Annotated in this window: 53 protein-coding genes and 1 pseudogene (1 of these 54 running past the window's edge); 24 read left to right on the plus strand and 30 right to left on the minus strand. The window is 41.6% G+C overall.

The genetic code is table 11. The features are described from left to right. Positions 1–348: the 5' end (the start) of an asparagine--tRNA ligase gene (asnS, locus tag QHT84_RS03160; protein ID WP_283238085.1), read on the minus strand. 1098 nt of this gene lie to the left of the window's left edge; only the first 348 of its 1446 coding nucleotides appear in the window; the start codon lies at positions 346–348; its stop codon lies beyond the left edge, outside the window. A 59-nt stretch (positions 349–407) separates the two neighbouring features. Continuing rightward, positions 408–2828 (minus strand): efflux RND transporter permease subunit, encoded by a 2421-nt coding sequence (locus tag QHT84_RS03165; protein WP_283238086.1) that lies wholly within the window; start codon positions 2826–2828, stop codon positions 408–410. Between the two features lie 185 nt (positions 2829–3013). Between QHT84_RS03165 and QHT84_RS03170 the strand changes: the two genes are divergently transcribed. Next, positions 3014–5284 carry a cation:proton antiporter domain-containing protein gene (locus QHT84_RS03170; RefSeq protein WP_283238087.1) on the plus strand — a complete coding sequence of 757 codons (2271 nt, stop codon included), beginning with the start codon at positions 3014–3016 and terminating at the stop codon, positions 5282–5284. 38 nt (positions 5285–5322) lie between these two features. On the opposite strand, the gene QHT84_RS03175 is transcribed toward QHT84_RS03170, so the two are convergent. From QHT84_RS03175 to pyrH, 3 genes are all read right to left on the minus strand, one after another. Next, the gene (locus tag QHT84_RS03175) at positions 5323–7809 is read right to left on the minus strand and encodes a DUF5686 family protein (RefSeq protein WP_283238088.1); all 2487 of its coding nucleotides are present in this window, start codon (positions 7807–7809) and stop codon (positions 5323–5325) included. 85 nt (positions 7810–7894) lie between these two features. Further along, positions 7895–8455 carry a ribosome recycling factor gene (gene frr, locus QHT84_RS03180; protein WP_283238089.1) on the minus strand — a complete coding sequence of 187 codons (561 nt, stop codon included), beginning with the start codon at positions 8453–8455 and terminating at the stop codon, positions 7895–7897. An 85-nt stretch (positions 8456–8540) separates the two neighbouring features. Then, on the minus strand, positions 8541–9248 hold the full coding sequence (pyrH, locus tag QHT84_RS03185) for a UMP kinase (protein WP_283238090.1): 708 nt from the start codon (positions 9246–9248) through the stop codon (positions 8541–8543). A 181-nt stretch (positions 9249–9429) separates the two neighbouring features. Here pyrH and QHT84_RS03190 point away from each other — a divergent pair, with 181 nt between their 5' ends. Further along, positions 9430–10059 (plus strand): thioredoxin family protein, encoded by a 630-nt coding sequence (locus tag QHT84_RS03190; RefSeq protein ID WP_283238091.1) that lies wholly within the window; start codon positions 9430–9432, stop codon positions 10057–10059. On the opposite strand, the gene truB is transcribed toward QHT84_RS03190, so the two are convergent. The 4 genes from truB to QHT84_RS03210 form a co-directional block, all read right to left on the minus strand. Further along, entirely contained in the window at positions 10019–10717 is a 699-nt protein-coding gene (gene truB / locus QHT84_RS03195; protein ID WP_283238092.1) for a tRNA pseudouridine(55) synthase TruB, read from the minus strand. The genes QHT84_RS03190 and truB overlap by 41 nt on opposite strands. A gap of 4 nt (positions 10718–10721) precedes the next feature. Further along, positions 10722–11531 (minus strand): undecaprenyl-diphosphate phosphatase, encoded by an 810-nt coding sequence (locus QHT84_RS03200; protein WP_283238093.1) that lies wholly within the window; start codon positions 11529–11531, stop codon positions 10722–10724. A 90-nt stretch (positions 11532–11621) separates the two neighbouring features. Then, positions 11622–11855, minus strand: a complete 234-nt coding sequence (locus QHT84_RS03205) for a DUF3098 domain-containing protein (protein ID WP_283238094.1) — start codon at positions 11853–11855, stop codon at positions 11622–11624. A gap of 16 nt (positions 11856–11871) precedes the next feature. Beyond that, a complete protein-coding gene (locus QHT84_RS03210) occupies positions 11872–12747 on the minus strand; it encodes a cell division protein FtsX (protein ID WP_283238095.1) in 876 nt (291 codons plus the stop codon). A gap of 345 nt (positions 12748–13092) precedes the next feature. Here QHT84_RS03210 and leuS point away from each other — a divergent pair, with 345 nt between their 5' ends. The 3 genes from leuS (at position 13093) to QHT84_RS03225 (ending at position 17560) form a co-directional block, all read left to right on the plus strand. After that, positions 13093–15948, plus strand: coding sequence for a leucine--tRNA ligase (gene leuS, locus QHT84_RS03215; protein WP_283238096.1), 2856 nt, complete (start codon positions 13093–13095; stop codon positions 15946–15948). 165 nt (positions 15949–16113) lie between these two features. Then, positions 16114–16788, plus strand: a complete 675-nt coding sequence (locus QHT84_RS03220; RefSeq protein ID WP_283238097.1) for a hypothetical protein — start codon at positions 16114–16116, stop codon at positions 16786–16788. 70 nt (positions 16789–16858) lie between these two features. Next, positions 16859–17560, plus strand: a complete 702-nt coding sequence (locus QHT84_RS03225) for a zinc metallopeptidase (protein WP_283238098.1) — start codon at positions 16859–16861, stop codon at positions 17558–17560. A gap of 249 nt (positions 17561–17809) precedes the next feature. Here the strand turns inward: QHT84_RS03225 and QHT84_RS03230 are convergent, their stop codons facing one another. The 4 genes from QHT84_RS03230 to QHT84_RS03245 all read right to left on the minus strand — a co-directional run bounded on the left by QHT84_RS03230 (position 17810) and on the right by QHT84_RS03245 (position 21055). Beyond that, positions 17810–18280 carry an Lrp/AsnC family transcriptional regulator gene (locus QHT84_RS03230; protein WP_283238099.1) on the minus strand — a complete coding sequence of 157 codons (471 nt, stop codon included), beginning with the start codon at positions 18278–18280 and terminating at the stop codon, positions 17810–17812. Between the two features lie 231 nt (positions 18281–18511). Next, positions 18512–19885: a saccharopine dehydrogenase family protein gene (locus tag QHT84_RS03235; protein ID WP_283238100.1), complete on the minus strand. Its 1374-nt coding sequence runs from the start codon at positions 19883–19885 to the stop codon at positions 18512–18514. Between the two features lie 77 nt (positions 19886–19962). Then, a complete protein-coding gene (locus tag QHT84_RS03240) occupies positions 19963–20286 on the minus strand; it encodes a hypothetical protein (RefSeq protein ID WP_283238101.1) in 324 nt (107 codons plus the stop codon). A 7-nt stretch (positions 20287–20293) separates the two neighbouring features. Beyond that, the gene (locus QHT84_RS03245) at positions 20294–21055 is read right to left on the minus strand and encodes a DUF3108 domain-containing protein (RefSeq protein WP_283238102.1); all 762 of its coding nucleotides are present in this window, start codon (positions 21053–21055) and stop codon (positions 20294–20296) included. Positions 21056–21180: 125 nt separating this feature from the next. Between QHT84_RS03245 and QHT84_RS03250 the strand changes: the two genes are divergently transcribed. Together QHT84_RS03250 and pckA are read left to right on the plus strand one after the other, a co-directional pair. Further along, positions 21181–21567, plus strand: a complete 387-nt coding sequence (locus QHT84_RS03250; protein ID WP_283238103.1) for a DUF423 domain-containing protein — start codon at positions 21181–21183, stop codon at positions 21565–21567. A gap of 82 nt (positions 21568–21649) precedes the next feature. Next, entirely contained in the window at positions 21650–23275 is a 1626-nt protein-coding gene (gene pckA / locus QHT84_RS03255; protein WP_283238104.1) for a phosphoenolpyruvate carboxykinase (ATP), read from the plus strand. A gap of 72 nt (positions 23276–23347) precedes the next feature. On the opposite strand, the gene QHT84_RS03260 is transcribed toward pckA, so the two are convergent. After that, positions 23348–24097 (minus strand): uroporphyrinogen-III synthase, encoded by a 750-nt coding sequence (locus QHT84_RS03260; RefSeq protein WP_283238312.1) that lies wholly within the window; start codon positions 24095–24097, stop codon positions 23348–23350. 10 nt (positions 24098–24107) lie between these two features. Continuing rightward, positions 24108–24785, minus strand: coding sequence for a DUF4271 domain-containing protein (locus tag QHT84_RS03265; protein WP_321169569.1), 678 nt, complete (start codon positions 24783–24785; stop codon positions 24108–24110). Positions 24786–24883: 98 nt separating this feature from the next. Between QHT84_RS03265 and QHT84_RS03270 the strand changes: the two genes are divergently transcribed. The 3 genes from QHT84_RS03270 to QHT84_RS03280 are packed head-to-tail and all read left to right on the plus strand — an operon-like array spanning position 24884 to position 27350. Beyond that, positions 24884–25609: a polyprenol monophosphomannose synthase gene (locus QHT84_RS03270; RefSeq protein WP_283238105.1), complete on the plus strand. Its 726-nt coding sequence runs from the start codon at positions 24884–24886 to the stop codon at positions 25607–25609. Between the two features lie 10 nt (positions 25610–25619). Then, positions 25620–26960 (plus strand): dihydroorotase, encoded by a 1341-nt coding sequence (locus QHT84_RS03275; protein WP_283238106.1) that lies wholly within the window; start codon positions 25620–25622, stop codon positions 26958–26960. A 9-nt stretch (positions 26961–26969) separates the two neighbouring features. Further along, entirely contained in the window at positions 26970–27350 is a 381-nt protein-coding gene (locus QHT84_RS03280; protein WP_283238107.1) for a DUF4296 domain-containing protein, read from the plus strand. A 3-nt stretch (positions 27351–27353) separates the two neighbouring features. Here QHT84_RS03280 and QHT84_RS03285 read toward each other — a convergent pair whose 3' ends face one another. Next, positions 27354–28361, minus strand: coding sequence for an NAD-dependent epimerase/dehydratase family protein (locus QHT84_RS03285; RefSeq protein WP_283238108.1), 1008 nt, complete (start codon positions 28359–28361; stop codon positions 27354–27356). A gap of 219 nt (positions 28362–28580) precedes the next feature. Between QHT84_RS03285 and tyrS the strand changes: the two genes are divergently transcribed. Continuing rightward, positions 28581–29876: a tyrosine--tRNA ligase gene (gene tyrS / locus QHT84_RS03290; RefSeq protein ID WP_283238109.1), complete on the plus strand. Its 1296-nt coding sequence runs from the start codon at positions 28581–28583 to the stop codon at positions 29874–29876. Here tyrS and QHT84_RS03295 read toward each other — a convergent pair. The 5 genes from QHT84_RS03295 to QHT84_RS03315 all read right to left on the minus strand — a co-directional run bounded on the left by QHT84_RS03295 (position 29869) and on the right by QHT84_RS03315 (position 36461). Continuing rightward, positions 29869–30849, minus strand: a complete 981-nt coding sequence (locus QHT84_RS03295) for a LuxE/PaaK family acyltransferase (protein WP_283238110.1) — start codon at positions 30847–30849, stop codon at positions 29869–29871. The two genes, tyrS and QHT84_RS03295, sit on opposite strands and share 8 nt — an antisense overlap. A gap of 80 nt (positions 30850–30929) precedes the next feature. Beyond that, positions 30930–31862 (minus strand): T9SS type A sorting domain-containing protein, encoded by a 933-nt coding sequence (locus tag QHT84_RS03300; RefSeq protein ID WP_283238111.1) that lies wholly within the window; start codon positions 31860–31862, stop codon positions 30930–30932. 103 nt (positions 31863–31965) lie between these two features. Beyond that, a complete protein-coding gene (locus QHT84_RS03305; RefSeq protein ID WP_283238112.1) occupies positions 31966–32277 on the minus strand; it encodes a T9SS type A sorting domain-containing protein in 312 nt (103 codons plus the stop codon). A gap of 104 nt (positions 32278–32381) precedes the next feature. Then, complete coding sequence (locus QHT84_RS03310; RefSeq protein ID WP_283238113.1) at positions 32382–33506, minus strand: hypothetical protein; 1125 nt, start codon at positions 33504–33506, stop codon at positions 32382–32384. Positions 33507–33674: 168 nt separating this feature from the next. Continuing rightward, positions 33675–36461, minus strand: a complete 2787-nt coding sequence (locus QHT84_RS03315; RefSeq protein WP_283238114.1) for a TonB-dependent receptor — start codon at positions 36459–36461, stop codon at positions 33675–33677. A gap of 194 nt (positions 36462–36655) precedes the next feature. On the opposite strand from QHT84_RS03315, the gene QHT84_RS03320 reads away from it, so the two are divergent. Next, positions 36656–37339 carry a response regulator transcription factor gene (locus QHT84_RS03320; RefSeq protein WP_283238115.1) on the plus strand — a complete coding sequence of 228 codons (684 nt, stop codon included), beginning with the start codon at positions 36656–36658 and terminating at the stop codon, positions 37337–37339. Further along, a complete protein-coding gene (locus tag QHT84_RS03325; protein WP_283238116.1) occupies positions 37340–38383 on the plus strand; it encodes a sensor histidine kinase in 1044 nt (347 codons plus the stop codon). It begins immediately after the preceding gene. On the opposite strand, the gene QHT84_RS03330 is transcribed toward QHT84_RS03325, so the two are convergent. Then, positions 38357–39412 carry a glycosyltransferase gene (locus tag QHT84_RS03330; RefSeq protein WP_283238117.1) on the minus strand — a complete coding sequence of 352 codons (1056 nt, stop codon included), beginning with the start codon at positions 39410–39412 and terminating at the stop codon, positions 38357–38359. The two genes, QHT84_RS03325 and QHT84_RS03330, sit on opposite strands and share 27 nt — an antisense overlap. Then, a complete protein-coding gene (locus QHT84_RS03335; protein WP_283238118.1) occupies positions 39409–40230 on the minus strand; it encodes a UDP-2,3-diacylglucosamine diphosphatase in 822 nt (273 codons plus the stop codon). The genes QHT84_RS03330 and QHT84_RS03335 overlap by 4 nt, the downstream gene beginning before the upstream one ends. A gap of 147 nt (positions 40231–40377) precedes the next feature. On the opposite strand from QHT84_RS03335, the gene trmB reads away from it, so the two are divergent. The 7 genes from trmB to QHT84_RS03370 all read left to right on the plus strand — a co-directional run bounded on the left by trmB (position 40378) and on the right by QHT84_RS03370 (position 45252). Next, entirely contained in the window at positions 40378–41052 is a 675-nt protein-coding gene (trmB, locus tag QHT84_RS03340) for a tRNA (guanosine(46)-N7)-methyltransferase TrmB (protein WP_283238119.1), read from the plus strand. After that, positions 41053–41679, plus strand: a complete 627-nt coding sequence (locus QHT84_RS03345; RefSeq protein ID WP_283238120.1) for a LysE family transporter — start codon at positions 41053–41055, stop codon at positions 41677–41679. Further along, complete coding sequence (locus tag QHT84_RS03350; protein ID WP_283238121.1) at positions 41676–42008, plus strand: MGMT family protein; 333 nt, start codon at positions 41676–41678, stop codon at positions 42006–42008. The genes QHT84_RS03345 and QHT84_RS03350 overlap by 4 nt, the downstream gene beginning before the upstream one ends. Positions 42009–42145: 137 nt before the next feature. After that, positions 42146–43282, plus strand: coding sequence for an Mrp/NBP35 family ATP-binding protein (locus QHT84_RS03355; protein WP_283238122.1), 1137 nt, complete (start codon positions 42146–42148; stop codon positions 43280–43282). Between the two features lie 146 nt (positions 43283–43428). Further along, complete coding sequence (locus QHT84_RS03360) at positions 43429–43668, plus strand: NifU family protein (RefSeq protein WP_283238123.1); 240 nt, start codon at positions 43429–43431, stop codon at positions 43666–43668. Positions 43669–43861: 193 nt separating this feature from the next. Next, the gene (locus tag QHT84_RS03365; protein ID WP_283238124.1) at positions 43862–44920 is read left to right on the plus strand and encodes an NAD(P)/FAD-dependent oxidoreductase; all 1059 of its coding nucleotides are present in this window, start codon (positions 43862–43864) and stop codon (positions 44918–44920) included. After that, entirely contained in the window at positions 44920–45252 is a 333-nt protein-coding gene (locus QHT84_RS03370; RefSeq protein WP_283238125.1) for a 2Fe-2S iron-sulfur cluster-binding family protein, read from the plus strand. Before QHT84_RS03365 ends, QHT84_RS03370 begins: the two co-directional genes overlap by 1 nt. Here QHT84_RS03370 and QHT84_RS03375 read toward each other — a convergent pair whose 3' ends face one another. The 7 genes from QHT84_RS03375 to QHT84_RS03405 form a co-directional block, all read right to left on the minus strand. After that, positions 45253–45951 (minus strand): SGNH/GDSL hydrolase family protein, encoded by a 699-nt coding sequence (locus QHT84_RS03375; protein WP_283238126.1) that lies wholly within the window; start codon positions 45949–45951, stop codon positions 45253–45255. A 28-nt stretch (positions 45952–45979) separates the two neighbouring features. Beyond that, entirely contained in the window at positions 45980–46762 is a 783-nt protein-coding gene (locus QHT84_RS03380; protein ID WP_283238127.1) for a DUF3050 domain-containing protein, read from the minus strand. 114 nt (positions 46763–46876) lie between these two features. Beyond that, positions 46877–48055: an acyl-CoA dehydrogenase family protein gene (locus QHT84_RS03385; RefSeq protein ID WP_283238128.1), complete on the minus strand. Its 1179-nt coding sequence runs from the start codon at positions 48053–48055 to the stop codon at positions 46877–46879. Between the two features lie 179 nt (positions 48056–48234). Beyond that, on the minus strand, positions 48235–48969 hold the full coding sequence (locus tag QHT84_RS03390; RefSeq protein WP_283238129.1) for a hypothetical protein: 735 nt from the start codon (positions 48967–48969) through the stop codon (positions 48235–48237). Between the two features lie 98 nt (positions 48970–49067). After that, positions 49068–49784, minus strand: coding sequence for a tRNA1(Val) (adenine(37)-N6)-methyltransferase (locus QHT84_RS03395; RefSeq protein WP_283238130.1), 717 nt, complete (start codon positions 49782–49784; stop codon positions 49068–49070). A 178-nt stretch (positions 49785–49962) separates the two neighbouring features. After that, positions 49963–50487 (minus strand): ribosome maturation factor RimM, encoded by a 525-nt coding sequence (gene rimM / locus QHT84_RS03400; protein WP_283238131.1) that lies wholly within the window; start codon positions 50485–50487, stop codon positions 49963–49965. A 13-nt stretch (positions 50488–50500) separates the two neighbouring features. Beyond that, positions 50501–51115 carry a 30S ribosomal protein S16 gene (locus QHT84_RS03405; RefSeq protein ID WP_283238132.1) on the minus strand — a complete coding sequence of 205 codons (615 nt, stop codon included), beginning with the start codon at positions 51113–51115 and terminating at the stop codon, positions 50501–50503. Between the two features lie 199 nt (positions 51116–51314). On the opposite strand from QHT84_RS03405, the gene QHT84_RS03410 reads away from it, so the two are divergent. From QHT84_RS03410 to trxA, 4 genes and pseudogenes are all read left to right on the plus strand, one after another. Beyond that, positions 51315–52037: a DUF6252 family protein gene (locus tag QHT84_RS03410; protein ID WP_283238133.1), complete on the plus strand. Its 723-nt coding sequence runs from the start codon at positions 51315–51317 to the stop codon at positions 52035–52037. Between the two features lie 91 nt (positions 52038–52128). Next, a pseudogene (locus tag QHT84_RS03415) lies at positions 52129–52368 on the plus strand (RNA recognition motif domain-containing protein); the annotation flags it as partial. Positions 52369–52552: 184 nt separating this feature from the next. Then, on the plus strand, positions 52553–57052 hold the full coding sequence (gene dnaE, locus QHT84_RS03420; RefSeq protein WP_283238134.1) for a DNA polymerase III subunit alpha: 4500 nt from the start codon (positions 52553–52555) through the stop codon (positions 57050–57052). Positions 57053–57169: 117 nt separating this feature from the next. After that, positions 57170–57487 (plus strand): thioredoxin, encoded by a 318-nt coding sequence (trxA, locus tag QHT84_RS03425; RefSeq protein ID WP_283238135.1) that lies wholly within the window; start codon positions 57170–57172, stop codon positions 57485–57487. Positions 57488–57671 lie beyond the last annotated feature (184 nt).

The raw sequence follows: 57671 nt of genomic DNA on the forward strand, positions 1-57671 counted from the left end.
TTCTCTTAAGAATTCCAACGAGTGTTTTTTAGGCTGCATTGGGAATTTCTCCGCATCGCAATCCCCTAAGATTTCCAATTGGGAAACCTGAATTTCATATTTTTGTCCGGCACCCTGACTTTCCACCAATTTTCCGGTTAGCGCCACAGCCGTTCCGGTGTTGATTCTTTTTAAAGTGGTTTCGGGGGTGTTTTCAAAATCAACCACACACTGTAAATTATGAATCGTTGAACCATCGTTCAACGCAATAAACTGATTGTTTCTAAAAGTTCTTACCCAACCTTTTACGGTTACTTCATAGTTCGTTTGCTCGCTGCTCAGTAAGTCTTTAACTTTCGAATGTTTCATTTAAATATCAGATTTTATAGGTAAATAGTTGCTGCTCTTATTTTAAACGCAAATATAAATTATTTATTGCTTTTTTCTAACTCGTCAATCTCCTCATCGGTATGTTCCAGGATGTCGATGGTAGGTTCGGGTAATTCCTGTTGGTTGGCCAAGGTTTTGTTCAGTGAAAGCACCAAAGAAGGCAGTAAGACCAAATTGGAGAGCATTCCGAAAGAAAGCGTCAAGGCTACTAAGCCACCCAAAGCAACGGTACCTCCGAAGCTCGATAACATAAAGACCGAGAACCCGAAGAACAGTACAATTGAGGTGTAAAACATACTGATTCCGGCATCGTCAAAAGTGGCGAAGACTGATTTTTTGATTTTCCAATCGTTACGCGACAACTCCAATCGGTACTGCGCTAAAAACCGCAGTGTATCATCTACCGACATGCCAAAAGCGATTCCGAAAACCAAAAGGGTAGACGGTTTCAGCGGAATGCCCAAGAAGCCCATTAAACCGGCGGTCATTAATAAAGGCAACAAATTCGGGATAATCGAAACCAGTACCATTTTAAACGAACGGAACATAATAGCCACCAATCCTCCGGTTAAAAAGAAAGCAAACAGTAATGACGACAGTAAGTTGTCTAACAAATATTGGGTTCCTTTTTGAAATACCGAAGGTTTTCCGGTAATGATGACTTCATACCGCGGTGACGGAAAGAGTTTGTCTACTTTGTTGCGTATATGTGCTTCAATATCCTCCATTCTTTCTCCGTTTTCATCCTTGATAAAAGTCGTCATACGGGCAATACGACCATCAGTAGTGATATAACTTTTCAGTTGGTTGTCTTTGGCATGTTTGAGCGAATTCTTGATATACGGCAACAAAAAGATTTCTTCCTGAGCCGAAGGCAACGCGTAAAAATCAGGGTTACCGTTGTAATACGCCTGATTGAAACTTTTGGCAATATTGACAATGGATAAGGGTTTAGACAATTCGGGCACATCCATAATGGTTTGTTCCAATTCTTCCATGCGGCGCAAATTGCTGAGCTTCATAGCGCCGTTTTTGCGTTTGGTATCAATCATGATTTCCAACGGCATCACCCCGTCAAATTCTTTTTCAAAGAAACGGATATCCTCAAAAAAAGCGGTGTGTTTCGGCATATCCTCTATGATACTGCCGGAGACTTTTATTTTTCCGATTCCGATAATTCCGAAAACCAGCAAGCAGATAGCTGTGATGTACACTCCTAATCGGTTGTATTTTACGGTGTTGACAATCCATCGTAAAAAGGAAGTCAGCGATTCGCGTTCCAAATGGCCCAAGTGTCTCGGTATGGGCGAAGGAATATAGCTGAAAAATATCGGAATCACCAACAAACTCAGCGTATAAATAGCCAAAATATTAATTGTAGTTATGACTCCGAACTCACGCAACAGCACATTATTGGTGGCTATAAACGTAGCAAAACCAACGGCAGTGGTAATATTGGTCATCAACGTAGCCGTTCCTGTTTTGGTAATTACGCGCTGTAAGGCCTTGGCTTTGTTTGAATGTTTGTGGTATTCCTGGTGGTATTTGTTGATAAAGAAAATACAATTCGGAATACCGATGACGATGACTAAAGTCGGTACTAAAGCGGTGAGCACTGTGATTTCGTAACCCAACCAACCCATCAGTCCGAAGGACCACATAACCCCTATAATCACTACAATTAAGGAGATTAAGGTGGCGCGGAACGAACGGAAGAAGTAAAAGAAAATTAACGCTGTTATCAATAAGGCTGCGCCAATAAACAGCCCAATTTCGTCTATGATGGTTTTGGCGTTCAGCGTTCGAATGTACGGCATCCCCGAAGTGTGCAAGCTGATACCGGTAGCTTTTTCAAATTTTTGAATAGCCGGAATCAAGTCGTTTAATACGTATTCTTTTCGGGCTTTGGTATTGACAATTTTTTTATCGAGATAAATGGCTGAGCGAACGGCACCGGTTTTTTTATTGAAGAGTAGTCCTTCGTAAAACGGAAGCTTGGTGAACAATTCTTTTTGAATACGCTTCAGGTACTGTTGGTCTTGGATTTTAGTAGGGTCAACTAAAGGTTTTAGCTCAAAGGTTTCGAGGGAATCATTTTTGGTGAGTTTCTGTAAATTATCCACGGAAACTACCAAACTGACTTCCTTGTGCGATTTAATGGTATGCATTAATTCGGTCCAAGATTGGAATACTTTGGGCGAAAACAGGTGTTTGTCTTTGGTCGCAATGACAATTAAATTACCTTCTTCCCCAAAATGAGATAAAAAGGTATCATAGTCAACATTAACTTTATCATCAGCGGGAATCAGGTTGGCTTCGGTTTGGGTAAATCGAATGTATTTCCATTGCGTAGACAACAAAATCGTAATTAAGATGATGCTGACCAAAATAATAATTCTGTTTCTGAGAATAATTCGGGCTATAAATTCCCAAAAACCAATACCTAACAACTTTTTCATAAATCCGCAAATGGGTTGCAAAGGTAATTAAAACCCTAAAAATAAGGGGTGATTCTAATAAAGTTTTTCTTAATTTAACAACGAATTAAGAATGCGTTTTAAATAATAGTTAAGCGATAAAAAAAATAGTTATAATTAAGCCCTTTTTTAGCATCTTTGTTAAGCAAAAAACACAATTTTTTTAGATGAGAAAACTCAAAAATACACTGTTCTATTTAATCATCACCGGCGGTTTTACCTATCTGATGTATTGGATAGTAGAGCAAGGAAAGTTGCTGGAAGTAGGGCGTAAAATTGTCTCACCTTCTTCTACTGACAGCGAATGGATACAATTTTTGAGTTCGCTTTTTCACAATCTGAAACATCCTTTGGCCCTTTTACTCATCCAAATCATCACCATCGTTATTGTGGCCCGGGTTTTTGGTTGGATTTTCAGAAAAATTGGCCAGCCTTCGGTTATTGGGGAAATCATTGCCGGAATTGTCTTAGGGCCATCGTTATTCGGGTTGTATTTTCCCGATTTAAAAGAAGTGCTTTTTCCGGTTGAATCCTTGGGGAATCTTCAGGTATTGAGTCAGGTTGGACTCATTCTTTTCATGTTTGTTATCGGAATGGAGCTCGATCTCAAAGTGCTCAAGAACAAAGCCAATGATGCCGTTGTAATCAGTCACGCCAGTATCGTCATTCCGTTTGCCTTAGGTATTGGATTATCGTATTTTATTTACCATCAGTTTGCGCCCTCGGGTATAGAATTTTTGTCTTTCAGTTTGTTTATGGGAATTGCTATGAGTATTACGGCTTTTCCGGTTTTAGCGCGCATTGTTCAGGAACGCGGGATGCACAAAACCCGCTTGGGCACTATTGTCATTACGTGTGCCGCTGCCGATGACATCACGGCTTGGTGTTTGTTAGCAGCCGTAATCGCCATAGTAAAAGCCGGTAGTTTTGTGAGTTCGTTGTATGTGATTGGTTTGGCCATACTCTACGTCTTGATGATGCTTTTTGTGGTGAAACCGTTTTTGAAAAGAGTCGGAGAGTTGTATGCCAAAAAAGACAACATCAAAAAATCAGTAGTAGCCATCTTTTTATTAACCTTGATGGTATCGGCCTATCTTACCGAAATTATCGGAATTCACGCTTTGTTCGGCGCTTTTATGGCCGGAGCCATTATGCCCGATATTGCTAAGTTTCGTAGCATCATTATTGAAAAAGTTGAAGATGTTGCGGTTATTTTATTGTTGCCGTTGTTTTTTGTGTTTACCGGATTGCGCACCGAGATCGGGTTGATTAACGAGCCGTATTTGTGGAAAGTTACCGGTTGTATTATTGCGGTGGCAGTGGTTGGGAAATTTTTCGGAAGTGCTTTGGCTGCTAAGTTTGTCGGACAAAGTTGGCGCGAAAGTTTAACCATCGGTGCCTTGATGAACACCCGTGGCTTGATGGAATTGGTAGTGTTGAATATCGGTTACGAACTCGGGGTACTTTCGCCTCAAATATTTACCATGATGGTGATTATGGCTTTGGTTACGACGTTTATGACCGGTCCGGCGCTCGATATTATCAATTTTATTTTTAAAACCAAAGATGTGATTATACCGGGAGAAATTACCAAAAACTCCAAATTCAAAATTCTTATTTCTTTCGGAAACAATGAAAAAGGGAAATCACTGCTGCGTTTGGCCAACAGTTTGGTGAAAGCGCAACCCGAGTCTTCCAATGTAACGGCTATGCACCTTACCGTGAGCGATGAAATGCACGCCTACAACATTGAAGACTACGAAAAGGAGACCTTTGAGCCGATTGTTAAAGAATCGAAAAAACTCAATCAGGAAATTACCACCATATTTAAAGCAACCGGAGATATTGAGACGGATATTGCCGATGTCGCCTTTGAAGGCAAATACGATTTGGTGTTGGTAGGTTTGGGAAAATCTATATTTGAAGGTACCATTTTGGGAAAAGTGTTAGGCTTTACGTCGCGGATGATTAATCCCGATCGCTTGTTGGATAAGTTCAAGGGAAAAGAAGGGTTGTTTGAAAACTCTCCTTTTGATGACCGAACCCGACTCATCATCTCCAAAACCAAAACACCGCTGGGGATTTTAATTGATAAGGATTTGCAAAAGGTGGATAAGGTGTTTTTAGGAATGTATGGCGTTGGCGATGTATTCTTGATTGATTACGCGCAAAGATTGATGCAAAATAATAATTCGGAAGTCACCATTTTAGTCGATACCGATTACACCAAGAACAACTTCTTAATCCAAAATTCTCTCGAAGCCTTAGAGCAAAAACACGGAGAGAAGTTTGATGTATTCGAACCCAAACAAATCAACAAACCTTTTTTAGCACAACAGGATTTGGTGATTTTCAGTCTGGAAACCTGGAAAAAATTGGTAGACGATCAGGTGTCGTGGTTGCAGGATATTCCTTCGGTGTTGATTATTAAGCCGTAAGTAGTGAAAGGTCAATAATCTTTCTAAGGGTTGGTTCGCTACAAACCTAAGTCCAATACAAAACTCAATTTTAGCGCAATGTTGTCTTCAAAACGCGCCAATTGATACGGACCGTAACGGTAAAATCCGGTCAACCCGAAACCTTTATAAATCTGATTCAATTCGATACCCGATTCGAAAAAGCCATCGTTCAGGGTTTTGTACGTGATACCGATATGTTGTTGCGGATTTTTTAAATCGCCCCACGCCATTCGGCTCACCAATACCAAGGAAGGCCGCACTTTTTTAAACAACTCAATGCGTTTAAAACCGTGTTTGAATTGCAACATCACAAACTCACTCGAGAAGAACTCATTGAAATACATCGTCTCAAAACTGTTCTTACCTGCTATGGTTATGCGTTGCAGCAAGTTGTCTTTGGTTAAATTATTGGGCGAGGAATTGTACAAATGGGTAATCGGCACCGCACCGTTTACATATCCGGCCTGAATCAACACCGTTGATTTTTGACCGTTTAAATATTTTTTTTCGTATTCTATTCTGGCATCTACTTTGGTAAACTCAAAATCGTTATTGAATAAATTGGCCACCGATTGGGTAAACTGAAACGTAAATTTCGGGTAGCGTTTTTCGAATTCAATTTTGCCGTTAGGCGTTTGCATATAATCACTAAACGGATTCCATTGTATCGAAACCATGGCCATCGTCATACCAAATTCGCGATACAAACGGTCGTTATTCAAGAAAGTATAATCGAACAAAGGTTGAATATCGCTGTGTGTTAACTGCCAAATGCTTTCGGTTTTGGGGATAATCTTGGTTTCTACAAAAGCGCGCCATGTTTTGTGATTGTAAAAGGTACTGATGTTAATAGGTCTGGGATCGTAGAGTTTAAAAACACGCTTGTCGATGGCAAAAGTGGTACTCGCAATCTCTCGGAGATCATCGGTAAACGAACCGCCAATCCACGAGTTGGAAAAGTTACCTATGCGAACGGCGCCACCCAAATGGTATTTGCTGTCGTCGTCTTTTATACCATAAGCGGTATAGCCTTCCAATCGGAATTTTTTGGAAAAAACCTCGTTGGTAATGCCGCCAATCCCTAATCGAAAACCTTCGTAATTGTTGTAACTCAACAGGTAGCGTAAATCAAAATCAAACGGTCCGAAAGGCAGATAACCGTTGATAATCTTGCGCCCGAATTTGATTTTCTTTTCAATTTTTTCTTTGGTCACCAAACTGTCCAAAGCCACGTATGTTTTTTCGCTTCTTACATCCAAACTGTCGAGGCGATAAGCCTTCCAAAACGTTTCCTCTTTTTGATTGGCATTAGGTCGGACATCAATGGCGATGTACGATTTTTTAATTTTTAATTTCGGATTGATTTGCAAATCAAATACGCGCATCTCCGATGCCAAATAGGTAAAATCAGAAGCATTTTTTCCTTTTGTATCCTCATCGCTCTCGGCGGCAAACTCAATACGACCGCCTAAAATGGAGGTGGGCTCTTTGCTTTTTCCTTTACTGATTTTGAAATCCTTCCGAACCGGAAACCAAACTTTTTCCTCGGGCAAATAGTCAAACTCATGAATCCCGGTAATATTCAATACGCCTCGGATACGCATCACGGCTTTGGCCACGGCAAAATTTTCACGGTCAATATATAATAATCCCTCGAGACCTTTCCGACTAATCTTATTGTTGAAATAAAGGACCCATACTTTTCGGTTGCCGAGTGTAACCGTATCTAAAATTTTATACCGATATTCCTCGAGTGCGTTGTCACTAATCGGACTTTTATACTTGGTTTCAAACAGTTCGTATTTGTCGTCATATACCGAAGCCGATTGCAGACTAAAACCTAAAAGCTCGTAAATGGGTTCTTTAAATCCGGCCATTTTGGTCCCGATGATGGTTTCCTTTACTACCGGTTTTTCAAACTGAAAAACCGATACTTTTTCGGTTAAGAACAAATGCTGTTTGGTGATGATTTTTTTGAATTTGTAATCGGATGAATCAATTTTGAAGCCTTTTTCTTTGGCTGAAAAATCCGTAAAAAGGGTGTCAATTTTTCCCGAAATCGAATCGGGATTGGCGGTTACCAACAGTTTATTATACGTTTTATACTGAAAGGTGTTTAGCTTTTGAAGCGGATTGTTTTGGTTTTTCAAGCGAATGACTTCTCTAATAACCCGATGCGCTAATGTGGTATTGGAAACGATTGCCTCTTTCATTTCTTCCGTTCTTGGTACAAGCAGTAACGTCAGAAACTTTTTTTGTTCAAACAAGGAATAGGATTGGGTAGTGTAACCCACATAAGAAACCGTCAGTGTTTCGGGAGCTTCGGGTAATAGTAAGTTGAATTTACCGTCCACATCGGTAATCGTGGTGAAGCCTTTTTCGGTTTTCAGTGTGGCAAAAGGTAATGGTTTTTTGGTTTCGGCATTTTTAACAATACCGTTGACTTGAAATTGTGCCTGAAGCGACAGGGAAAAGAAGAACAGTAAATAGAGGAATCGCTTCATTAGAAAGTGTTTGGCTCAAACGGCATACAAAAATAGGAATAAAAAAATCCGTACGAGACGGATTTTAATATCGAATTAACAATAGTTAGACTTTCATAATCTCGGCTTCTTTGATGGCCAAATGCTCGTCTATTTTTTTGATGAAAGTATCGGTGAGTTTTTGAACGTCTTCCTCGGCATTTTTACATAAATCTTCCGAGACACCGTCTTTTTCTAATTTTTTAATTTCGGTATTGGCATCTTTACGGGCATTTCTAACCCCAATCTTAGCATCTTCCGCTTCCGCTTTGGCTTGTTTTACCAATTCCCGTCTTCTTTCTTCCGTAAGCGGCGGAACACTGATGATGATGTTGTCACCGTTGTTCATGGGGTTGAACCCGATATTCGCCATCATAATCGCTTTTTCAATAGGTTGCAACATGCTTTTTTCCCAAGGTGTAACCGTGATGGTTCGTGCATCGGGAACATTAATGTTGGCTACTTGAGACAATGGCGTTTGCGAGCCGTAGTAATCGACAAACACACCACCCAACATTTGTGGCGTGGCTTTTCCGGCACGAATATTTAAAAATTCTTTTTCCAAATGCGCCACAGAACCGCTCATCGATTCTTTGGTGCTGTCTAAAATAAATTCAATTTCTTCCATTTTCTAATTAGATTGTTAGCGTGTTAGATTTTAAGATTGTTAGACCTTTCTAAGCAGTCTAATAATCTAAGTCAGTCTAAGTGGTCTATATTTTAACTACGGTTCCTATATTTTCGCCTTCGCAAATTTTGAGTAAGTTTCCTTTTTTATTCATATCGAATACGACTATCGGCAATTCGTTTTCCTGACTTAAAGTGAAAGCCGTGGTATCCATCACGTTCAATCCTTTTTTAATCACATCATCAAAAGTAATGGTATCAAACTTCACGGCATTGGCGTTTTTCTCCGGATCGGAATCATATACACCGTCTACGCGAGTGCCTTTCAATATGACATCGGCATGAACTTCAATACCGCGCAAAACCGCTGCAGTGTCTGTGGTGAAATAAGGATTTCCGGTTCCGGCTCCGAAAATTACGATTCTGCCTTTTTCCAAATGACGCACCGCTCTACGTTTGATGTATGGTTCGGCGATTGCTTCAATTTTTAAAGCGGTTTGCAAACGGGTTAGCATGCCTTTGTCCTCCAAAGCACCTTGTAACGCCATTCCATTAATTACGGTAGCCAACATACCCATGTAATCGCCTTGAACTCGGTCCATACCGTTACTGGCTCCGGCAACGCCTCTGAAAATATTACCGCCGCCAATCACTATCGCAATTTCAACGCCTTTGTCGTGAATCTCCTTGATTTCTTCGGCATATTCCGCCAAACGTTTCGGGTCAATACCATATTGTCTGTCGCCCATCAGCGCCTCGCCACTTAATTTCAGGAGAATTCTTTTGTATTTCATTGGTGTTGTTTGTTTTTGAAGCTGTAATTTTCGTTTGTACGGCTGCGAACCGCATTGATGGTTGCAAATATAAACATATTCTGTTTTTTGTAAGCCCATCGTTAAAAATAATGTTAGGTAACAAATGTCACTTTTTTATCGCTTGGGGTTTTGTAGCTTTGCAACACCAAATGCAACAACCATGAAATCCATACTTACCGACAGCTTAGCCAAAAGCTACACCTACGACCAATACAGAAATGCCATCACAGCGCTTTTAAAAGAAGGCAAATCGACCGGTAACGAACAATCGGAAGCCTTAACGCATTATTCCGAATTAAACGAAACCCGCATGAATCGTTTGGAGAAAACCATCACTATTACAGATGAATTTTCAGCTCAATTACAACAGTTACAACGCGAATACATTTGGTTAGTCATCTCCGAAGGCTGGTGTGGTGATGCCGCTCAAATTGTGCCGGTGATTTATAAAATGGCGGAGTTGTCGCCTAAAATCGATTTAAGATTGGTGTTCCGAGATGAAAACGATGCATTGATGAATGCCTTTTTAACGGATGGCGCCAGAAGCATCCCGAAGTTGATTGTACTGGATAAAGAAACGATGGCTGTTTTGGGCGACTTCGGACCGCGGCCACAAGGAGCCAAACAGTTAATTTCAGATTACAAGGCCGAACATGGAAAAGTAGACGAAACAGCCAAAACCAACTTGCAATTGTGGTATTTACACGATAAAGGGCTTTCGATTCAAAAAGAAATCATGGCGTTGATGGCTACCTTGGAGCCAACTGCTGTTCAAATGCCTCAGGAGTAAGACCGTTGGTCACGTTATAATCGCCAATTTTGGTTCTTCGCAACACCGATAAATAGCCGCCGGATTGCAAGGCTTTGCCAAAGTCGTTGGCCAACGAACGAATGTAAGTGCCTTTGCTGCAAACTACCCGAAAATCTAGTTCCGGTAGGGCAATACGTGTGATTTCAAATTCGTAAATCGTAGTTTTTCTCGATTCAATTTCCACCTCCGAACCCTCGCGCGCGTGTTCATACAATCGTTTTCCGTCTTTTTTGATGGCCGAAAACACCGGTGGTTTTTGATCGATTTCACCCAAAAACTGCGGAATTGTTTCCGCAATAAGTTCCGGAGAAATATGGGCTGTAGCGAAAGTGGCATCTACTTCCGTTTCCTTGTCATAAGACGGCGTCGTGGCGCCTAAAACGATAGTTCCGGTATATTCTTTGGCTTGCGCCTGAATCTGCGGGATTTTTTTGGTAAACTTTCCGGTACAAACAATCAGCAAACCTGTAGCCAACGGATCTAAGGTGCCGGCATGGCCAATCTTAAATTTTTTCGGAAGGTTGTACCGTCTTTTTAAGACATACTTTAATTTATTCACCGCCTGAAACGAAGACCAAGTCAACGGTTTGTCGATTAATAAAATCTGACCTTCTAAAAAATCTTCAGCGGTTTTCAATAGTTTATGGGTTTAAGGTAAAATAAATCAGCAACAATACACCGGCAATGATGCGGTAATAACCCCAAGGCTTGAAACCGTATTTTTTGATAATGCCGATAAAGAATTTGATAGCAATTACCGCTACTATAAAGGCAACTGCATTGCCAATCAAAAACATTTTCAGGTTGTCTGGAGACTGTGTCAGTAATTCATATCCTTTAAGCTGAGACACTTCATACGTTTTCAGGAATAACGAATACGTCGTTACCGCCAACATGGTCGGAACGGCCAAAAAGAACGAAAACTCGGCTGCCGTTTCACGAGTCAGGCCTTGTTGCATCCCGCCGATAATAGAAGCGGCCGAACGGCTGGTGCCGGGCATCATGGCCAAACACTGCCAAATACCAATGGTAAAGGCTTTTTTTACGGTAATGTCTTCCTCATTAGCCACAGTCGGATGATGAAATCGACCGTCGATGAATAGCAAAACAACGCCGCCAATAATTAACACTATGGCAATCGGAATGGGGTTGCCGAGTACGGCATCAATTTTATCATCAAACAATTTCCCTAATACCAAAGCCGGAATGACCGCTAAGGCTAATTTGAGGTAGAAATGAATGCGTTTGAAATCGAAAAATTTACGCCAGTACAATACTACGACCGCCAGGATGGCACCGAATTGTATCGAAACCTGAAACAATTTGACAAAATCGTCTTCCTGAATCCCGAAAAAAGAACTGGTAAAAATCATGTGAGCGGTCGAGGAAACCGGTACGTATTCGGTTAAACCTTCCACGATGGCAATGAGAACAGCCTGAATGTAATCCATGTCTTGAGTGATTGGTAATTAGTGAATAGTAATTAGTAATTTGTATAGTAATCACATGATTTTGGCTAATCACTAATTACTAATTACTAATCACTTTTTTTTAAAAATCGAGTAAATCGTGATTCCGAAACCAATCAACACAATAGTCGGCGCCAAACGAATTCTTTGAAAATTAAAAACCGAATCGTTCCAAACCTTTGGGTCGTCACTGCCGCCGCCACTCATCAGAATGAAACCAACGCCAATCACGGCAATACCGATTAGTAATATTTTATAGTTGACTTTTTCAAAAAGAAAATCAGGTTTTTGTTCGTTGTTTTTCATGTCTAAAAGTTTTTGACTAATACAAGTCGTCGGTTCTCAAATTCAGGAAACGTTGCGTGGCCAGGAAGGTACTAATCCAAGTAATTACAATTCCCAAAACCAATACGCCCAACAACACAATGCTGATGGCCAATTGGTCCTCCATAATGCCCAGATTCGGGAAGTTCGTTTGAATGTACAACAACATGCCAATTAACGCTAAAATGGCTAAAACCGCACCCACAAAACCTAAGATCACATTGGTTTTAATGAATGGTTTACGGATAAACGATTTGGTTGCACCCACCATTTGCATGGTCTTAATGATAAAGCGATTGGAGTAAATAGACAACCGCAACGAACTGTTAATGAGCAATACCGAAATCAAGGCAAACACACCGCTCACCACCAAAATCCACATGCTGATATTGTTGATGTTGTCGTTCACCAGAGTCACCAATTGCTTGTCATATACCACATCGGCAATCATATCGTTTTTACGCAAACGGTTCTCAATTTTAGTCAGTTCCGTATTGTTGACATAATCGGCTTTCAGGTAAATATCAAACGAATTCTGCAACGGATTCACCCCCAAAAACTGCATAAAATCTTCGCCAATTACTTTTTTGTGTTGCTCGGCTGCTTTTTCTTTCGAAACATATTCAAACCTTTTGGCAAATTTGGCGGTTTTTAATTCTTCGTTAAAGGCCGTCGTTACCGAGTCGGTCGCTTCGCTTTTAAAAAAGACCGTCATCGCAATCTCTTCCTTGAAATTATCGGACAAGCGTTTGGAATTAATCACAAACAGCCCTAAGGTCCCCAATAAAAACAGCACTAAAAAGATACTCAACACCACCGAGAAATAGGAGGTAATCACTCTGCGTTTCTGAAACTTTTCAAATGACGATGACATAAGCGGGATTTTAAGCGGTAAAAATAATAAAGAAAATTGTTTTTCTCCTTTATAACGCGCAAACTTTTAACTTTATTATAATAAACGTAAATTTGCCGCTGAAATTTTAGGCTTGTCCCCAATTTAGTTTGGGAAGCGAATGGTTCGGGCCGTTTCAGCCGGCCATTTTCCCGCTTTCCGGGTTACTCCGAAGTGTCGGAGGTAACCTCTCCAATCGGGGCTAGAAAGTAAACGAATCAAAAACCACAGAACCTTAGCGCCTCAGTGCCTTAGAACCTTTATAAGAATGACTCGAGCTCGCAAGAGCGACTGCATGAGACCGATAAAAAACAATATAAACGACGAATGAAATACCATCACGAAAAAATCGAAGCCAAATGGCAACACTATTGGGCACAAAACCAAACCTTTGCCGCTACCAATCAATCGGATAAACCCAAGTATTACGTCCTCGACATGTTTCCGTATCCCTCGGGAGCCGGTTTACACGTTGGGCATCCGCTGGGGTACATTGCGTCCGATATCGTAGCGCGCTACAAGCGTCACAAAGGCTTTAATGTGTTGCATCCGCAAGGCTATGATTCGTTTGGGTTGCCGGCCGAACAATACGCCATCCAAACCGGGCAACATCCCGAAAAAACCACCCGTGAAAACATTGCCCGGTACCGCGAGCAGTTGGATAAAATTGGGTTTTCCTTCGATTGGAGTCGCGAAGTGCGCACCTCTAATCCCGATTATTACAAACACACGCAATGGATTTTTATCCAACTCTTCAATTCGTGGTACAACCTCGAAACCGATAAGGCCGAAGACATATCCGAATTAATCTCAATTTTCCAAAAAGCCGGAAACGCCACTGTTAAAGCCGTGTGCGACGACGATACCGAAATCTTTTTTCCGTCCGATTGGAATGCGTATTCCGAAGAAAAAAAGCAACAAATTCTCTTAAAATATCGATTGACCTATTTGGCCGAGACCGAAGTAAACTGGTGTCCGGCTCTGGGTACCGTATTGGCCAACGACGAAATCGTTAACGGTGTTTCCGAACGCGGCGGGCATCCGGTGATTCGCAAAAAAATGACCCAATGGTCCATGCGCATTTCCGCTTATGCCGAACGTTTATTGCAAGGCTTAGACACCATCGACTGGAGCGAATCCATCAAAGAATCACAACGCAATTGGATTGGAAAATCGGTTGGTGCCATGGTGAAGTTTAAAGTTCAAAACCCGCAACCCGCAACCCGCAACTCGGAACTTTTTATCGACGTTTTTACCACACGCCCCGACACCATCTTCGGCGTTACGTTTATGACTTTAGCGCCCGAGCACGAATTGGTGTCTCAGATTACTACGCCGGAGCAAAAAGCAGCCGTTGACGCGTACGTGGAAGCTACTGCCAAACGTTCGGAGCGCGATCGTATGGCCGATGTGAAAACCATATCCGGGGTGTTTACCGGCGCCTATGCCGAGCATCCGTTTACCAAAGAGCCCATTCCGGTTTGGATAGGTGATTACGTGTTAGCCGGTTACGGCACCGGTGCCGTAATGGCCGTGCCTTGCGGCGATGAAAGAGATTACGCTTTTGCCAATTTCTTCAAAGGACAAAACGGCATGCCTGAAATCAAAAATATTTTCAATCAGGATATTTCGCAAGAAGCCTTTGCCGCCAAAGACGGTTTCGAATTGGTGAATTCCGATTTCTTGAACGGTTTAGGCTACAAAGAAGGCACTCAAAAAGCCATCGAAGCGTTAGAGCAAATCGGGCAGGGGAAAGGCAAAACCAATTACCGTTTGCGCGATGCGGTGTTCTCCCGCCAACGCTATTGGGGCGAACCGTTCCCGGTATATTACGTAAACGGCTTGCCGCAAATGATTGACTCGAAATACTTGCCTATTGTTTTACCGGAAGTAGAAAAGTATTTGCCCACCGAAGACGGCCAACCGCCATTGGGCAACGCCACCCATTGGGCGTGGGACAGTGTGCAGTGTTCAGTAGTCAGTAATCAGTTGATTGACCACAAAACCATATTTCCTTTAGAACTTAACACTATGCCGGGTTGGGCCGGCAGCTCCTGGTATTGGATGCGCTATATGGACGCGCACAACGACACCGAGTTTGCCTCAGCCGATGCGCTAAAATACTGGGAAAACGTCGATTTATACATCGGCGGAAGCGAACATGCCACCGGGCATTTGTTGTACTCGCGTTTTTGGAATAAATTCCTAAAAGACAAAGGTTTTGCGCCAACGGAAGAACCGTTTAAAAAGTTGATCAATCAGGGCATGATTTTGGGGATGAGTGCGTTTGTGTATCGTTCTGAAGATTCCAAAAAATTATATTCAAAAGGATTGATTGCCGGTGAAAAAGTACACCCAATTCATGTTGATTTGTCTGTCATCAACGACATCACCAACGAATTAGACATCGACGCTTTCAAAAATCATCCGTTGTATTCCGACTATAAGGATGCTGAATTCATTTTAGAAAACGGCAAATACATCGTAGGACGCGAAGTCGAAAAAATGTCGAAATCCAAATACAACGTGGTGAATCCCGACGATATCTGTGAACAATACGGCGCCGATACCTTGCGTTTATACGAAATGTTCCTCGGGCCGCTCGAACAAGCTAAACCTTGGAATACTGCCGGAATCACCGGAGTATCGGGCTTCTTAAAAAAACTGTGGCGTTTGTATTTTGACGATAACGGTTTGATAGTGACCAACGACGAGCCAACGGCCGACATGTACAAAACACTCCACAAAACCATCAAAAAAGTGACGGAAGACATCGAGAACTTCTCGTTTAATACCTCGGTGTCGCAGTTTATGATTTGCGTAAACGAGTTGGCGCAGCAAAAATGCCGCCATCGTGCCATCTTAGAACCGTTGGCCATCATCGTGTCGCCTTATGCGCCGCATATCGCCGAAGAATTGTGGGAACAATTGGGCCATCAAGGGTCGATTGCCACCGTGGCATTCCCCGTTTTTGAAGAAAAATACTTGGTGGAATCCGAAAAGGAATACCCGGTATCGTTTAACGGAAAAATGCGCTTTACCATCAAGTTGCCGCTCGATTTAACCGCTGCGCAAATTGAGGAAATCGTCATGGCCGACGAACGCACCCAACAGCAACTGCAAGGCAGAACCCCCAATAAAGTGATTATCGTTCCCGGCAAAATCATCAATTTGGTGGGCTAATCCATAAAAGGGATATCAAAAGGGATTAGGGATGAGTTGAGTTACTTGTCCCTAATCCCTTTTCCCTTTCTATGCTTTCTTTCTCCATTTGTCAATAAAAAGTTAAACCTACAGCAGCGGTTTTGTTCTCTTTTTATTTTTGAATTAAATTGTAAATCAATCATCATGAAAAACACTATTTTATCCCTACTGCTACTCTCCTTTTTTATCGGTTTCAGCCAAGAAAAGACAACCGATTCGACCCAAACCAAGAAAATCAAACTCGACGGTTATTTCGGATTCACCGGAAACATCAACGACAACTTCAATCTCAACAAAAAACTACGCAACGCCAACTTACCGGAACTCGACAGTTTTATCCCCGAACTCACTTTCGGATTGAATTACTTTGCCCCACACTATTCGGGCGATATCGAGTTTGGTGTCTTGTTTGCCAAGCCCGAGGAAAACAACAACGAAATGAAATACCGCGGTTTCAATACCCGTTTGCGTGTGCATTACAACGTGGTGAACCAAGAAAAATTCGCCTTTACAACCGGACTATCCTTAGCCTATATAGGGAGTCAATACGATATTTACTCCAAAGACAACACGATTGATTTAAACGATTTAGATCCCGACAACAACAGCGGTCACGTAAATTTTACCAATCAAATGTTGTACGTAGGACCGTCGGTTTCTTTGTATTTGTTTAAAAAATCCAATTTACAAGTCAAAGTAAACGCCGGCTATGAATTTGCCATCACTCGTGGCCGATACGATTCGGAATACGGTAGCGTGCTCAACAACATCGGCGAATCGGGGAACAACCGTTTTGTGTTCGGTGTGACCTTGTTGTAATGACAAGCTGTCATTCGTTTTGGTTTGGCGTACACTTTGTTAGGCTTTTACTAAACTTAAATATAAAATTATGTTAGGCTATTATATTTTAATCGGATTGATTGCTTTGGTCAGCTTTGCGGTAAGTTCCAAGCTGAAGAGCAAGTTTGACGAATATTCGCATTTGCATTTACGCAATGGTATGAGTGGTGCCGAAATCGCCACACAAATGCTGAACGATCACGGGATTTATGACGTTAAAGTGATTTCCACCCCGGGACAATTAACAGACCATTACAACCCAACCGACAAAACGGTGAACTTGAGTGAAGGGGTGTACAACCAACGAAATGCTGCCGCCGCTGCCGTGGCGGCGCACGAGTGCGGACACGCTGTGCAACACGCCACAGCGTATAATATGTTGCAGTTGCGCTCGCAACTGGTTCCTATTGTGAACATCGCTTCGGGCATGTCACAATGGTTGATTATCGGAGGGTTAATTTTAGGAGCCGCCGCCGGTTTAGGCTTGGGCTTTTACATCGCCGTAGCCGGATTGGTTTTGATGGCTATTGCCACTGCGTTTAGTTTTATTACGCTGCCAGTGGAGTACGACGCCAGTAACCGTGCTTTGGCTTGGTTAAAAAATAAAAATATGGTGAGTCAGCAAGAATATGCCGGTGCCGAAGACGCTTTAAAATGGGCTGCCCGTACCTATGTGGTGGCCGCTATCGGAGCGCTGGCTTCGCTCTTGTATTGGGCGCTGCAAGTATTCGGAGGTTCCCGAGACGAATAAAAACAACCCGTTACGAAAGTAGCGGGTTTTTTATTTGGGAGCGGAATGGCTCGGGCTTTATCAGTGGTCCGTTTTCCCGCTTTTCGGGTTACGCGGTAACCTCTTCACTCGGGGCTAGAGAGAAGCAATAAGTGTACTTGTGAGCAAAGGTTCTCGATACAATTTTCACTCCACTGCGTTCCGTGAAAACCACTCGAACCGACGAACCCAGCAACTTTAAACCCGTAACTCGCAACCCGCAACTTTCAACTAAAGTTGAATCTGACGTTCCAACTGTTGCTCTAACGAAATAAAAGTCTCCGTTCTCGAAACACCTTGAATGGGTTGGATTTTTTTGTTGAGCAATTGCATCAAATGTTCGTTGTCGCGGCAAATGATTTTGATGAGAATACTCCAGTTGCCGGTAGTGTAGTGGCATTCTAACACTTCGGGAATTTTTTTGAGTTCGCGCACGGCATCGGAGTTGCTCGAGGCTTTGTCGAGGTAAATCCCGATAAACGCCATGGTTTTGTAACCTAAGACTTTGTTGTCAATCACAAATTTGGAGCCCGAAATAACGCCGGCCTCTTCGAGTTTGCGCAGGCGTTGGTGAATGGCTGCACCGGAAATTCCGATTTTGTTGGCGATTTGTAAAATGGGTTTTCGGGCATCTTCCATGAGGTCGCGCAGGATTTCTTTGTCGATGCCGTCTATCTCTATTTGTAGCTGGTTAATTTTCATAGTTTAAAACTTTAAAGTAAAAATAGTAATTTACTTTATATTTAAAATAAAAAAACCAAAATCGGTTAAGATTTTGGTTTTATACTATTGCCCGCTGAAAAGAAAACGGAAACCTCTTTAGCCCTGATGGGAGTGGCACGGAGTAAAACGGACAGCAGGAATTACCCTGCCAAAAATGCCCGAGCCATTCGCTTCCAAGTATATCAGCAACTCAGTTTCTCAGCTACTTTGTTAATTTCCTAACAATCGGTCCGGATTGTAGCCGATATACGGCATTTCGGTTTCTTTGAAAATCACGCCGAAGGTTTCCAATTCTTTTAAGATGGGGTTGTATACTTCGGGACGGATGGGCAGTTGTACGCCCGGTGTTTTGATGTTGCCGTTGAGGATTTGTAGGGTCGCCATAGCCACCGGTAACCCTACGGTTTTAGCCATGGCGGTATAGGTTTGGTCGTCGCCGATGCAAACCATTTTGGAGTCGATTTGCTTGCGCTCGCCGTTAATTTCGTACCCGAATTTGTGGTACATCACAATCATGTCTTTGTCTTCGGGTTGGAGCGACCAACTGTCGTTGAGGATGCGTTCGAGAATTTGCGCCGGTGTGGCATTTTTAAGTCCGACCTTTTTATTGGGGTTAAACAAATCGAGTTCGAGCAGTTTGTCCCACATGATGTCGTCTTGTTCGATGCCCAATTGCAATCGGGTTTTGATTTCCACCGAATCGGTTGGCGAATAGGGCAGGAACGAATTGATGAAATCGCGGTAGCTCATGTTTTCCGAGTCTTCCATCACATAGGTATCATCGGTCATACCCAATTGTACAAACATATTCCAGGCTTTCGAGAACCCTACGCGACGAATGGTGCCGCGGTACAACGTGAGTACGTCGTCTAAGCCGTATACGCTGCGGTATTTGAGCGAATCGCGGTTGGCGTAGCCTTCAAATTTGCCGTAACCTTCCACTTCCAAGAACTCCGTTCTGCGGAACAGTTTGTGGTACGGGATGTATTTGTATTTGCCTTCTTGGATGAATTTGGAAGCGCCGCCCTGACCGGCTAAAACCACATTACGCGGTGCCCAAGTGAATTTGTAGTTCCACAAATTGGTGTCGCTTTCGGGCGCTACTAAACCGCCGCAGAACGATTCGAATAAAATCATCTTGCCGCCTTTGGCTTTAATCTCGTCGATGACTTTCATGGCACTCATGTGATCGATTCCCGGGTCGAGTCCTATTTCGTTCATAAAAATCAAGCCTTTGGCTTTCACTTCGGCATCCAGACTTTGCATAGCGTCGGAAACGTAAGAGGCCGTGACCATGTTTTTTCGGAACGTCACACAATCTTTGGCGACTTCAATATGCATGTGCGCCGGCAGCATCGAGATGACGATGTCGGCTTTTTGGATTTCGGCTTGACGTTGGGCTGCGTTGTTAATGTCGAGTGCAATAGCCGTGGCGTTTGGATGGTTGTTGGTTTTGCGTTGCGCCAATTCCAAAGACAAATCGCCTAGGGTAAGGTGTATATTTTCTTCGTAGGATTTGTTTAAGAGGTATTGTATTAAGGACGATGCGGAACGACCGGCACCGATGATTAGGATATGTCTCATGCGTTTGTTTGTTGTTGGCCGTAAAGGTATGAATTTGATTCCACAAAAAAAGCGCATCGGAGGAGATGCGCTTGGTGTTATTCTAACCCTTCGAGTTCTTCAAGCTCTTTTTGGGCTTCTTTTTTGGTTTCCATTTTTTGTTGTTCAAATTGAGTATCGGTGGCCACTTCGTCTTTAATTAAAAGTGTTTTTCCCAATACCACAGCGGAACACAAGGCTCCGATAAACAAAACTACTTTAGGTATTTTTTTTTGATGGTCTTCCGATTTGACCAACGTCAGCAAACCGAAAACCAAAGCGAGTCCGATAGGAAGAAACGCTAACGTGTCCATAGGCAATGCTGTGAAAACTATACCCAACACACCGAAAATACAACTTAAAATTAAAAACAGTTTTCTCATAAAAGGGTTATATTCCGGTAGCTGAGGTTAATACTAATTGTCCGGTTCCGACCGGAATACTGAATTTGAGTAAGGCCGGAATTTTTTTAGCATCGGCTGTCAGCCAAATCAGGTTTTTGTCTTTACCGCGGAGCGCATCGGTTTTAGCACCGATAGAAATTTTGTAACACGGTTTTTGGCCTAAGTTTCCGGCATTAACGGTTTCCTTACCCATATATTTGAGGGTAACCGGAACTTGTTTTTCATCAAAAACAATCATGAGCGATTGTGTTTGGCCTTCTTTCATTTTGCTGAAATCGAGCGTACGTACTTTGTACAACATTGAAATTACATCTTGCGTTGAGCCACCGATGGTAAACGTTTTTTGGGTTTCGGGACGGTTTCTTTTTTTTACGGTACTGTTCACCGTGTTTCCTTTAAAGGTGTATTTTTCTTTTTTGGTATACCCGCCTTCGTCGATGCTTCTTTTATATAAACTTGGCTTCAGATTGGTCGGATTTACATAGGATTCGTAAATGTCTCTAATCTTAAAGAAAGAATCCCATTTGCTGTAAGTAGACAATTCGCAGCTTAAATGCAGATAGGTGTTTTTGGAAGTAGCCACCGTTTCGGTACTCATGGTAACCTGTGCCAATTGTGTCATTAAACCGCTCATATTATAGGAACCGGCATACACTAATTTTTCGCCGGCTTTGATGGCAGGGTTGCTTTGAGGCGCAAATGCGCTCAACAAAAAAGCTGTGCCTAAACATAACAGTAATCGTTTCATGGAAATAAAATAAGGTGCAAATATAAAGTTTTAACAAAAATGGCTGACCAAAAGAAAAGTGAAATTTCTTTATTTCTAAAAAGATAACGGATAAATTTGTGGTTTTGTATTTTAAATGAGTTCTCATGGAAAGAAAAATTACGATTACGGCGCTTTTATTGGGTGTTACGGCTATTATTTTAGGTGCTTTCGGAGCGCATGCGTTGAAGCAGCATTTATCGTCCGAGGCGTTGATTACTTTTGAAACCGGTGTGAAATACCAAATGTACCACGCCTTGTTTTTATTGTTTTTGGGGCTTACGGTTGCGGTGGATGAAAAAGCCAAGAAAATGGTTTTTAATGCGATTCTTTTGGGCGTGATTTTCTTTTCGGGGTCGATTTATTTGTTGGCCACAAAAACCATTACGGGAATCGACTTTAAACCATTGGGTATCATTACGCCTATAGGCGGAACCTTGTTAATAGTGGGATGGATGATTTTATTGCGTCAAATGGTGAAGCGTCAAAAATAATATTTTGCTAAAAAAAATACTTTCTGACAATATAATTTTTACCTTTGTTGCCTCATTCATAATACAACACAAACTAAATTTTATGGAGAACTACGCTCAAATTACGAAATCGATTTCGTTGGAAAAATACGGAATCAAAGACGTTCAAGAAATCATCCACAATCCTTCCTTTGAAAAATTATACAACGACGAATTAAATCCGAATTTAACCGGATATGAAAAAGGACAATTAACCGAATTAGGCGCTGTAAATGTAATGACCGGCGTATTCACCGGACGTTCTCCAAAGGACAAATACATTGTAAAAGATGCGGTTACCGAAAATACCATTTGGTGGAATTCAGATAAGGCTGCCAATGATAACAAACCGATTTCTCAACATACCTGGGAAGCGTTAAAGACAACCACTGCGGATCAACTTTCAGGAAAAAAATTATACGTGGTAGATGCTTTTTGTGGGGCTAATGAAAATACCCGTTTGAAAGTACGCTTTATTATGGAAGTAGCGTGGCAGGCGCATTTTGTGACCAACATGTTCATCCGTCCGACGGCAGAAGAGTTGGCTCATTTTGGGGAACCTGATTTTATTGTGATGAACGGTTCTAAAACGTCTTTCAAGGACTACGCTGCTCACGGATTAAATTCTGAGGTTTACATTGCCTTTAATTTAACCGAAAAAATGCAGTTAATTGGCGGTACTTGGTACGGTGGCGAAATGAAAAAAGGCATGTTTGCCATGATGAATTACTACTTGCCGTTGCAAGGAATTGCGTCGATGCACTGTTCGGCCAATAAAGGGAAAGACGGTGATGTGGCAGTTTTCTTCGGATTATCCGGTACAGGAAAAACCACTTTGTCTACCGACCCAAAACGTGAATTAATCGGAGACGATGAGCACGGTTGGGATAATGAAGGCGTTTTCAATTTTGAAGGCGGTTGTTATGCCAAAACTATCGATTTAAGTAAAGAAAACGAACCGGATATTTATGGGGCTATCAAAAGAGATGCGCTATTGGAAAATGTAACGGTTGATGCCGATGGTGTGATTGATTTCAAAGATGGTTCGGTAACGCAAAACACGCGTGTTTCGTACCCGATTTATCACATTCACAATATAGTTAAACCGGTTTCGAAAGCCGGACACGCAACCAAAGTAATCTTTTTAACCGCAGATGCTTTCGGAGTAATGCCGCCGGTTTCTAAATTAACTCCGGAGCAAACACAATACTATTTCCTTTCCGGATTTACGGCCAAATTAGCCGGAACCGAAAGAGGTGTAACGCAACCGGAACCTACTTTTTCGGCTTGTTTCGGGAAAGCCTTTTTGACGTTACATCCTACCAAATACGGAGAGGAATTGGTTAAGAAAATGGAGGAGCATCACGCGACTGCTTATATGGTAAACACGGGATGGAACGGAACGGGGAAACGCATTTCGATTAAAGACACGCGCGCGATTATTGATGCAATCCTAGATGGTTCCATTGAAAAAGCCCAAACCAAAACTATTCCGGTATTCAATTTGACCGTGCCAACAGCCTTACACGATGTGAATTCGGCTATCTTAGATCCGAGAGATACCTATGAGAATGCTCAAGATTGGCAAGACAAAGCTACCGATTTAGCGTCTCGTTTTATCAAAAACTTTGTACAATATACCGATAATGAACAAGGTCAAAGCTTGGTTAAAGCCGGGCCGCAATTATAATTCCAACTAATCTAACCAAAGAAAAAGCCATTCAAATTGAATGGCTTTTTTATGTTTTGTAATAAGTAACGATTACTTTCCTTTGTTGGCATCGGCAATGTATTTTTCCAAAGCCATAGTCATGGAAGGTGTTTCGGGTGTTGGTGCCAATATATCAATTCGCAGGCCGTGCTCCAACGCTTCTTTTTGAGTAGTGCTTCCAAAAACGGCAATACGGGTGTTGTTTTGTTTAAAATCAGGGAAGTTTTTAAACAATGATTTGATTCCGGTTGGACTGAAAAAAGCCAACACATCGTAGTACACATCGGCTAAATCAGACAAGTCACTCATAACCGTCTTGTAGAAAGTAGCTTGTGTCCAATCTACTTTTAAGTTGTTCAGGGTTTGCGGTACGTCATAATTTAATTGGTCCGACGCAGGCAAAAGGAACTTTTCGTCTTTGTATTTTTTAATCAGTGGCGATAAATCGACAAAATCTTTTTGGCCGACATAAATTTTACGTTTTCGGTATACCACATATTTTTGCAGGTAAAAGGCGATGGCTTCCGATTGGCAAAAGTATTTTAAGTCTTCCGGTACTTTATAACGCATTTCTTCTGCTACCCTAAAAAAGTGATCTACTGAATTTCGACTGGTTAAGATGATAGCGGTAAAGTTATTGAGGTCTATTTTTTGAGCTCTCACATCTTTTGCACTAACGCCTTCTACATGTATAAACGAGCGAAAATCAACTTTTACTTTGTGTTTTTGTTGCAGTTCAAAATAAGGCGAATTCTCGACTTTGGGTTCCGGTTGTGACACCAGAATTGTTTTCACTTTCAAATTTGACATTTTAATGTGCTAAATTTTTTGTAATCAAATAATATATAAAATAGTAGGGCGCTATTTCAAGTGCGCAAAGATACAAAATAAAATAAAACAGTTTACTCAGTAGTAAGTTTTGATAAATTTTCAAGGAAACAAAGTAAGAAAACAAGTTTATTATTAAAATCACACCAATAACGCAAAAAATCAAAACATTTGATGAATTATTGTTATAAAAAAGATAGATGTTTACCGGGAGCAGAAGCAAGCCGATAAACGTTCTGTAGCTTACTTTCTGTAAATTGAACTGTTCTGTGAATTCTTCGATGTTGAAAGTCGTGGCAATAATTTTTTCAATCAGAAACTTTGACAGGACAAAAACACCGAAAAACGTAAAAATCCGTATAAAAAGCACCCAATCGGTTTTAGATACATGCCCGAAATGCGCTAAAACAAGCTGGATGAAAAAGGAAAAGGAAATTACCTGAACAATAAACAGCAGAACGGTAAAGCCACTCATTAAATGGGAAGTGTCTTTATACACTTTGATGTATTTGTCGGATACTAAAATTTTCAGGAAGTCATTGAACCTTGTTTCAAACGCCGTACGGGTAATGGCTATTAAGACAAACGCAAAGAGGAAAAGAAAAGTGGCCCAATCTTTTGCTTCTAAAACCCTTGGCTGTAAAACAATTTCTGTCATCATTGGCGCAAAAATACTAATTTTTACCGGCTAAATTATTATAAAATTATTAAGAGGCTCGAGTGATAAAAAGTTTATTTTTGCATCGAAGTATCTTTTTTATGAGCGACGCTATTGTCATTATTCCTACCTACAACGAAATCGAGAACATCGAAAGCATTCTTCGTGCTGTTTTTGCCTTGCCCAAATCATTTCATGTTTTAATTGTGGATGACAATTCGCCTGATAAAACGGCAGATAAAGTGATTGAGTTACAAAAGGAGTTTGACAATCGTTTGTTTTTGGCTATCCGAAAGAAGAAATCGGGTTTAGGAACGGCTTACGTTCACGGCTTCAAATGGGCGCTTCAAAACGATTATCAGTATATTTTTGAAATGGATGCCGATTTCTCTCATAACCCAAATGATTTAGAGCGATTGTATGCCGCGTGTCATGACGATGGGGCCGATTTGGCCATAGGCTCGCGTTACGTTACCGGGGTTAATGTGGTGAATTGGCCTTTGAGCCGTGTTTTGTTATCCTATTTTGCTTCGGTGTATGTGCGTATGATTACCGGCATGAAAATTATGGATGCCACCGCCGGATTTATATGTTATCAGAGAGAAGTATTGGAGAAAATCAATTTAGATGCCATCAAGTTTGTGGGCTATGCATTCCAAATCGAAATGAAGTACCGTGCATTTGCCAAAAACTTTAAAATTAAGGAAGTGCCGGTCATTTTTACCGACAGAACCAAAGGCCAATCCAAAATGAGTGGTGCTATTATTAAAGAAGCCATCTTTGGCGTAATTTCGCTCCGATTCCGGAAATTTTTAAACCGTTTATAACGACACAACTATGAATACCGTTTTAATTAAGAATGCCAAAATTGTCAATGAGGGAAAGATTACGGAAGGCGATGTTTTGATTGAAAACGAGTTTATTTCCGAAATCGCTTCCAGTATTAGTGCGAAATCATCCGATTGTAACATTATTGATGCCGAGGGTAATTATTTGATTCCCGGTGCTATCGACGATCAAGTTCATTTCCGTGAACCCGGTTTAACACACAAAGGAACGATTGCCAGTGAAAGCCGCGCAGCCGTAGCCGGCGGAATCACTTCTTTTATTGAGCAACCCAATACGGTTCCCAATGCCGTGACTCAGGAATTGTTGGAGGACAAGTACCAAATAGCGGCAAAAACGGCTTATGCCAATTATTCGTTCATGATGGGCGGTACGAATGACAACTTGGAAGAACTGTTAAAAACCAATCCGCGTAACGTAGCCGGAATCAAATTGTTCTTGGGTTCTTCTACCGGGAATATGTTGGTGGATAATGAAGAAGCTTTAGAAAAAATATTTTCTTCTACCAAAATGCTCATTGCGGTTCATTGTGAAGATGAAGCCACCATTAAAGCCAATTTAGAGCGTTATAAATTACAATTCGGCGATGACATTCCGGTCGATTGCCATCATTTAATCCGCAGTGAAGAAGCCTGTTATTTGTCGTCTTCCAAAGCGATTGCCCTGGCTAAAAAAACAGGTGCCCGTTTGCACGTCTTTCATTTATCGACCGCCAAAGAAATGGAGCTGTTTACCAATGCCATTCCGCTGGAAGAAAAACAAATTACGGCCGAAGTGTGTATCCATCACTTGTGGTTTACGGATGCCGATTATAAAACCAAAGGCAATCTAATTAAGTGGAATCCGGCGGTTAAAACGGCCAACGACAGAGCGGCCTTGTGGGAAGCCTTGCTGGATGACCGTATCGATGTGATTGCTACCGACCATGCCCCGCATACCTTGGAGGAGAAAAGTCAAAACTATCTCAAAGCGCCATCGGGCGGCCCTTTGGTGCAACATGCTGTAGTGGCTTTGTTTGAAGCACACCATCAGGGAAAAATTTCGGTCGAACGCATCGTAGAAAAAATGTGTCACAATCCGGCGAAGATTTTTAAAATCGAAAAACGCGGATTTATCCGAGAAGGCTACTATGCCGATTTGGTTTTGGTGAATCCTAATTTACCGTGGAATGTGAAAAAGGAAAACATCCTGGCGCAATGCGGATGGTCGCCTTTTGAAGGGTATACATTTACCTCGAGAGTCACCCATACTTTTGTAAACGGTCAATTGGTGTATCATAATTTTAAAGTCAAAGAAACACCTGTCGGACAACGGTTGTTGTTTAACAGATAAAGTAAAAGTATGAGAAAAGTTTGTTTCGTTTTGGGATTCTTTTTGCTGCTGATGAGTTGCGAGAAAGCCATTGAAAAGCCAAAGAATTTGATTGCCAAAGACAAGATGATTGACATCTTATATGATTTGTCTTTGCTGGAGGCGATTAAGTCGCAGAATATTGGGGGCGGCATCAGCAACAAAAGTGCCAACGCCTTTATTTACAAAAAGTACAAGATTGACAGCACCCAATTGTCGGAAAGTAATAAGTATTACGCCACTGATGTCGAAGCCTACAAAAAAATGTTTGAGACGGTAAAAAAGCGATTGGATGATGAAATTAAAAAAACAGGAGGTAGCGCAACCATAACACCAACACCTGTGAATCCCGATGTGCCGCAAGTGCAGTAATCGCTATGATTCTTTGTTGATGACCTCTTGAATTACTTCCGTTATGTTTTGAAAGTCAAAATGCAATCCCGAAATCTCGGGATTTTTTATTTTTTGATTCGAAATCATATCGGTTGAGAATAGGGCGTTAGCACTGTATTTAGACAATCTTCTTTTGGTTCCGAAGAATGTTGAAGTTAACCAATCGAGGCGCCAGGCTATAGCCAATAGCCAGGGTTTGGCTTCGAAAGTAGGCGGTTTTACACCATAGTGTTTTGCGATTTCGTAAATTACTTCTTTGAAGGTCAGGTTTTCGGCCACTAAAGCGAAACGTTCGCCGCTGACGGAGCTGTTCATTAAAGCAATCATCACGGTAACCACATCGGTAACGCTAACAAAACCGGTGCTGCCGTGAGTGTAAAAGGGAAAGCCTTTTTTGACTTTGGAGAAAAATACGCCACTGCCCTGATGGTTAAATCCGGCTCCGAAAATAACACCGGGATTCACAATTATTACATTCAGTCCTTCTTGTTGGCCACGCCAAATTTCCATTTCGGCGCCGTATTTGGAGATGGCATAATCGCTGTGAAACACTTCGGGGTTCCATTCGGTGGTTTCGTTGATGGTGGTTTCGTTGGGTTTTACATCGCCCAAAGCGGCAATGGAACTGACGTGACAGAATTTTTGAATGCCGAAATCCAAACTCAAATTTACCATATTGGCGGTACCTTCGATATTGATTTTGCGGAGTCGGTCTTCGTCTTTGGGATCATACGAAATTAGTGCGGCGCAATGGTACACGTAAGTGATTCCGGAAAAGGCTTTTTCTAAAGACGGAATATCGATGATATCGCCTTGTACCCACTGGATTTTTTCAAATTGGGCTTCCTTATCGTAGCGTTGGAACAGCGCTTTGGTTTTGGCGATGCTTTTTTCGGTTCGGAACAAGGCGCGAACTTGGGACTCGCTTGCGGTTACTTGTAACAGCAAATGCGCTCCGACCAAACCTGTTCCGCCTGTGACTAAAATCATTTGGTAAAGATAATTAGATTGTTAGATTTTTAGCCTATCAGATCAGAGAAAAAGTATGCCAAACGTTTCCTCTTTTAGCCCTGATGGGAGCCAACTACCCTGCCTGCCTGTGGGCAGGCAGGTAGTGCGGACAGCAGGAACACGGACCACTGATAAATCCCGAACCTTTCGCTCCTAAATAATCAATTCTCATTATATTTGCGCAAATTTGATTACACGATGAGAAATTTAGTAGCAGAATTGCAATGGCGCGGTTTGGTGCACGATATGATGCCGGGAACGGAGGAACAATTGTTGAAAGAAATGACCACGACCTATATTGGGTTTGACCCGACGAGTGATTCGTTGCATATTGGGAGTTTGGTGCCGATTATTTTGTTGGTGCATTTGGAGCGTTTTGGTCACAAACCGATTGCTTTGGTGGGCGGTGCTACGGGTATGATTGGCGATCCTTCGGGGAAATCGGACGAGCGTAATTTGTTAGACGAAGCCACGCTGGAGAAAAATGTAGCCGGAATCAAAGCTGTGTTGTCCCGCTTTTTAGATTTTAATTCGACTGCCGCTAATGCGCCGATTTTGGTCAACAATTACGATTGGATGAAGGATTTTTCGTTTATCCATTTTGCGCGTGATGTGGGAAAACGAATTACCGTAAACTATATGATGGCGAAGGATTCGGTGAAGAAACGGTTGAGTGGCGAAAGCGGTGAGGGGATGAGTTTTACGGAGTTTACGTATCAGTTGATTCAAGGGTACGATTTTCATCATTTATACAAAACGCACCACTGTTTATTACAGATGGGTGGTAGTGACCAATGGGGTAATATTACCACGGGAACTGAGTTGGTGCGCCGAATGAACGGCGAAGGCGCGAAGGCGTATGCCATGACGTGTCCGTTAATTACCAAAGCTGATGGTTCTAAATTCGGGAAATCGGAAGGCGGGAATGTGTGGTTGACGGCCGATAAAACTTCGGTATACAAGTTTTACCAGTTTTGGTTGAATACGACCGATGTGGACGCCGAAAAATACATTAAGATTTTCACGTTCTTAGATAAAGACACCATTGATGCTTTGATAGCCGAACATCACACGGCACCGCATTTGCGCGTGTTGCAAAAGCGTTTGGCCGAAGAGGTAACCACTTTTGTGCATGGTAGAGAGGAGTTGGACAAAGCCATTTTTGCATCGGGTGCTTTTTTCAGTCCAACTATGGACGATTTGAAAAAGTTGGATACCCAAACGTTTTTGGAGGTGTTTGAGGGTGTATCGAAGGCGGAAGTAGCTAAAGCTGATTTAGAAAATGGGTTGGATATGATTGCGGCGCTTTCGGCAAAGACCGGGTTTTTACCCTCGAACAGTGAGGCACGACGCGAGTTGCAACAAAATGCCATTTCGTTGAATAAAGAAAAAGTGACGGCGGATTATATCATTACCGAAAAAGATCTTATTAACGGTCAGTTTTTGATGTTGCAAAAAGGCAAGAAGCATTATTACTTAATTAAGGTTATATAACCATCAGGTTACAACCTCGAATATCAGAATTATCAAAGCGGCCCAATATTTCGAAAGAATTATTGGGTTGTTTTTTGCCCAAATCTTGCGTGGCGATAAAGGAACACGAGTTGAGGTTGGCCAAGTCGATGATGTTTACGCCGCCGGTTTTGCCGTAATCGACATAACTCAGGGCGTCTTCGGTATCGCGGATTAAGATATGCATCCAGCTCGGGCACTCAAAAATCCCATGGCCTAAGGAATAGGCTTGGGAGAGCAATTCGGTCATCCCGTATTCCGAGTGAATACGCGGTACTCCAAACCCATCGCAGAGGATTTGATGCAGTTCTTCGCGAATCATTTCTTTGCGTTGGCCTTTCATGCCGCCGGTTTCCATGATGATGGTGTTTTTGAGTTGGAATTTTTGTTTTTCAATAAGATCCAACAACGCATAGGTCACCCCAATCAGTATTACGTTTTGACCGGAGTTGTCGAGTTCCATTAATTTCGCAATCAGTTCGTCGTAGTTGTGCAGGTAAAAGCCGCTGTGTTCGTTGTTGGACAATTCGATTAAATCTTTGACCATATAAATCAGTGACGAGCCGCTCCGTTCTAAATAGGATGGAAGCAACGCCAAAACCGCGTAGTCTTCGATATTGCCGTAGAATTCCGAAAAGGCCAAGCGATAGCTTTGTTCGTAGAGTGAAACATCGGTGACCAAATGTTTGCTGGTAATCATCCCGGTCGTTCCGCTGCTGGTAAAGGTTTCTTGAACCGCATCGGTATTAGAAACTACAGTATGGCTTTTAAAAAACTGTATCGGCAGAAATGGGATTTGGGGTAGTGATTTTACTTTTTGAACATCGGTATTCAGAAAGTCACAAAACTCTCGATAGACATGATTGTTTTCGTATTGGTACCGAAACACTTTCAATGCGATTTTTTCAAACTGCTTGTGGGAGGCAATGGTAAATATGTCTAGCGGATGAATCAAAGTCGGTATTTTGTGCAAAAGTAAGGAAAATAAAAAAGCTCCAACTTTCGTCAGAGCTTTTTAGTAGTATTGGAATGGGATTATTTAATCACCAATTTCGTAGTAGCGGTTTTACCTTCTTCGGTAATTTTTACCACATACACACCTGTTTTAAGTGCGCTTACATTGATGTTGTTATCAGCAGTAGTAGTATTGAAAACTTGTTTTCCTAATACATCATAGATAACAATGTTTTTCTCAGCGTTAGTGGTAGTTTCTACAAAAACAACTCCGTTTGAAACCGGGTTAGGATATACTTTTAAACCTGCGATTGCATTTTGGTTTACACCTAAAGTATAAGCGCCTAAGTTGATAGTACTTATAAGGTAAGCACAAGTGTTATTGGGAGCAACAAATGCGGCATTTCCACCATAAGTAAATGATGATGTTACAAAGTTACCTGCATTCGGTCCAACACCATTATTTCTGCTTGCATAGCTGTCTTGGTAAGCCCAAGGAGCAGAATAGTCAGAAGTTCCGCCCGGAATCTCTAATGGGTTTCCGAATTGGTCTACAACTGAAACAAGGTTACCTGCCGTTGGAGCATCATAAATAGCTATTCTGTATGCGTCGTTACCATTTCCATTAGGAGCACCTGTTGATATGATGACATTAGAGCCTGTTAGAGCAGGGTACATTTCTGAAAAAGTTTGAGCTGTAGCAGGTGTTCCAGCTCCAACAACTAAATAAAGAAAAGTATTAGTTTGTGAACCAAATGGTGTCATGTCAAAACCTGCGTTCCATGAAATGGCTGAAGCATCGATTGCTCCGTTAGATTCTGTTTGGAATCTGTAGTTTGTAAAGTCAATTGTTCCTGAAACATACATTTCCACAATTTTAGGGCTAGATGAACCGCTTGCTCCTGAACATCCGTCAGAAGCTAAAGTTCCGTCAACCACTTTAGTAATTACAACAGTTTGTGAAAAACAGATTGCGGAAAGAAACAAAAAAGATAAAGTGTAAAGTTTTTTCATTTTTTTAAAATTAATTAGCCTACAAATATAATCACAAATTTTCTTTGTGAGAAAAAAGAATGTGAAAAAAAGATTAAATTTAGATTAAAATGTCAAATTTTAACTATCTGACAATTAGTTTTCTAGTAGCCGTAGTATCTCCTTCCGTAATTTTGATGATGTAAACGCCCGGAGGAATAGAAGAAATGTTGAGCTCTTTAGAAGAGAGGGTTGTTTGTAAAACCTTTTTTCCTAACACATCAAAAATCAAAATTTCTTTGTCTACAGCTGTTTTGGAAGTAATATAGATTTTTCCGTTAGTCACCGGATTAGGGTAGAAACCAAGAGTCTCACCTTGTTGTTTTACGTCCTGTGCCATTGCCACAGATGCAAACAAAAGGGAACATAAAATGGTGAAAAAGTAGTTTTTAGCCATGACTCTAATTTGGTTATTACAAATGTATAAAAAATATTTCAAATATTGTACCAAAAAAACTCCTTCTTGTTAGGAAGGAGTTTTTAGCTTTTTTACGAATTATATTAAAGTGTCTTTAACCAAGTTCCTGAGGTAAAAGGTGCCGTATTGGCTCCAACAGCACCGGCATTAACACTGACAATACTGTCTATGTTAGTAGTGTCGCCGGATATTCCGTTTCGAGTTAGAGCTGTGATGAATGAGATGCTGGCATTGTTAATTTTTAATGAACCGTCTTGGAATTGACCCAATTGATTTCTTAAATCTACTCCGTAGCCTACATTTGTTACCTTTACGTTAGAAATATTCCCTGCTGTTCCTTCTTTAAAGTTGAAAGCAGCTTTGTTGGCATTGCCTGAACCTGTTATGGTTACATTTGTTACAGTTGGATTAGCTCTCGGAGAACTATTAAATTCAACAGGTAAGTTAGAGCACTCAAAACCAAAGTCGCCATTAGCCGGTTGGATAATCCAAATATTACTCAAGTTTCCTCTATAGCCTCTGTCCCAGTCGATATTATCATCCTCACATCCAAAAGCAGCTAAATTTGTTGCATTTACAGATCCGCCAAAAAATTCAAAAGCATCATCGGCTCCCTTGTAAGCTTGTAAGTTTTCTAAAACTGTACCGGAGCCAACTCCGAAGAAAGAAAAGGCATTGTATTCTGCTGTTCCTCCGGTAATAGCCGCGCCAGCGTATTCAACTCTTACATATTTTAATGAGCCTGAATTGTCAGCGTCATCGTTACCGCCGTATATTAAACCACCAGCCTCAGCAATTTCGGTACCGCCGGCAACGTTAATTCTGGCTTTTCCGTTGATGATGATTCCGCCCCAAGCACCGATTTGTTGTGATTGCGCTGTGAATACAATTGGAGACGAGGAAGTGCCGTTTGCAATTAATTTTCCACCTTGCTCTACTTGTAAATAGTTAGTTCCTGCCGCTTGGTCTGCTGTAGAAACTGTAAAAGTGGTTCCCGCTTCAATAGTTAAAGTAGCACCGGCTTTTACTACTACAACTCCTTTTAAATTGTAATTTCCTGAAGGAACGTTTAAGTCAGTTGTAATGTTTCCTTGAAGAACAGACCCTTCCAGGTTTGGTACATTTGTTCCGTTAGATTCGTCAGAAGAACAACCGAAGGTAAAAGTTAAGGCTGCTAAAGCGATAAATTTTAAGAAATTTGTTTTCATGTTTTAATGTTATATTGTTTTTACAAAAGTAAATTCGCAAATTTCAAAAGAGGTTAATCAATGGTTATTTAACGGTTACCGCCTAATGAAATATTTGTAAACAAAATGTTATGCAATAAAAAAGAGAATCGCAACGATTCTCTTTTTAGTATGTGATATTAAGCTTTATCAGAAAGTATATGAGAACTCTAAACCTACGTTAACACCCTGCGTTAAACGATTGTTTACATTGCTGAACTGACTTGGGTTAGCAATTGGTCGCGTTGGATCTTGTGTGGCCAAAATTTCGGCATTCAAGATGTTTTTTACCGTTAAATTCAGTTGATATTTTTTCGAGAAAGTATTACGCCAAGTAAAATCCAACATGTCAATAGGTTTTTGCTTGATATCCGAAGCACCGTCAGTTCCAACTGCATAGATTCTGTCAGAGAATGTATTGTAAATGAATGATACTTTGGATTCTACTTTTTCGTTTTTAATCAAGTCATACACGATATCCGCGTTGATAATAAAATCAGAAGCTCCTTGTAAAGAACGTTCGGTTGAAGTAATTCTTGGAAATTTAGCTTTATCGGCAATTTCTTCCGACTTCATGAAAATGGTATTCAAACCGAAAGAGGTTCTTTGGGCAAAGAAGCTTTCACCAAAAATTACGTCTAATCCAAAGTTTGATTCTAACTCAATGCCATATAAATTGGCTTCATCAAAGTTCACAAATTTGGTTAAGAAACCGGTTGAGGTTCCTTCTAACAAACGTGTGATCGGATCTTGAATATGCTTTCCGAAAATGGCTACGGCCACCAAGCTGCTTTGCGTTGGGAAGAACTCGTATTTTAAATCTACATTGTAGTTTTGAGTGTTCTTCAAATCCGGATTACCGATGCTGAAGTTTCCGTCCCCGTCTTGATAACGAAACGGCAAAATTTCACGGAATCGGGGCTTTGTAGATGTTTTTGAAGCCGTAAAACGCAAGTTGGATTTGTCGTTCAACTCGTATTTTAAGTTGAGAACCGGACTAAAGTCAATGGGGTCATATACCTGTACATCAAAAGGCGAAGTAACAGTACTGGTTTCTTTTCTCGATTTAGTCTCACGGAACATGTATTCAAATCGAGCTCCGATGTCCAAAGTCAATTTTTCCCAAATTCGGTTATAATTTACAAAACCGGCATTGATAAATTGTGCAATTTTTACGTTATAAGTTGGGTCGGAAGTGCTGGCGTAATATAAACTGCCATTATCAAAATTTGTGTCAAAAAAGGCTTGTGGATTGTTGGTGTCCATAGTAGTGTCTGCCAAGTTACCGCCGCCATTCACTCGGATGGTTCGGTTGAAAAAATCGTAGTTTGTCATGTCTCCGGCATAGCCAAATCGTATACTGTTTTTCGATTTTCCATCTACATCACCACCGAATTTTATTTCGTATTCTGCTTTTCCGTTAACATTAAGATTGTCTAAAATCGAGTAGAATCGGAACGGATTTGCGCCATTAAAAGTTACGAAGTCAGCATCTGAACCAACCCCTTCAGCGATTAAAGTTTTTCGATCCGGCATGTTGTTTTTTCCTAATGTTGCTGCAATACCGTACTCCAAAGTGTGCTTTTTATCTTTAAAATACAAGGTTCCTACTTGTTGGATTCCAAAAGAAGTATTTTCAACATATTTGGTATCTCTTAAGAAAAATGGTCGGTCAATGGTAATAAAATCGGTGTTTTCTCCTTGAATTTCTTCAATAGTACTCTCCGAGTTTTGAAGGTAGATAATGTTGAAAAAGAAGTTGTAAGCATTGGGTTTTTTAAAATTCAAACTGGCCAAGGCAGATTTTTGAGTAAAGTATTTAGAATTAGCGACATCAAAATCCTTAAAAGCGGTTCCTTCTGAATTCAAGTTTCTTCTTTCACCCGTTTGCGATAAGTAGTTGTTGCTGAAGTTTACATTGAATATATACCCAATTTTTCTGTCGTTAGATAAATCAAATGAATCCGAGTTAGTGATGCTGGTTCCAATACTCATAGGAGCTGTAGTTTGTTCCGGCGACCAGGACGAGTTGAAAAGATTTTTAGATTCCGCCGGAGAAGCCTGATAGCCTAGGGCAACATTTTCACCAAAAACACCCGGTAGAGCTCTATTGTTTCCACTATACCCGAAAAAATCAGTGCCGCCTTCACTGCCCGATTTGAAGTCTTTAAAGGTGGTAATCGAGTTGAATCCCGCTGAAATACTCACTTTAGTGTATGGTTTTGAACTGATATCTTTCGTCCAAATGTTCAATGAAGCTCCGGCAAAGTCTTGGTACAAACCCGAATTAAAAGTTTTAAAAACATCAATATTTCTAACAATATCAGTTGGAATAAAGCTTAACGGAATCGTTTTTAAGTTCGGATCCGAAGGAATAAAGTTCAACCCGTTAATTTGAAGATAATTATAACGGTCATCCAAACCGCGTATAAAAATTCCCCGGTCGGCAACTTTAGAAACCCCCGAAATTTTAGCTACTCCTTGTTCTACGGTGGATACCCCTTTGCGTTGCATTTCCTGAGCACCGATACTTTGTTTGATTTCCACGGCATTCTTTTGCTCTAACATTAAAACCGATTCTCTTTCGCGGCTTACAGTTTTTTGAATTACGACATCCTGCAACTGGTAGCTGCCCGAACCCAATGCTTTATTAATGGTAAGCGTTTCTCCGGCTTTCACTTCAATTTTTTCTTCTATCGATTCGTATCCCAAAAAGCTAAATTGTATGGTATACGTTCCGGCTTCTACCGATAGGGAATATTTTCCGGTTTCGTCAGTAGTAACACCTATGGTTGTTCCTTTAATCACTACATTGGCGAAAGGCAGGGCCTCATTGTTAAGGTCTTTGTCAGTCAGTATTCCGGTCACAGTTCCTTTGTTTTGAGCCCATCCGACCAAGTGTAACAGTAAAAAAGTAACAATTAATTTAAGTTTCATTTTTGTCTTGTTTAATTTTGGTGCAAAGAAACCACCGCATTGTAAAGGTCTTGTTAAACCGCTATTACGATTTTGTTCGCAAACCATTACCAAATTGTTAACATATTAAATTACGGTTAACTCAGTTTGTGGTGTATGTAAGCATTTTGTATTATCTTTACCTTTACATCCGGAAAACTTAACAGGTCCGAATTATGAAGAAAAAAGACATCAAGATTTTACTGGTTGATGACGAGCAGGATATATTAGAGATTGTGGGCTACAACTTATCTCAGGAAGGCTATCAAATTGTAACGGCAACCAATGGTAAAGAAGCCATTTTGAAAGCCAAAAAAGAACTGCCGCATCTGATCATAATGGATGTCATGATGCCCGAAATGGATGGTATGGAAGCATGCGAAAACATTCGAAAATTACCCGAACTCAACCACGTAATCATCACGTTTTTAACGGCTCGCAACGAAGACTATTCTCAAGTAGCCGGTTTTGATGCCGGTGCCGACGATTATATCACCAAACCTATCAAGCCGAAATTATTGGTGAGCAAAGTCAAAGCCTTGCTGCGCCGATTGAAAAATGAGGAGCAAGCCACAGAGACACTTAATGTGGGCGGTATAGAAATCAATAGAGAAGAATATAAAATTATCAAGGAAGGTGTCGAAATCATTCTGCCTCGTAAAGAGTTTGAATTGTTTTATCTGTTGGCCTCCAAACCCGGAAAAGTATTCAAACGTGAAGAAATTTTAGATAAAGTTTGGGGTAATGAGGTTATTGTAGGTGGTCGAACCATCGATGTGCACATTCGCAAACTTCGCGAAAAAATAGGCGAAGATTTATTCAAAACCATCAAAGGCGTGGGCTACAAACTGGAAGTGTAAATGAAAGTTAATTTCAAGAAAACATACACCTTTGCGTTGGTGTCTACCACGTATATTACCCTTTTTTCAACTGGTTTTCTTGGCATTTTACTTTGGTTTTTTCATGAATTTTCCTGGATGATATTGTTGGTTTTTGCCTTGTCAATGGCCATTTTTTCTTTTTTTGTCATCCAATACCGCGTAGAGCATTTTATTTACCGAAGGGTAAAAAAAATCTACGACGATGTGTCACTTTTAGAATCAACTTCTTTTAGAAACCAACCCATTACGACCGATATGGCAACGCTGACCCGACAAGTCAAAAAATTTGCCACCGATAAAAAAATGGAAATTGAAACCCTCAAAGTCCGCGAGGAATACCGCCGTGAATTTTTAGGAAATGTGTCGCACGAGTTAAAAACGCCATTGTTTACGGTTCAAGGGTATTTATCTACCTTGCTCGACGGGGCGATGAACGATAAAAACGTCCGCAAAAAATACCTCGAAAGAGCCGAAAAAGGCGTAGAGCGTCTTATTTACATTGTGGAAGACTTGGATATGATTTCGAAACTTGAAATAGGCGACTTAAACCTCGAGTTATCCAAATTCAACATTGTTGAGCTCATTCAAAATGTATTTGATTTATTGGAAATGAAAGCCGATAAAAAAAACATCATCCTGATGTTTGATCGCAAATACAGTAAACCCATCAAAGTGTTTGCCGATAAAGAAAAGATAGAGCAGGTCATCACCAATTTGGTCACCAACTCCATCAAATACGGTAAAGAAAACGGCACTACCGAAGTGACCATCGAAGATTTAGTCAACGATAAAATTATCGTTCGTTTTCGAGATAACGGAGAAGGCATCGAAAAGCAATACATTCCGCGTTTGTTTGAACGCTTCTTCAGAGTCGATAAAAGCGGGGCGCGCAGCGAAGGCGGATCGGGTCTGGGACTTTCGATCGTAAAACACATTATCGAAGCGCATGGCGAAAAAATTTATGTAGAAAGTGAATTCGGCAAAGGTTCCGAATTTTCATTTACCCTCGAAAAGTATAAATAATTGTTTCCAGTTGACGGTTTCGATTAACTTCGGCAACCCTTTATACAACCCCATTTCCAATAGGTTTTCAATTCTGAAATGCTCTTGTTCGGCAAAAGGCGCATAACCGTTTCTTTGGAAGCGTTTGGCTAAATATTCTTGTTCAAATTGACCCGGAGTCGGAATAAAAAAAGCGTTCTTTTGCAATTTCGCCAAATCCATTACAGTCGTGTATCCCGAACGACAAAGGACCATTTCACTTTCGTTGTAGGCTTGTTCGATTTCATCGGATGTCATGAAATTGTAGTAGGTAATGTGGCCAATGGTTTCTTGGGTTTGTTGCGGCGCTACTTTCCCTTTGATAAAAATGACGCTGCCGTTGTACCGTTGCAATTCAATTATCAGTTTTTCTTCTAACAGGGTACGCTGCGGTTCCGGACCCGAGAGAATGACCATCAGTTCATAGTGCTTAGCAGTTTCTCTTTTTTCCAAGCGACTCAACGGGCCGAGGTATTTCAGTGGTAAATCGTTGTTTTTGAGATGCCCTAACTTACCGGTTAAATTGGGTTTGTTTTTCATGTCGGGAATCCAACATTCCGTAAATTTTTTGATAAAGTACTGATGCAATTTGCTCGAAATCCAAGTGGTTTTCCCCGACAACACATTGAGCTGATGGGTGATAAAAACACTCGGTACTTTCTTGCTGTACACCCCTAATCGATTGTCGGAGATGATGCCTTTTAAATCCCATTCTCGGGTTAATTTTTTGACCATTTTTTTCTCTTCAAAAATAGCCTGAATCATTTTCGGACTGTTTTTGATAAGCTTCCACTTAAAATCGGAACCCTCTTTGGCATATTCAATGTCATAGGAGGGCAACGTAACAAAAGGCAAATGCGGAAATTCTTTTTGCAATAACTGTAAGGCCTCTCCGTCTGAAGCCAATACGGGTGTAAAACCATAGTGTTCCAAGACCCGGATAATCGGAATGCAACGAGTGGCGTGTCCCAAACCCCAATTGAGCGGCGCTATGAGTATGTTTTTGGTCATGGTTTTATTACGCTGATAAATTGTTCGGCCAATTGGTCTTCGTATTCAAAATGCGATTCGTCTTCTCTCAGCACTAATTTCGAATCGTGCTTGTACAGCTTCCATTTTTTGTTGTGGTATTCCAAAGCGGTTAAATTTTCAATCCAATCGCCCGAATTCAAATAAGTGGTACTGCCTTTTTCGGTTTCCGTTACTTTGATTTTAGGTTCGTGAATGTGTCCGCAAATTACATAATCAAATTGATTTTCGATGGCTAATTCGGTGCAAACCGCTTCAAATTTGGTAATAAATTTGATGGCCGACTTCACATTGTCTTTTATTTTTTTTGATAAAGAATACGGTTCTCGGTTACATCGGGTTAAAATCCAATTGAGTAATCGGTTAATCAATATGAGCATATCATAACCCCAACCGCCCAATTTGGCTAACCATTTGGCGTGATTGACAGAAGCATCGAAGACATCGCCGTGAAAAATCCACGCTTTTTTCCCGTCCAAATCCAACACTAATTTGTTGAGCAGGCTGATGGTGCCCAAATGTAAATCGGTAAACTTCCGTAAAAATTCGTCGTGATTTCCGGTCAAATAATACACTTTGGTTCCCTTAGAACTCATCGACATGATTTTCTTAATCACCTTTAAATGCGAGGCCGGAAAGTACGATTTTCGAAACTGCCAAATATCGATAATATCGCCATTCAAAATCAATATTTTCGGTTTAACCGAGTTGAGGTAATCCGTCAACTCGCGGGCATGACAGCCGTAAGTGCCTAAATGCACATCCGAAATCACCACAACGTCTACTTTTCTTTTTTTCAAAATAAATAAGTTTTTCAAAGAAAGGATTTTTTCAAAACAGCCAGGTTACTTAAACATTATCAAAACTTTATTTGAACTGTCTTTTATTTCCTTACTTTTGCCAACGTAAGGCCTTGAGCCGAGTAATACCTAGTAAAATGTAAGTTTGTGGGCAGTAAGAATAAGTTAAAACGATTTAAAGAAAACGAAACGTTCGGCAATGTGTTCCAACCTACTCGGGAAGAAGTAGTAGGCGGATTATTTCCGTTGAAAGGCAAATGGAACAGCGATTTTTTCAAAAATAACCATCCCATCATCATCGAATTGGGTTGCGGAAAAGGGGAATATTCGGTGGGTTTGGCCGAACGCTATCCGGATAAAAATTTTATAGGAATCGACATCAAAGGGGCGCGTTTTTGGCGCGGTGCTAAAACCGCTCATGAAAGTGGGATGCACCACGTGGCCTTTGTGCGCACTCAAATTGAACTCATTGACGGCATTTTTGCTGAAGGCGAAGTATCGGAAATTTGGATTACGTTTCCCGATCCGCAAATCAAATATAAGCGTACCAAGCACCGCATGACCAACAGCGAATTCTTGAAACTGTACAAACGAATTTTAAAACCGGACGGAGTAGTCAATCTGAAAACCGACAGCGAATTCATGCACGGGTATACTTTGGGATTGCTCCATGGCGAAGGTCATGAAGTGCTGTATGCCAATCACAACGTGTACAAAAACGAAGGCGCACCCGACGAAGTTTTAGAAATTCAAACGTTTTACGAAAAACAATATTTGGAAATCAACAAAGCAATTACGTATATTCGTTTCAAAATCAAATAGATGTATTATTTTTTGCCACCGGTGCTGGGTTTTTGCATTGCTTTTTTGGCGGTTATACTCCCGGGTCTAATCAACATGACAGCAGCCAAAATCAGTTTGCAGGAAGGCAGAAACGAAGCGGTTAACTTTGCATTCGGCGCTTCGCTGATTGTTTTTTTTCAAACCTTTATTGCCGTACTCTTTGCCCGATTTATCAGTGAGCACGAAGAAATTGTGGCGACCTTACAAGAAATCGGGATTTTTATATTCGCGGGGTTGAGTGTTTATTTTTTCTGGATTGCCAAGAAACCCAAAAAACTCAATCGGGAAGCCAAAATCAAAGCCAAATCCAATCGGTTTTTTCTCGGCATGTTGTTGTCCACGCTCAATCTTCTGCCCATTCCGTTTTATGTGTTTGCCAGTATGAGTTTGTCGGCAGCGGGGTATTTCAGTTTTGATAAAGTCCCGGTATCCGAATTTGTGCTGGGCGTAGTTTTGGGCTCGTTTACCGTGTTTTACATTTATATCGTAGCCTTCAAAAAAATTGAAAAAAAGACCGAGTTTTTGATGCAGAACATCAATATTGTTATTGGCTCGGTAACGACCTTTATGGCGATTATCACACTCCTCAAATTGTTGTACCGATGAAGGATGAAGCCAATTTTTTTGAGCGTGTTTATGAAATTGCCCGTCAAATTCCCGAGGGGAAAGTCACTTCCTACGGGGCCATTGCCAAGGCTTTAGGCGCGGCTCGCTCTGCGCGTATGGTAGGCTGGGCCATGAATGCCAGTCACGGGCGCGAGGATGTGCCGGCGCATCGTGTGGTTAACCGAATCGGAGTGCTTTCGGGGAAACACCATTTTGAAGGCACGAATCTGATGCAGCAATTACTCGAAAACGAAGGCGTTAAAGTAGTCGATAACCAAATTGTCGATTTCGAAAAACACTTTTGGCGACCAGAGGTTAGCGAGCAGTAATCCGCTATAAATTGTAATTATCCCATCATCAAAAACTTTTCCCTTTTCCCTTTTCCCTTTTAACTATTTTCAAACTATCTTTGCAATCTAAATTCAGTTTAAATAAAAGGAACTGAAAGATTTAAATGTAGTGCAAAATGAAATTAGATAGAAAAGAAATTTTGGCTGCTTTGGAAACCATTACCATTGCAGGCGAGGGAAAGAATATGGTCGAAAGCGGTGCGGTAAAAAACGTGCTCACTTTCGGTAACGAAGTGGTCGTTGATTTAGTCATTACGACTCCGGCCATGCACATCAAAAAGCGTGCGGAAGACGATATCAAAAAACTCATCCATGACCGATTTTCACCCGACGCTGTGGTAAAAGTCAACATCAAAGTGGAAACACCCGAGCAAAACCCAAATCAAATCAAAGGCAAAGCCATTCCGGGCATCAGCAACATTATTGCGGTAGCTTCGGGAAAAGGCGGTGTTGGGAAATCAACGGTTACCGCAAATTTGGCGGTTACTTTAGCCAAAATGGGCTTTAAAGTGGGCGTGTTAGATGCCGATATTTACGGACCAAGTATGCCGATAATGTTTGATGTGGAAAACGAAAAACCGCTTTCTGTTGAAGTCGACGGCAAATCGAAAATGAAACCCATCGAAAGCTACGAAATCAAATTGCTTTCCATCGGTTTCTTCACGGCGCCGAGTCAGGCGGTGATTTGGCGCGGCCCTATGGCGGCCAAAGCCTTGAACCAAATGATTTTTGACGCGGCCTGGGGCGAACTCGATTTTATGTTAATCGATTTACCTCCGGGAACGGGCGATATCCACTTGTCCATCATGCAATCCTTGCCAATCACCGGTGCTGTGGTGGTGAGTACACCGCAAGCGGTGGCTTTAGCCGATGCCAAAAAAGGCGTTTCCATGTTCCAATCCGATAGTATCAACGTTCCCGTGTTGGGCATCATCGAAAACATGGCCTATTTTACTCCGGAAGAACTCCCGAATAACAAATATTACATCTTCGGCAAAGAAGGTGCTAAAAACTTGGCGGCCGATTTGAATGTGCCGTTTTTGGGCGAAGTACCCTTGGTACAAAGCATCCGCGAAGCCGGAGATTACGGCCGTCCTGCGGCTTTACAAACCGCTTCGGTCATCGAAACCGTATTTGAAGAAATCACCCGAAATGTAGTACAGGAAACGGTAAACCGTAACGAAACCTTACCACCTACCGAGGCGATTAAAATAACCACCATGGCCGGTTGTTCGGCTGTTAAAGGGAAATAAAATAATGTATCAATTAAACAATGTATCAATTAAGCAATGTAACAATTAAGCAATGTAGCAATTAAACAATTCAATTGTAACATTTATACATTGCTACATTTACACATTGCTACATTTACACATTGCTACATTTACACATTAATACTATGACAAACGAAGAATTAATAGGCAATATCGAAAAGGCACTCGACGAAATCAGACCGTTTCTCAACTCCGATGGCGGTGACATCAGTTTGGTTTCCGTAGAAGACCAAAAACACGTTAAAGTACGTCTTCAGGGGGCTTGCACGTCGTGCAGTTTGAGTATTAGTACCATGAAAGCCGGTGTCGAAACCACCATCAAGAAATACGCGCCGCAAATCGAAACCGTAGAAAACGTAGCCTAACAAGAGCTTTTGTCGTTTTTCGGAGTAGGGCGTTCCCTCGTTTTTTTAAACGAGGTCGGGCTTTTCGCAAGTACGTGGTACTTTGCTTCAATCCCTAACGCTAATGCGTTTTATATGACAAAAATCATAAAATAAAAGTTCGGGTTTAAAGACCTTAGCGCCTTTGAATCTCAGAACCTCAGAATCTCAAAGCATGATAGAAACAGATATACTCATTATCGGAGCCGGACCCACAGGTTTGTTTGCTGTTTTTGAAGCCGGTTTATTAAAATTAAAATGCCACATCATAGACGCCTTGCCGCAACCCGGCGGACAATTAGCCGAATTGTATCCCAAAAAACCCATCTACGATATTCCCGGTTATCCCGAAGTATTGGCCGGGGATTTGGTGAATAACTTGATGGAACAAATCAAGCAATTCCAACCCGGATTTACCCTAGGAGAAACGGCTGAAACTATAGAAAAACTAGAAGACGGTAGTTTTATTGTAACTACTAACGAAGGAACCCAACACCACGCAAAGGCTATTGCTATTGCCGGAGGCTTAGGGACTTTCGAACCGAGAAAACCAATCTTGAAAGACTTGGAATTTTATGAAAAGGAAAATCGCGGGGTAGACTATTTTATCAAAGATCCCGAAAAATACAGAGGAAAAAACATTGTCATCTCCGGAGGTGGTGATTCGGCCTTGGATTGGAGTATTTTCCTTTCCGATGTAGCGGCTTCGGTGACTTTAGTTCACCGTCGAAATGAATTCCGCGGGGCACTGGATTCTGTAGAAAAAGTACAGGAACTTAAATCGGAAGGAAAAATTAAATTAATTACACCGGCTGAAGTTGTAGGCTTTAAGGGTTCCGAGCGAATCGAATCGGTAGACATTGAAGTCAACGGTGCTCGTATGAACGTGCCAACCGATTATTTTATTCCGCTTTTCGGATTAACCCCAAAATTAGGGCCTATCGCCAACTGGGGATTGGAAATCGAGAAAAATGCGATTAAAGTCAACAATGCGCTCGACTACCAAACCAACATCGACGGGATTTACGCCATAGGCGATGTCAATATTTATCCGGGAAAACTGAAACTTATTTTATGCGGCTTCCACGAGGCGACGCTAATGTGTCAAAGTGTGTATAACCGCTTGAATCCGGGCAAACGATACGTTCTGAAATATACTACGGTTTCGGGTGTTGACGGTTTCGACGGCACGCGCAAAGAAGCGGAAAAAGCGGTAGTAAAATCAATCAACTAATGGCTCAGGATATCACTATTACAATCACCGATCGCGATGGCATTACGCACGAAGTGCAAGCGCCGACCGATATGAATATGAATATCATGGAGTTGGTTCGCTCTTATGAATTGGCTCCCGAGGGCACTATTGGCATTTGCGGCGGGATGGCCATGTGCGCTTCTTGCCAATGTTATGTGTTGAATGACATCCCGCTACCTGATAAAAGTCCGGATGAAGAAGCCATGCTATGGGAAGCTTTTAATGTTAAAGAAAACAGCCGTTTGGGTTGTCAGCTTCATATTACGGAAGAAATGGACGGACTCGAAATTGAATTGGCTCCGGAAGCGTAGTTACAAACCCAATGTCATTTTTGCCACAGGCAAAATCCGCTCCACAAATTGAGTATAAGCCATTGTAGAAGGATGCAAACCATCGGTTGCCACCAATTCGGGGTCTAATAATCCCATTTGGGTGATATCGGTAATATACACAAACGAAATCCCATTGCTTTCACAATATGCTTGTGCAAAAGTATTGTATTGTTGCACACCATTGGAAATGGTGGTAGAGCCTTGGCCAAAGGGAGTATACGCATAATCGGGAATCGAAACTACAATCAGATTTTTTTTGTCACCACCGGCTTTGGCTATGGCAGTATTTACCAACTCCGGAAATTCCTGTTCGTAAAGACTGAATGGTTTATTTTGGTATTGATTGTTCACCCCAATAAGCAACGTGACTAAGTTATAATCGTTTGGTAAATTTTCGTTGGCAATAGCCGTTTTCAAGTTGGTAGTGGTCCAGCCGGTTTGCGCAATCAGTGTAATGGCAAACGTATCCGTTTCATTCAAATACGGGGCAAGACTGTCTTTTAACTGTTCCGGGAATCGGCAATCAGTACAAACGCTTTGGCCATAGGTATAGCTGTCGCCTAAGGCCAAATACTTAAATAATCGGGGAGCCGGAGGTGTGGTTTCTTTATCTTCGGAACAACTCTGTACACCCAAAGCCAAACCAAAAACTACAAGTATTTTAAAAAAGAATTTCATAACCGAATCTTTGGTTTAACGTTTGTTTTTAAGCAAGTTCCAAACGGGCTTCAATTTTTTCTTCAATCGCATCCCAAAGTCCGATTCGTTTTTCCAAAGCCAAAACCGATACTTCTTCTACTTCTTTCCATTTTTGCGCATCGTCTTGGCAAAGTTCATGAATCATTTGCATCGCCATCGGCCCGTGTTCGTCGGCATCCAATTCGATATGTCTTTCGAAGTAGTAAATCAATTTGGATAAATCCACATCCGGGAAGTTTTGCTGGAAATTTTTCAGGATTTCGGTAAACATAGTCGGAATCAAATCTTCGCGCCCAAAGGTAAACGCGGCCGCAATTTTATGCACTTTACTTTCTTCAATTACTCGGAAAGTAAAATCGAGAAACGCCTTAACATTCTCATGCAAATCACTTTGTTTGATGGCAATGAATACGTTTTTGGTATCGACTACATTCTTCAAAAAGGCTTTCAGTTCATCCGTTGAAGCACCGCAACTTTGCATGGCTTCGACATACATTTCAAAGTGACTCAAACGCTTTCCGTCTAAAGTTAAATCGCTTTCCTCAGCCAATACAATTTCGTTGATTAAATAACGGGTTTCCGGATTTTCTGAGGCAAACCAAGGTGTTGTAGTGCAAGTCAGTTTGTTTTGCAAGGCTTTTAGGAGCGACATAAAGTCCCAAACCGCATACACGTGGCATTCTAAAAACTGACGCAAGTCGTCGATGGTTTTTACTTTTTCATATAAAGGATGTTGTAATAAAGTATCTTTTTGCGGTTGGATAGTTTGATTGATGGTGGAGATCGTCATAGCTTTTTTGGTATTTACGTTCTATAAACCCATGTGGATTTATATGAACAAAAATAAAAATGCTTCCCGTAACAGAGAAGCATTTTGTATCAATTTTATTGATTGTTTAATATTTTATTTAAAGGCCGGCATACCGGTAATATCGGCTCCCGTAATCAACAAGTGAATGTCGTGCGTACCTTCGTACGTGATTACGCTTTCTAAGTTCATACTGTGACGCATAATCGAGTATTCACCGGTGATTCCCATGCCGCCCAAGATTTGACGGGCTTCACGCGCAATGTTAATCGCCATATCTACGTTGTTTCTTTTCGCCATCGAAATTTGAGCTGTGGTTGCTTTTCCTTCATTTCTTAAAACACCTAATCGCCAAGTCAACAATTGTGCTTTGGTGATTTCGGTAATCATTTCGGCTAATTTCTTTTGCTGTAATTGGGTAGCGGCAATCGGTTTGTCAAATTGGATTCTTTCTTTGGCATAACGCAAAGCGGTATCATAGCAATCCATAGCCGCACCAATAGCGCCCCAAGCAATACCGTAACGCGCCGAATCCAAACACATCATCGGTGCGCCAAGACCTGATTTGCCCGGCAATAAGTTTTCTTTAGGTACTTTTACATTGTCAAAAATCAATTCGCCGGTAGCGGAGGCACGCAACGACCATTTGTTATGTGTTTCCGGTGTCGTAAAGCCTTCCATACCGCGCTCCACGATTAGACCGTGAATTCTGCCTGATTCGTCTTTCGCCCAAACCACGGCAATGTCGGCAAACGGTGCGTTCGAAATCCACATTTTGGCTCCGTTCAACAAATAATGGTCGCCCATATCTTTGAAGTTGGTCACCATACCACTCGGATTCGAACCGTAATCCGGTTCCGTTAATCCGAAACAACCCATGAATTCTCCGGTGGCTAATTTCGGCAAGTATTTCATACGCTGCTCTTCGGTGCCGAATTTCCAAATCGGATACATCACCAAAGACGATTGTACCGATGAGGTGGAACGCACACCCGAGTCGCCTCTTTCAATTTCCTGCATAATCAAACCATACGAAATTTGGTCTAATCCGGCACCGCCGTATTCCTCGGGAATATACGGACCAAAGCCGCCAATTTCTCCTAACCCTTTGATGATTTGTTTAGGGAATTCCGCACGTTGGGCATAGTCTTCAATGATAGGCGACACTTCGCGCTTCACCCACGCACGTGCCGAATCGCGCACTAATTTGTGCTCTTCCGTTAATAAATCATCTAGTAAATAGTAATCCGGAGCTTGAAATAAATCGGGTTTCATAGTGTATAATTTGGTTTACGAAAACGTTTGCAAAGCTACACAATCTAAGTTAAAATCTCAATCAACAAGTGTTATAATTTTTTGAAGCTTTTTCCGGCTTTACACTGCAATCTTTCCCTTTTTTATCAAAAAGGAAAAGGATTTTCGTTGCAATCCGGGCTAGGGCAGTGGGCTTGCATTCAACGCTCTAGTTTTCGGAAGGCTTCGTTTTTTTCAAACAAAAAATCGGCCATTTCCAATACATCTTGGCGTTCGGCTAAAGCAGCCGCTCGGACATCGGCTTCGCAATAGGCAATAAATAAATCTATTTCTTCCGGTTTTAATTTGAGGGTATTCAGGTAAAAATTACGATCGTAATGACTGCTCAGAAAGTCTTTAAAATTGGGCGGAAGAACGGCTTTTTCAAGCTTTTCTTTGTCTTTGATTTTGAACCAATTGGCTATGCCTTTAAACATCCGCACAAAGTCGACACCGTTTTCAATCGTCCCGTCGTATACATTAACTACTTTTAGCGCTTGGCTTTGTTTGCTCAGTTTTATAGCATCGATATCGGCTTGGGAGATTTGGACTTTTAAACGTGACTTGTTTACAATCTCAACATCTTCCAGGGCTATGGGTTTCTTTTCAATGGTAATGGTCAATTGGTTTTGATTGAAGTGTGTTTCGGTAATTTTGAGTTTGAAATCAATGTATTCTTTAGAAAGGATATACAATTCATCGCCTACAGCAACGCCAATACTAAAATGCCCTTGAGGGTCTGTAGTGGTACTTTTTTTTGAAGTCAAGTTGACAAGGTCGATGTTGGCAATGCCTCTCCCTTCACAAACTATTTTTCCGCTTAGCACTTTTTCGTTTTGGGCTAAACAAAAGTTTGTCGTAAAGAACAAAAAGGTAAAGAGTAGCGTTGGTTTCAATAATCAGACTTTAAAGATGGAACCTCTAAAGTACAGTTTTCGTTTTCGCTTAGTGATAAAGTGGTGTTAATTAAGATTTTTTTACCACTTGGCGGATATTACATTTTCAAGTAAAAATCTTGGGTCAACGCCATGTATTCGGCGGTGTATTGGTGTCTGGCGGTTTCAATGACCAATTCGTCGATAGGGAAATCGGTGGTTTCGGTCAACGAAAAAGCCATCAAACTTCTTTTGATTTCAGAGGTAGGCGTGCCTTTCACACGGGTAATTTGGAGCGGAAACAAATCGCATGCTTGGGCCAACGCCATCAGTCTGTCTTCCTCTTTGTAGGGAACAATTATGGCCAAAACCCCTTTTTCAGAAAGCAGCACGGAAGCGGCTTCCACCAAATCCTCAAAAGGCAAAGCGTCTTGAAAACGCGCTAAGTCACGGGATTCGTTTTCGGTTTTGTAATCTTCGCTGTAAAACGGCGGATTGGAAACAATCAAGTCGTACTCCTCGTCTTCCAAATCGTCCATAAAATCATCGAGCGAGGCGTGAAAACAAAACAAACGGTCGTTCCAAGGCGAGTTTTCAAAATTGTCCACGCATTGTTCAAAGGCGTTTTCGTCTATTTCTATGGCGTCAATTTGTTCAGCATGACTTCTTTGAGCCAACATTAACGCGATGAGTCCGGTTCCGGCGCCAATATCCAATACCGAAAACGGGCGGTGGTCAATAGGAGCCCAAGCGCCAAGCAGAACGCCGTCGGTGCCGACTTTCATGGCACATCGGTCTTGTTGGATGGCAAATTGTTTGAATTGGAATGTAGACATTTGAAATTAAAAGGAATTTGATATTAAGAGGAGAATGTCCGGTGGACATTCGGTTTTATTCCAGTGGGCTTCAGGTATTTTTAATGGTGTTTTTTACTCACAAACAGGAATCAGAACTCAAACCCCTAGCCCCGATTGCAGCTGGCTACCATGTAGCGCGAAAAGCGGGAAACAGCTCCTAAAGATACATTTCAATTAAGCCTTCCGGTAAGTCCATAATGACTTTTTTGTTTTCCCTGTCGATTTTTACCAGGAACTGGTCAATCATTGGGACTAATATTTCTACAGAACCGTTTACCACTTCGAATAAAGGTTGTGCTGTAGTGTCGTTGATGGAGGCTATTTTTCCGAAAACCCCGAGGCGCTTGTCCTCAATTTCAAAGCCAATCACTTCGTGGAAATAGAATTTGTTGCCTTCGAGTTTAGGGAGCATCTTTAAAGGCAGGTAGATTTCACAGCCAATGAGTTTGTCGGCTTCTTCTTCGGTGTCGACATCTTCAAATTTTACCCGCAAAAAATCGTTCTTGTGTAAGGCGCTGTGTTCAATAAAAAATGGAACCAGATCTTTGTGGTATTCCACAAATACTGATTCCATATTTTCATATAATTCGGGTTCGTCGGTATCTAAATAGACTAAGACTTCTCCCTTGAAACTAAATTTTTTGGCAATTTTACCTAAATAGAAACACTCTTTTTTACGCATTTGCCTAAATAGATTAAGCTTCTGTTTCTTCGCTGGTTTCTTCAGCAGCAGGAGCTTCTTCGGTAGCTTCTGCTACAGTCTCTTCAGCAACTTCCGCTACAGTTTCCTCAGCAGCTGTTTCGGCTACTACTTCTTCGGCAGCTTCTTCGGCTACTTCAGCAGCTTCTTCGGCTTTGGCAGCTTCAGCAGCAGCGGCAGCACGCTTGTCATTAGCTTCTTTTTCAGCTTTTAAAGCTTTCGCTCTGGCAGCTTCTTGTGCTTTTGACAAACCTTCTTTTTTAGCCGTTACTTTACCAGCTTTTTCTTCTAACCAAGCCGCTAATTTAGCATCGGCTTGCTCTTGCGTTAAAGCACCTTTACGAACGCCACCGTCTAAGTGGTGTTTCAACAGCGCCCCTTTGTACGAAAGGATAGCTCTGGCCGTATCGGTTGGTTGTGCACCATTGTGTAACCAAGTTACAGCCTGATCCAAATTTAAGTCGATAGTGGCAGGGTTAGTGTTTGGATTGTAAGTTCCTAATTTTTCTAAGAATCTACCATCTCTTTTTGAACGAGCATCAGCGGCTACGATCCAGTAAAAAGGTTTCCCTTTTTTTCCGTGTCTTTGTAATCTAATTTTTACTGACATAATCTTTTTGATTAATTTGAGGTACTCGACCTCGGTTATTTAAGGGCGCAAAGATAACTATTTTTTAGAAACAAACTAACAGCGCGCAATATTTTTGATGATAACTTCTTGTTTGGTTTGGTGTTAACGTTATTTTTTTTAAATTTTAGTAGCATTTTTACTTTAAAAAGTTATTTTTGTGGAGAAATACCATGAAATAATGAAAAGATTTTTGTCCCTAATTCTTATAGCCATTGCGTTTACCTCATGTCAGGAAGATGTTAAGTTTAATGACCCCGGTCTTCAGGCGCTCAAAGACGATGTTTTTTGGAGAGCCAGTGATACCAGAGCCTACTTAACCACTGACGGGAAGTTGACAATTGAAGCCTACACTCAATTTGAACTGCTTAGTTTGAGCACAGCCAGCGCCAATGAAGGAGTTTACCTTTTGGGGTCGACTAACATCAACAATGCGGCATCTTATTCTTCAGAGTTTAACGGAGTGGAATTAGAATATGCTACCGTTCCGGTGCCGGGACCGGTATCAAATATTGCCATTGCAGATTCCGGAACAGGATATACCACAACAAGCGGTTCTTCTGTTGCTACCACCGGTGGTTCCGGTAGCGGATTAACTGTAAAAGTGGTGGCTAATGCCGGAGGTAATGTTACTTCTGCCACAGTAGTTTCGAGAGGAAACGGTTATGTAGCCGGAGACTTAGTCATAGTTTCAGGGGGTAATTTGAATTGTAAACTGAGAGTAGTGAATGTTCAAAACAGTAATGGTCAAATCGAAATTTTAGAATACGACAACGTCAATATGACCATCTCCGGAAAGTTTAAGTTTAATGCCGTGAATACCAATGCTAGTCCGTTTGGTGGGCCTATTTTGAACTTCCAATACGGAGAATTTTATAAAATACCGATTTTCCCATCGATATAAAAGGTAACGATTATACAACAGAACCATCTTCGGATGGTTTTTTGTTTCGGTTTCCGAACCCGTTTTTTGTAACACAACTAAATAATACTATATGAATATTTTCGTCGGAAGCCTTCCTTTTAGCATAAACGAAGCAGATTTAAAAGACTCTTTTGAAGCTTACGGAGCGGTTAGTTCTGTAAAAATTATTACGGATAAATTTACAGGCAGAAGCAAAGGATTCGGTTTTGTAGAGATGCCTAACGAAGCAGAAGCATTAAAAGCCATAGAAGAGCTCAACGGGGCTACGGTCAGTGGTCGTACAATAATAGTAAACAAATCCATTCCTAAAGAATAAGCATTAGTAAATGTCTTTTGCAAACCACTCCGTTTCGAGTGGTTTTTTGTTTTTTGTTAATAACTAAAATTGATTGCTACCTACAGAAATCTTATTTTTGAAAGGATTCAAATCCTCATATTAAACACGTTTAGTGTTTTGAAAATGGGGAGTTTAACTGTTGGATTATCCTCAAGCTATGTATTTAATTTTTGATACCGAAACTACCGGTTTGCCTCGTAATTGGGCGGCACCGATTACCGATACTGATAATTGGCCGCGTTGTGTTCAAATTGCTTGGCAGTTGCACGATGCGATGGGAAATCTCATAGAGCATCAAGATTACTTGGTACAACCTGAAGGGTTCAATATTCCGTATGATGCCGAGCGTATTCATGGAATTTCGACAGAATTGGCGCAAGCCCAAGGTATTCCTTTGTCGGAAGTACTCAAAAAATTCAATGCGGCGCTTTCCAAAGCCAAGTTCATCGTTGGGCAAAATGTAGGTTTTGATGTTAACATTATGGGATGTGAATTTTACCGTTTGGGTGTAGATTCACCCATGGCATCCATGCCCGTACTGGATACCTGTACCGAAGTGACGGCCGAGCTTTTAAAACTACCCGGCGGACGCGGCGGAAAATTTAAATTGCCAACGCTAACCGAATTGCATCAATACCTTTTCGGAGAGCCGTTTGCCGAAGCCCACAACGCTACTGCCGACGTGGAAGCCACTACCCGTTGTTTTTTGGAGTTGGTGCGAAGAGCGGTTTTTACCAAAGAGGAATTGGATGTTCCGGCCGATTATTTTCAAAATTTCAATCAAAACAATCCGAAAGAAATTGCACTGATTGGACTGAAGCATATCAATTTAAAACAAGCTTCAGACGAAATCAGAAAGCAGTTTCAGCCCAAAGTTGAGGAGTCCGGGTCTACGTCTCAAACCGGTATTCATCACGATTTATCGGAGGTCGATTTTGTGCATCTGCACAACCATACCCAGTTTTCGGTATTGCAATCGACCATCAGTGTAAAAGATTTGGTGACCGCTGCGGTGCAACACCAAATGCCGGCGGTAGCCATGACGGACCATGCCAACTTAATGGGTGCATTTCATTTTGTGAGAGATATTTTGGCACATAACAAATCGGTTCAAGCCAAGAACAAACAGGCGGAAGAAGCCGGCGAAGTGCCTTCTGAAAAAATAATCAAACCTATCGTAGGGTGTGAGTTTTATGTGTGTGACAACCTGCACGACAAATCCCGAAAAGACAACGGCTACCAAGTGGTCTTTTTGGCTAAAAATAAAAATGGTTACCACAACTTGGCCAAGCTTTCCTCCATTGCCTACACCGAAGGCTTCTATTATGTGCCGCGGATTGATAAAAAAACCATCCAACAGTACAAAGAAGATATTATTATTCTTTCCGGAAATCTCAATGGAGAAATTCCGAGTAAAGTGTTAAACATAGGCGAAAACCAAGCTGAAGAAGCACTTATTTGGTGGAAAGCACAATTCGGTGACGATTTTTACATCGAGTTAATGCGACACAATCAGGAAGATGAGAATCGCGTGAACGCCTCACTGATTTCGTTGGCCAAAAAACACGGGGTGAAAACGGTAGCCACCAACAATGTGTTCTACATCAATAAAGAAGATGCCAATGCGCACGACATTTTATTGTGTGTTCGTGATGGCGAGAAACAATCCACGCCTATTGGTCGCGGTCGCGGTTATCGCTACGGTTTTAACAATCAGGAATACTATTTCAAATCGAGTGACGAAATGAAAAAGCTCTTCCACGATTTGCCGGAAGCCATCCTTACTACCGAGGAAATCGTCCATAAAATTGAAATATACGATTTGTCGCGCGAGGTACTCTTGCCTAAATTCGACATCCCGGAGGAATTTGTAGTACCTGAAGATGCGCTCGATGGTGGCAAAAGAGGTGAAAACAAATACTTGGCCTTTCTGACTTATGAAGGTGCCAAAAAGCGCTATGGCGAAATCACGCCCGAAATTCAGGAACGTCTGGATTTCGAATTGAAAACCATTGAAAATACCGGTTATCCCGGCTACTTTTTGATTGTTCAGGATTTTATCGCTGCGGCGCGTAAGATGGACGTCTCCGTTGGGCCGGGCCGTGGTTCGGCAGCCGGTTCGGTGGTGGCCTATTGCCTCGGCATTACCAATATCGATCCTTTGATGTATGATTTGCTTTTTGAGCGTTTCCTCAATCCCGATCGTGTGTCGATGCCCGATATTGATATTGATTTTGATGACGAAGGTCGCGGTCGTGTAATGGACTATGTGATTAATAAATACGGGGCCAAACAAGTAGCGCAAATTATTACGTATGGTACCATGGCCGCCAAATCATCGGTGCGCGACACCGCTCGCGTGTTGGATTTGCCATTGTTTGAAGCCGATAAAATCGCTAAGCTCATTCCGACCAATTTGAATTTGGCCAAAATCTTTACGCTCGATAACGACAAACTCAAAGCTGCGTTACGCGCCGAAGAGTTTGATAAGGTGAAAGAGTTAATCGAGTTGGCCAACGGGAACGACTTAGGCAGTGAAACCATCCAACAAGCCAAGGTACTCGAAGGCAACCTTCGCAACACCGGAATTCACGCCTGCGGCGTCATCATTACACCGGATGACATTACTAATTTCGTTCCGGTGGCTACGGCCAAAGATTCGGATTTGTACGTTACGCAGTTTGACAACTCCGTAGTGGAAAGTGCCGGTTTGCTCAAAATGGACTTCTTGGGTTTGAAAACCCTAACCTTAATAAAAGATACCGTTAAGCTCGTAAAATACCGCACCGGGATAGAACTCGATCCCGATGCGTTTCCGATAGACGACGTTAAAACGTACGAGTTGTTCCAGCGCGGAGAAACGGTTGGGATTTTCCAATACGAGTCGCCCGGCATGCAAAAATACCTCAAAGATTTAAAGCCAACAGTTTTCGGCGATTTGATTGCCATGAATGCGCTCTATCGTCCGGGCCCACTCGAGTATATTCCGTCGTTCGTGCGACGCAAAAACGGCGAGGAAGAAATTGTATACGATTTAGAAGCCTGTGAAGAGTATCTGAAAGATACCTACGGAATTACCGTGTACCAAGAGCAGGTAATGTTGCTTTCGCAAAAATTGGCCAACTTCTCCAAAGGTGATGCCGACGTCCTCCGTAAGGCGATGGGTAAAAAGCAAAAAGATGTCTTGGATAAAATGAAATCCAAATTCATCGACCAGGCTGTGGCCAACGGACACGATGCGGAAAAACTCGAAAAAATCTGGAAGGATTGGGAAGCTTTTGCCCAATATGCTTTTAACAAATCGCACTCTACCTGTTACGCTTGGATTGCCTACCAAACCGCCTATCTTAAAGCGCATTATCCGGCCGAATACATGGCAGCCGTACTCTCCAATAATATGAATGATATCAAACAAGTATCATTCTTTATGGAAGAATGTAAGCGCATGGGCTTACAAGTGCTCGGTCCCGATGTGAATGAGAGTTACTATAAATTCACCGTAAACGAAAACTATGCGATTCGTTTCGGAATGGGCGCCATCAAAGGCGTTGGCGGTGGAGCCGTTCAAACCATTGTGGAGAATCGCAAGGACGGCAACTACAAATCGATTTTCGATTTGGCCAAAAAAATCGACCTCAGAGCCGCCAACAAAAAAGCCTTCGAAAATTTAGCCTTAGCCGGCGGATTCGATTGTTTTTCCGATACGCATCGCGCGCAATATTTTCACGACGAGGGCGACGGCATTACCTTTTTGGAAAAAGCCATGCGTTACGGTGCCAAGTTTCAGGAGAATGAAAATTCATCCCAGGTAAGCTTGTTCGGCGAGTCGAGTGAAGTGCAAATTCCGGAACCTAAAGTGCCGCCGTGTGAAGAATGGAGCACTATGGAAAAATTAGCCAAAGAAAAAGAGGTAGTCGGCATCTACATTTCGGGACATCCGCTAGACGATTACCGTTTTGAAATGAAATATTTCTGTAACAGTAAGCTGGAGAATCTCAAAAACCTCGGAAGTTATGTGGGTAAAACGCTCACGTTTGCTGGTATTGTAACCAATGTGCAATACAAAACCGCCAAAAACGGTAAAGATTGGGCCATGTTTACGTTAGAAGGGTACGACGAAAGTCACGAATTCAGAATCTTTGACGAAGAGTACCTGAAATTCCGTCATTTTCTGGTGAATAACCAGTTTGTGTATTTCAAAGTCACCGTAAAAGACGGTTGGGTGAACCGCGAGACCGGTAAAAAATCGGAGCCGCGATTGCAGTTTGCCGATGTGAAACAATTGCAGGATGTGTTGCCGCAATTCGCCAAAAAACTGAGTATCCACATGGATATTCACGAGTTGCAAACCGAATTCATTCATCAACTCAATCAATTGTTCACGGCCAATAAGGGCGATCATACCGTGACATTCGAAGTCATGGAGTTTGAGAAAGTGCTCAAACCGGTCGAGCCACTGCCCAAAGCGGGAGTCGACGAAGAATTGATGGCAGATTCCGATAATCCGGAGGAAGTTGAACTGGATTTACCGGTGGTGGAAGAGCAAGTGCAGGTAGCCACGCGCATTTCGTTGCCGAGCCGCAAATTAAAAATTCGAATATCTAACGAACTATTGTCGGAATTAGAAAAAATGAACATTAAATTCAGTCTGAACTAAAAAATCAATTCTGATAATGACGAAATAGCCAAAACTGATTTTTTTCGGGTACAAATCCGAAATAAATTGCCTAATTTTGGCGAAATAATTTCATACAATAATTTAAAAAATAAAAATATGGCTTTAGCAATAACAGATGCTACTTTCGAAGAAGTGGTATTGAAATCAGATAAACCGGTAGTAGTAGATTTTTGGGCAGCTTGGTGCGGACCATGTCGTATGGTAGGTCCGGTAATCGACGAAATTTCATCGGAGTACGATGGCAAAGCAGTAGTCGGTAAAGTAGACGTAGATGCTAATCAAGAGTTTGCCGCTAAATACGGTGTTCGTAATATTCCAACCGTGTTGGTGTTCCAAAACGGAGAAGTGGTAGGTCGCCAAGTAGGCGTTGCGCCTAAAAAAACCTACACCGACGCTATCGACGCTTTGTTGTAAAATACCATGAAAAAGAAACGAAGGTCTAACGCAAGTTAGACCTTTTTTTATTTTCAGGAGCACGGCATTTGTAATGTTTAGGAAAACGCGTCCCGCTTTCCGCACTACGCGGTAGTTTGCTCCAATCGGGGCTGGTCTACTCGTTGGGGATTTTTAAACAACAGGTGTTAAAATTTTCAAATTT

The organism is Flavobacterium sedimenticola, assembly GCF_030053345.1.
Taxonomy (GTDB): Bacteria; Bacteroidota; Bacteroidia; order Flavobacteriales; family Flavobacteriaceae; genus Flavobacterium; species Flavobacterium sedimenticola.

Excerpts from the sequence above, each read along its gene's own strand:
- QHT84_RS03365 (WP_283238124.1), top strand. The coding sequence starts at position 43,862 with ATGATAGAAACAGATATACTCATTATCGGAGCCGGACCCACAGGTTTG.
- QHT84_RS03250 (WP_283238103.1), top strand. The coding sequence starts at position 21,181 with ATGGAAAGAAAAATTACGATTACGGCGCTTTTATTGGGTGTTACGGCT.
- QHT84_RS03385 (WP_283238128.1), bottom strand. The coding sequence starts at position 48,055 with ATGAAACCCGATTTATTTCAAGCTCCGGATTACTATTTACTAGATGAT.
- leuS (WP_283238096.1), top strand. The coding sequence starts at position 13,093 with ATGAAATACCATCACGAAAAAATCGAAGCCAAATGGCAACACTATTGG.
- QHT84_RS03200 (WP_283238093.1), bottom strand. The coding sequence starts at position 11,531 with ATGGATTACATTCAGGCTGTTCTCATTGCCATCGTGGAAGGTTTAACC.
- QHT84_RS03210 (WP_283238095.1), bottom strand. The coding sequence starts at position 12,747 with ATGTCATCGTCATTTGAAAAGTTTCAGAAACGCAGAGTGATTACCTCC.
- QHT84_RS03360 (WP_283238123.1), top strand. The coding sequence starts at position 43,429 with ATGACAAACGAAGAATTAATAGGCAATATCGAAAAGGCACTCGACGAA.
- QHT84_RS03310 (WP_283238113.1), bottom strand. The coding sequence starts at position 33,506 with ATGAAAACAAATTTCTTAAAATTTATCGCTTTAGCAGCCTTAACTTTT.
- tyrS (WP_283238109.1), top strand. The coding sequence starts at position 28,581 with ATGAGAAATTTAGTAGCAGAATTGCAATGGCGCGGTTTGGTGCACGAT.
- QHT84_RS03410 (WP_283238133.1), top strand. The coding sequence starts at position 51,315 with ATGAAAAGATTTTTGTCCCTAATTCTTATAGCCATTGCGTTTACCTCA.
- QHT84_RS03235 (WP_283238100.1), bottom strand. The coding sequence starts at position 19,885 with ATGAGACATATCCTAATCATCGGTGCCGGTCGTTCCGCATCGTCCTTA.
- QHT84_RS03300 (WP_283238111.1), bottom strand. The coding sequence starts at position 31,862 with ATGAAAAAACTTTACACTTTATCTTTTTTGTTTCTTTCCGCAATCTGT.
- dnaE (WP_283238134.1), top strand. The coding sequence starts at position 52,553 with ATGTATTTAATTTTTGATACCGAAACTACCGGTTTGCCTCGTAATTGG.
- QHT84_RS03175 (WP_283238088.1), bottom strand. The coding sequence starts at position 7,809 with ATGAAGCGATTCCTCTATTTACTGTTCTTCTTTTCCCTGTCGCTTCAG.
- QHT84_RS03165 (WP_283238086.1), bottom strand. The coding sequence starts at position 2,828 with ATGAAAAAGTTGTTAGGTATTGGTTTTTGGGAATTTATAGCCCGAATT.
- QHT84_RS03265 (WP_321169569.1), bottom strand. The coding sequence starts at position 24,785 with ATGATGACAGAAATTGTTTTACAGCCAAGGGTTTTAGAAGCAAAAGAT.
- QHT84_RS03370 (WP_283238125.1), top strand. The coding sequence starts at position 44,920 with ATGGCTCAGGATATCACTATTACAATCACCGATCGCGATGGCATTACG.
- QHT84_RS03350 (WP_283238121.1), top strand. The coding sequence starts at position 41,676 with ATGAAGGATGAAGCCAATTTTTTTGAGCGTGTTTATGAAATTGCCCGT.
- QHT84_RS03230 (WP_283238099.1), bottom strand. The coding sequence starts at position 18,280 with ATGAAAATTAACCAGCTACAAATAGAGATAGACGGCATCGACAAAGAA.
- QHT84_RS03325 (WP_283238116.1), top strand. The coding sequence starts at position 37,340 with ATGAAAGTTAATTTCAAGAAAACATACACCTTTGCGTTGGTGTCTACC.
- QHT84_RS03170 (WP_283238087.1), top strand. The coding sequence starts at position 3,014 with ATGAGAAAACTCAAAAATACACTGTTCTATTTAATCATCACCGGCGGT.
- QHT84_RS03225 (WP_283238098.1), top strand. The coding sequence starts at position 16,859 with ATGTTAGGCTATTATATTTTAATCGGATTGATTGCTTTGGTCAGCTTT.
- QHT84_RS03305 (WP_283238112.1), bottom strand. The coding sequence starts at position 32,277 with ATGGCTAAAAACTACTTTTTCACCATTTTATGTTCCCTTTTGTTTGCA.
- QHT84_RS03270 (WP_283238105.1), top strand. The coding sequence starts at position 24,884 with ATGAGCGACGCTATTGTCATTATTCCTACCTACAACGAAATCGAGAAC.
- pyrH (WP_283238090.1), bottom strand. The coding sequence starts at position 9,248 with ATGAAATACAAAAGAATTCTCCTGAAATTAAGTGGCGAGGCGCTGATG.
- QHT84_RS03405 (WP_283238132.1), bottom strand. The coding sequence starts at position 51,115 with ATGTCAGTAAAAATTAGATTACAAAGACACGGAAAAAAAGGGAAACCT.
- rimM (WP_283238131.1), bottom strand. The coding sequence starts at position 50,487 with ATGCGTAAAAAAGAGTGTTTCTATTTAGGTAAAATTGCCAAAAAATTT.
- QHT84_RS03240 (WP_283238101.1), bottom strand. The coding sequence starts at position 20,286 with ATGAGAAAACTGTTTTTAATTTTAAGTTGTATTTTCGGTGTGTTGGGT.
- QHT84_RS03245 (WP_283238102.1), bottom strand. The coding sequence starts at position 21,055 with ATGAAACGATTACTGTTATGTTTAGGCACAGCTTTTTTGTTGAGCGCA.
- QHT84_RS03220 (WP_283238097.1), top strand. The coding sequence starts at position 16,114 with ATGAAAAACACTATTTTATCCCTACTGCTACTCTCCTTTTTTATCGGT.
- frr (WP_283238089.1), bottom strand. The coding sequence starts at position 8,455 with ATGGAAGAAATTGAATTTATTTTAGACAGCACCAAAGAATCGATGAGC.
- QHT84_RS03205 (WP_283238094.1), bottom strand. The coding sequence starts at position 11,855 with ATGAAAAACAACGAACAAAAACCTGATTTTCTTTTTGAAAAAGTCAAC.
- QHT84_RS03315 (WP_283238114.1), bottom strand. The coding sequence starts at position 36,461 with ATGAAACTTAAATTAATTGTTACTTTTTTACTGTTACACTTGGTCGGA.
- QHT84_RS03395 (WP_283238130.1), bottom strand. The coding sequence starts at position 49,784 with ATGTCTACATTCCAATTCAAACAATTTGCCATCCAACAAGACCGATGT.
- QHT84_RS03355 (WP_283238122.1), top strand. The coding sequence starts at position 42,146 with ATGAAATTAGATAGAAAAGAAATTTTGGCTGCTTTGGAAACCATTACC.
- QHT84_RS03345 (WP_283238120.1), top strand. The coding sequence starts at position 41,053 with ATGTATTATTTTTTGCCACCGGTGCTGGGTTTTTGCATTGCTTTTTTG.
- QHT84_RS03375 (WP_283238126.1), bottom strand. The coding sequence starts at position 45,951 with ATGAAATTCTTTTTTAAAATACTTGTAGTTTTTGGTTTGGCTTTGGGT.
- QHT84_RS03380 (WP_283238127.1), bottom strand. The coding sequence starts at position 46,762 with ATGACGATCTCCACCATCAATCAAACTATCCAACCGCAAAAAGATACT.
- QHT84_RS03275 (WP_283238106.1), top strand. The coding sequence starts at position 25,620 with ATGAATACCGTTTTAATTAAGAATGCCAAAATTGTCAATGAGGGAAAG.
- QHT84_RS03285 (WP_283238108.1), bottom strand. The coding sequence starts at position 28,361 with ATGATTTTAGTCACAGGCGGAACAGGTTTGGTCGGAGCGCATTTGCTG.
- pckA (WP_283238104.1), top strand. The coding sequence starts at position 21,650 with ATGGAGAACTACGCTCAAATTACGAAATCGATTTCGTTGGAAAAATAC.
- QHT84_RS03280 (WP_283238107.1), top strand. The coding sequence starts at position 26,970 with ATGAGAAAAGTTTGTTTCGTTTTGGGATTCTTTTTGCTGCTGATGAGT.
- QHT84_RS03190 (WP_283238091.1), top strand. The coding sequence starts at position 9,430 with ATGAAATCCATACTTACCGACAGCTTAGCCAAAAGCTACACCTACGAC.
- QHT84_RS03330 (WP_283238117.1), bottom strand. The coding sequence starts at position 39,412 with ATGACCAAAAACATACTCATAGCGCCGCTCAATTGGGGTTTGGGACAC.
- QHT84_RS03320 (WP_283238115.1), top strand. The coding sequence starts at position 36,656 with ATGAAGAAAAAAGACATCAAGATTTTACTGGTTGATGACGAGCAGGAT.
- trxA (WP_283238135.1), top strand. The coding sequence starts at position 57,170 with ATGGCTTTAGCAATAACAGATGCTACTTTCGAAGAAGTGGTATTGAAA.